This window comes from uncultured Pseudoteredinibacter sp. (assembly GCF_947500695.1).
Lineage (GTDB): Bacteria > Pseudomonadota > Gammaproteobacteria > Pseudomonadales > Cellvibrionaceae > Pseudoteredinibacter.
In genome coordinates this window covers 1-57,671 of sequence record NZ_CANMSS010000005.1, presented here as the reverse complement: position 1 = coordinate 57,671, position 57,671 = coordinate 1, and the positions used below count along the sequence as shown (strand labels likewise).

The 57,671-nt window shown below is 47.1% G+C and carries 57 protein-coding genes (1 of these 57 running past the window's edge); 34 read left to right on the top strand and 23 right to left on the bottom strand.

Annotated elements, in window-relative coordinates; genetic code table 11:
* The 6 genes from Q1A08_RS10870 to Q1A08_RS10845 all read left to right on the top strand — a co-directional run.
* Positions 1–49, top strand: partial view of a sensor histidine kinase gene (locus Q1A08_RS10870; RefSeq protein ID WP_299772722.1) — the 3' portion only. Its footprint begins 3,212 nt before the window's first position; the window shows 49 of its 3,261 coding nt (coding positions 3,213–3,261); its start codon lies beyond the left edge, outside the window; it ends in the stop codon at positions 47–49.
* Between the two features lie 109 nt (positions 50–158).
* Positions 159–1,553 (top strand): AlkA N-terminal domain-containing protein, encoded by a 1,395-nt coding sequence (locus Q1A08_RS10865; protein ID WP_299772720.1) that lies wholly within the window; start codon positions 159–161, stop codon positions 1,551–1,553.
* A 26-nt stretch (positions 1,554–1,579) separates the two neighbouring features.
* Entirely contained in the window at positions 1,580–2,089 is a 510-nt protein-coding gene (locus tag Q1A08_RS10860) for a methylated-DNA--[protein]-cysteine S-methyltransferase (RefSeq protein ID WP_299772718.1), read from the top strand.
* Positions 2,090–2,197: 108 nt separating this feature from the next.
* Positions 2,198–2,659 (top strand): YccF domain-containing protein, encoded by a 462-nt coding sequence (locus tag Q1A08_RS10855; RefSeq protein ID WP_299772716.1) that lies wholly within the window; start codon positions 2,198–2,200, stop codon positions 2,657–2,659.
* A gap of 386 nt (positions 2,660–3,045) precedes the next feature.
* On the top strand, positions 3,046–3,885 hold the full coding sequence (locus Q1A08_RS10850) for a S1-like domain-containing RNA-binding protein (RefSeq protein WP_299772714.1): 840 nt from the start codon (positions 3,046–3,048) through the stop codon (positions 3,883–3,885).
* Between the two features lie 244 nt (positions 3,886–4,129).
* Positions 4,130–4,504: a YkgJ family cysteine cluster protein gene (locus Q1A08_RS10845; protein WP_299772712.1), complete on the top strand. Its 375-nt coding sequence runs from the start codon at positions 4,130–4,132 to the stop codon at positions 4,502–4,504.
* A gap of 25 nt (positions 4,505–4,529) precedes the next feature.
* On the opposite strand, the gene Q1A08_RS10840 is transcribed toward Q1A08_RS10845, so the two are convergent.
* The 5 genes from Q1A08_RS10840 to Q1A08_RS10820 form a co-directional block, all read right to left on the bottom strand.
* Complete coding sequence (locus Q1A08_RS10840; protein WP_299772711.1) at positions 4,530–5,168, bottom strand: exonuclease domain-containing protein; 639 nt, start codon at positions 5,166–5,168, stop codon at positions 4,530–4,532.
* Positions 5,168–7,042 (bottom strand): DUF294 nucleotidyltransferase-like domain-containing protein, encoded by a 1,875-nt coding sequence (locus tag Q1A08_RS10835; protein WP_299772709.1) that lies wholly within the window; start codon positions 7,040–7,042, stop codon positions 5,168–5,170. The genes Q1A08_RS10840 and Q1A08_RS10835 overlap by 1 nt, the downstream gene beginning before the upstream one ends.
* Positions 7,043–7,239: 197 nt before the next feature.
* Complete coding sequence (locus Q1A08_RS10830) at positions 7,240–8,943, bottom strand: sodium:solute symporter family protein (protein WP_299772708.1); 1,704 nt, start codon at positions 8,941–8,943, stop codon at positions 7,240–7,242.
* A 4-nt stretch (positions 8,944–8,947) separates the two neighbouring features.
* Entirely contained in the window at positions 8,948–9,214 is a 267-nt protein-coding gene (locus tag Q1A08_RS10825; protein WP_299772706.1) for a DUF4212 domain-containing protein, read from the bottom strand.
* A 581-nt stretch (positions 9,215–9,795) separates the two neighbouring features.
* Positions 9,796–11,169 (bottom strand): DcaP family trimeric outer membrane transporter, encoded by a 1,374-nt coding sequence (locus Q1A08_RS10820; RefSeq protein WP_299772705.1) that lies wholly within the window; start codon positions 11,167–11,169, stop codon positions 9,796–9,798.
* A 352-nt stretch (positions 11,170–11,521) separates the two neighbouring features.
* Between Q1A08_RS10820 and acs the strand changes: the two genes are divergently transcribed.
* The 3 genes from acs to Q1A08_RS10805 all read left to right on the top strand — a co-directional run bounded on the left by acs (position 11,522) and on the right by Q1A08_RS10805 (position 15,495).
* Positions 11,522–13,471: an acetate--CoA ligase gene (acs, locus tag Q1A08_RS10815; protein WP_299772703.1), complete on the top strand. Its 1,950-nt coding sequence runs from the start codon at positions 11,522–11,524 to the stop codon at positions 13,469–13,471.
* Positions 13,472–13,794: 323 nt separating this feature from the next.
* Positions 13,795–14,448, top strand: coding sequence for a response regulator transcription factor (locus Q1A08_RS10810; RefSeq protein WP_299772701.1), 654 nt, complete (start codon positions 13,795–13,797; stop codon positions 14,446–14,448).
* 252 nt (positions 14,449–14,700) lie between these two features.
* On the top strand, positions 14,701–15,495 hold the full coding sequence (locus Q1A08_RS10805; protein WP_299772699.1) for a response regulator: 795 nt from the start codon (positions 14,701–14,703) through the stop codon (positions 15,493–15,495).
* A gap of 57 nt (positions 15,496–15,552) precedes the next feature.
* Here Q1A08_RS10805 and Q1A08_RS10800 read toward each other — a convergent pair whose 3' ends face one another.
* The 3 genes from Q1A08_RS10800 to Q1A08_RS10790 all read right to left on the bottom strand — a co-directional run bounded on the left by Q1A08_RS10800 (position 15,553) and on the right by Q1A08_RS10790 (position 20,713).
* A complete protein-coding gene (locus tag Q1A08_RS10800; RefSeq protein WP_299772697.1) occupies positions 15,553–19,068 on the bottom strand; it encodes a PAS domain-containing hybrid sensor histidine kinase/response regulator in 3,516 nt (1,171 codons plus the stop codon).
* A 515-nt stretch (positions 19,069–19,583) separates the two neighbouring features.
* The gene (locus Q1A08_RS10795) at positions 19,584–20,378 is read right to left on the bottom strand and encodes an alpha/beta fold hydrolase (protein ID WP_299772695.1); all 795 of its coding nucleotides are present in this window, start codon (positions 20,376–20,378) and stop codon (positions 19,584–19,586) included.
* A 2-nt stretch (positions 20,379–20,380) separates the two neighbouring features.
* Positions 20,381–20,713, bottom strand: coding sequence for a DUF1820 family protein (locus Q1A08_RS10790; RefSeq protein WP_299772693.1), 333 nt, complete (start codon positions 20,711–20,713; stop codon positions 20,381–20,383).
* Positions 20,714–20,913: 200 nt separating this feature from the next.
* Between Q1A08_RS10790 and miaB the strand changes: the two genes are divergently transcribed.
* The 6 genes from miaB to Q1A08_RS10760 all read left to right on the top strand — a co-directional run bounded on the left by miaB (position 20,914) and on the right by Q1A08_RS10760 (position 25,924).
* Entirely contained in the window at positions 20,914–22,314 is a 1,401-nt protein-coding gene (gene miaB, locus Q1A08_RS10785) for a tRNA (N6-isopentenyl adenosine(37)-C2)-methylthiotransferase MiaB (RefSeq protein ID WP_299772691.1), read from the top strand.
* Between the two features lie 311 nt (positions 22,315–22,625).
* Positions 22,626–23,609, top strand: a complete 984-nt coding sequence (locus Q1A08_RS10780) for a PhoH family protein (protein ID WP_299773165.1) — start codon at positions 22,626–22,628, stop codon at positions 23,607–23,609.
* Positions 23,610–23,614: 5 nt separating this feature from the next.
* Positions 23,615–24,067 carry an rRNA maturation RNase YbeY gene (ybeY, locus tag Q1A08_RS10775; RefSeq protein WP_299773163.1) on the top strand — a complete coding sequence of 151 codons (453 nt, stop codon included), beginning with the start codon at positions 23,615–23,617 and terminating at the stop codon, positions 24,065–24,067.
* An 83-nt stretch (positions 24,068–24,150) separates the two neighbouring features.
* Positions 24,151–25,008 (top strand): transporter associated domain-containing protein, encoded by an 858-nt coding sequence (locus tag Q1A08_RS10770; RefSeq protein WP_299772689.1) that lies wholly within the window; start codon positions 24,151–24,153, stop codon positions 25,006–25,008.
* A gap of 45 nt (positions 25,009–25,053) precedes the next feature.
* Positions 25,054–25,275: a DUF3820 family protein gene (locus tag Q1A08_RS10765; RefSeq protein WP_299773161.1), complete on the top strand. Its 222-nt coding sequence runs from the start codon at positions 25,054–25,056 to the stop codon at positions 25,273–25,275.
* Positions 25,276–25,390: 115 nt separating this feature from the next.
* On the top strand, positions 25,391–25,924 hold the full coding sequence (locus Q1A08_RS10760; protein WP_299772687.1) for an energy transducer TonB: 534 nt from the start codon (positions 25,391–25,393) through the stop codon (positions 25,922–25,924).
* A gap of 68 nt (positions 25,925–25,992) precedes the next feature.
* On the opposite strand, the gene Q1A08_RS10755 is transcribed toward Q1A08_RS10760, so the two are convergent.
* Positions 25,993–26,763 carry an enoyl-CoA hydratase gene (locus Q1A08_RS10755; RefSeq protein WP_299772685.1) on the bottom strand — a complete coding sequence of 257 codons (771 nt, stop codon included), beginning with the start codon at positions 26,761–26,763 and terminating at the stop codon, positions 25,993–25,995.
* A gap of 237 nt (positions 26,764–27,000) precedes the next feature.
* Here Q1A08_RS10755 and Q1A08_RS10750 point away from each other — a divergent pair, with 237 nt between their 5' ends.
* Genes Q1A08_RS10750 through Q1A08_RS10740 form a run of 3 tightly spaced genes read left to right on the top strand, consistent with a single transcriptional unit; the run spans position 27,001 to position 30,140 of the window.
* Positions 27,001–27,468 carry a MarR family transcriptional regulator gene (locus Q1A08_RS10750; RefSeq protein WP_299772683.1) on the top strand — a complete coding sequence of 156 codons (468 nt, stop codon included), beginning with the start codon at positions 27,001–27,003 and terminating at the stop codon, positions 27,466–27,468.
* A 22-nt stretch (positions 27,469–27,490) separates the two neighbouring features.
* Positions 27,491–28,594: an HlyD family secretion protein gene (locus Q1A08_RS10745; RefSeq protein WP_299772681.1), complete on the top strand. Its 1,104-nt coding sequence runs from the start codon at positions 27,491–27,493 to the stop codon at positions 28,592–28,594.
* Entirely contained in the window at positions 28,584–30,140 is a 1,557-nt protein-coding gene (locus Q1A08_RS10740) for a DHA2 family efflux MFS transporter permease subunit (protein ID WP_299772679.1), read from the top strand. The genes Q1A08_RS10745 and Q1A08_RS10740 overlap by 11 nt, the downstream gene beginning before the upstream one ends.
* On the opposite strand, the gene Q1A08_RS10735 is transcribed toward Q1A08_RS10740, so the two are convergent.
* Entirely contained in the window at positions 30,137–31,273 is a 1,137-nt protein-coding gene (locus tag Q1A08_RS10735; protein ID WP_299772677.1) for an alpha-hydroxy acid oxidase, read from the bottom strand. The two genes, Q1A08_RS10740 and Q1A08_RS10735, sit on opposite strands and share 4 nt — an antisense overlap.
* 243 nt (positions 31,274–31,516) lie before the next feature.
* Here Q1A08_RS10735 and Q1A08_RS10730 point away from each other — a divergent pair, with 243 nt between their 5' ends.
* On the top strand, positions 31,517–32,749 hold the full coding sequence (locus tag Q1A08_RS10730) for a serine hydrolase (RefSeq protein ID WP_299772675.1): 1,233 nt from the start codon (positions 31,517–31,519) through the stop codon (positions 32,747–32,749).
* Between the two features lie 80 nt (positions 32,750–32,829).
* Here Q1A08_RS10730 and rhlB read toward each other — a convergent pair whose 3' ends face one another.
* The 11 genes from rhlB to Q1A08_RS10675 all read right to left on the bottom strand — a co-directional run bounded on the left by rhlB (position 32,830) and on the right by Q1A08_RS10675 (position 42,809).
* Positions 32,830–34,332 carry an ATP-dependent RNA helicase RhlB gene (rhlB, locus tag Q1A08_RS10725; RefSeq protein ID WP_299772674.1) on the bottom strand — a complete coding sequence of 501 codons (1,503 nt, stop codon included), beginning with the start codon at positions 34,330–34,332 and terminating at the stop codon, positions 32,830–32,832.
* Positions 34,333–34,456: 124 nt separating this feature from the next.
* On the bottom strand, positions 34,457–35,116 hold the full coding sequence (locus Q1A08_RS10720; RefSeq protein WP_299772672.1) for a DoxX family protein: 660 nt from the start codon (positions 35,114–35,116) through the stop codon (positions 34,457–34,459).
* 95 nt (positions 35,117–35,211) lie between these two features.
* Complete coding sequence (locus Q1A08_RS10715; RefSeq protein WP_299772670.1) at positions 35,212–35,976, bottom strand: DNA-binding domain-containing protein; 765 nt, start codon at positions 35,974–35,976, stop codon at positions 35,212–35,214.
* The gene (locus Q1A08_RS10710; protein WP_299772669.1) at positions 35,969–36,841 is read right to left on the bottom strand and encodes a DUF692 domain-containing protein; all 873 of its coding nucleotides are present in this window, start codon (positions 36,839–36,841) and stop codon (positions 35,969–35,971) included. Before Q1A08_RS10710 ends, Q1A08_RS10715 begins: the two co-directional genes overlap by 8 nt.
* A 70-nt stretch (positions 36,842–36,911) precedes the next feature.
* The gene (locus Q1A08_RS10705) at positions 36,912–37,370 is read right to left on the bottom strand and encodes a hypothetical protein (RefSeq protein ID WP_299772667.1); all 459 of its coding nucleotides are present in this window, start codon (positions 37,368–37,370) and stop codon (positions 36,912–36,914) included.
* Between the two features lie 317 nt (positions 37,371–37,687).
* On the bottom strand, positions 37,688–38,071 hold the full coding sequence (locus Q1A08_RS10700; protein WP_299772665.1) for a hypothetical protein: 384 nt from the start codon (positions 38,069–38,071) through the stop codon (positions 37,688–37,690).
* 165 nt (positions 38,072–38,236) lie between these two features.
* On the bottom strand, positions 38,237–39,547 hold the full coding sequence (gene hisD, locus Q1A08_RS10695) for a histidinol dehydrogenase (RefSeq protein WP_299772663.1): 1,311 nt from the start codon (positions 39,545–39,547) through the stop codon (positions 38,237–38,239).
* Positions 39,548–39,688: 141 nt separating this feature from the next.
* Positions 39,689–40,306, bottom strand: a complete 618-nt coding sequence (gene hisG / locus Q1A08_RS10690; RefSeq protein ID WP_299772661.1) for an ATP phosphoribosyltransferase — start codon at positions 40,304–40,306, stop codon at positions 39,689–39,691.
* Positions 40,307–40,356: 50 nt separating this feature from the next.
* Positions 40,357–41,619 (bottom strand): UDP-N-acetylglucosamine 1-carboxyvinyltransferase, encoded by a 1,263-nt coding sequence (gene murA / locus Q1A08_RS10685; RefSeq protein WP_299772659.1) that lies wholly within the window; start codon positions 41,617–41,619, stop codon positions 40,357–40,359.
* Positions 41,620–41,693: 74 nt separating this feature from the next.
* Positions 41,694–41,924, bottom strand: coding sequence for a BolA/IbaG family iron-sulfur metabolism protein (locus Q1A08_RS10680; protein WP_299772657.1), 231 nt, complete (start codon positions 41,922–41,924; stop codon positions 41,694–41,696).
* 261 nt (positions 41,925–42,185) lie between these two features.
* On the bottom strand, positions 42,186–42,809 hold the full coding sequence (locus Q1A08_RS10675; protein ID WP_299772655.1) for an ABC transporter substrate-binding protein: 624 nt from the start codon (positions 42,807–42,809) through the stop codon (positions 42,186–42,188).
* Between the two features lie 298 nt (positions 42,810–43,107).
* Here Q1A08_RS10675 and Q1A08_RS10670 point away from each other — a divergent pair, with 298 nt between their 5' ends.
* From Q1A08_RS10670 to Q1A08_RS10600, 15 genes are all read left to right on the top strand, one after another.
* Entirely contained in the window at positions 43,108–44,091 is a 984-nt protein-coding gene (locus tag Q1A08_RS10670) for a calcium/sodium antiporter (protein WP_299772653.1), read from the top strand.
* Between the two features lie 85 nt (positions 44,092–44,176).
* Positions 44,177–45,166: a KpsF/GutQ family sugar-phosphate isomerase gene (locus tag Q1A08_RS10665; protein ID WP_299772651.1), complete on the top strand. Its 990-nt coding sequence runs from the start codon at positions 44,177–44,179 to the stop codon at positions 45,164–45,166.
* Positions 45,167–45,211: 45 nt separating this feature from the next.
* The gene (locus Q1A08_RS10660; protein ID WP_299772649.1) at positions 45,212–45,748 is read left to right on the top strand and encodes an HAD family hydrolase; all 537 of its coding nucleotides are present in this window, start codon (positions 45,212–45,214) and stop codon (positions 45,746–45,748) included.
* Positions 45,749–45,765: 17 nt separating this feature from the next.
* A complete protein-coding gene (gene lptC, locus Q1A08_RS10655) occupies positions 45,766–46,350 on the top strand; it encodes an LPS export ABC transporter periplasmic protein LptC (protein WP_299772647.1) in 585 nt (194 codons plus the stop codon).
* Positions 46,334–46,876 (top strand): lipopolysaccharide transport periplasmic protein LptA, encoded by a 543-nt coding sequence (gene lptA, locus Q1A08_RS10650; protein WP_299772645.1) that lies wholly within the window; start codon positions 46,334–46,336, stop codon positions 46,874–46,876. Before lptC ends, lptA begins: the two co-directional genes overlap by 17 nt.
* Before the next feature lie 8 nt (positions 46,877–46,884).
* Positions 46,885–47,610, top strand: a complete 726-nt coding sequence (lptB, locus tag Q1A08_RS10645; protein WP_299772643.1) for an LPS export ABC transporter ATP-binding protein — start codon at positions 46,885–46,887, stop codon at positions 47,608–47,610.
* A gap of 381 nt (positions 47,611–47,991) precedes the next feature.
* Positions 47,992–49,560, top strand: coding sequence for an RNA polymerase factor sigma-54 (locus Q1A08_RS10640; RefSeq protein WP_299772641.1), 1,569 nt, complete (start codon positions 47,992–47,994; stop codon positions 49,558–49,560).
* 170 nt (positions 49,561–49,730) lie between these two features.
* Positions 49,731–50,021, top strand: coding sequence for a ribosome-associated translation inhibitor RaiA (gene raiA, locus Q1A08_RS10635; RefSeq protein ID WP_299772639.1), 291 nt, complete (start codon positions 49,731–49,733; stop codon positions 50,019–50,021).
* Between the two features lie 140 nt (positions 50,022–50,161).
* Entirely contained in the window at positions 50,162–51,022 is an 861-nt protein-coding gene (gene rapZ / locus Q1A08_RS10630) for an RNase adapter RapZ (RefSeq protein ID WP_299772637.1), read from the top strand.
* 174 nt (positions 51,023–51,196) lie between these two features.
* Positions 51,197–52,561, top strand: coding sequence for a magnesium transporter (gene mgtE, locus Q1A08_RS10625; protein ID WP_299772635.1), 1,365 nt, complete (start codon positions 51,197–51,199; stop codon positions 52,559–52,561).
* A 41-nt stretch (positions 52,562–52,602) separates the two neighbouring features.
* Positions 52,603–53,151 (top strand): ribosome biogenesis factor YjgA, encoded by a 549-nt coding sequence (yjgA, locus tag Q1A08_RS10620; protein WP_299772632.1) that lies wholly within the window; start codon positions 52,603–52,605, stop codon positions 53,149–53,151.
* Positions 53,151–53,732: a DUF4202 domain-containing protein gene (locus Q1A08_RS10615; protein ID WP_299772630.1), complete on the top strand. Its 582-nt coding sequence runs from the start codon at positions 53,151–53,153 to the stop codon at positions 53,730–53,732. Before yjgA ends, Q1A08_RS10615 begins: the two co-directional genes overlap by 1 nt.
* Before the next feature lie 63 nt (positions 53,733–53,795).
* Entirely contained in the window at positions 53,796–54,194 is a 399-nt protein-coding gene (locus tag Q1A08_RS10610) for a SirB2 family protein (protein ID WP_299772628.1), read from the top strand.
* 155 nt (positions 54,195–54,349) lie between these two features.
* Positions 54,350–55,264, top strand: coding sequence for a recombination-associated protein RdgC (gene rdgC / locus Q1A08_RS10605; RefSeq protein ID WP_299772626.1), 915 nt, complete (start codon positions 54,350–54,352; stop codon positions 55,262–55,264).
* Positions 55,265–55,495: 231 nt separating this feature from the next.
* A complete protein-coding gene (locus Q1A08_RS10600) occupies positions 55,496–56,047 on the top strand; it encodes a hypothetical protein (protein ID WP_299772624.1) in 552 nt (183 codons plus the stop codon).
* On the opposite strand, the gene Q1A08_RS10595 is transcribed toward Q1A08_RS10600, so the two are convergent.
* The gene (locus tag Q1A08_RS10595) at positions 56,044–56,352 is read right to left on the bottom strand and encodes a hypothetical protein (RefSeq protein ID WP_299772622.1); all 309 of its coding nucleotides are present in this window, start codon (positions 56,350–56,352) and stop codon (positions 56,044–56,046) included. The two genes, Q1A08_RS10600 and Q1A08_RS10595, sit on opposite strands and share 4 nt — an antisense overlap.
* Before the next feature lie 147 nt (positions 56,353–56,499).
* On the bottom strand, positions 56,500–57,195 hold the full coding sequence (locus tag Q1A08_RS10590; RefSeq protein WP_299772620.1) for a hypothetical protein: 696 nt from the start codon (positions 57,193–57,195) through the stop codon (positions 56,500–56,502).
* Positions 57,196–57,671 lie beyond the last annotated feature (476 nt).

The following is a 57,671-nucleotide window of genomic DNA, read 5'->3' as shown; positions in this document are numbered from 1 at the left end:
TCCCAACAAAGGCACTGCCATAGTACTTATTTTGCCTGTCAATCTTTAAGCCATAAGCTTTCGATTGCAACCAACACTCAAAATGGTTCAGTTCCGAAACCCGCTAGTTAACGGTAGTATTCGCGTTACAATGAGCAAAACCACTAGCGAGAAGCATCATGAGCCAAACGCTCAATATCGAACAACTTCATCAAGCTAGGCTCAGCCGCGATGCCCGCTTTGACGGGTTATTCTTTGTTGCCGTCAAAACGACTGGAATATACTGCCGACCAATCTGCCCAGCACCCGCAGCGAAGGAGAAAAACGTCGATTACTATGAGCATGCCTGGCAAGCTCAAGCAGAAGGCTATCGACCTTGTTACCGCTGTCGACCAGATGCCAGCCCTGGATCGGCCGCATGGCGCGGAACGCACAGCAGCGTGACTCGAGCCATGGGCATGATTGATGACGGTGTTCTGGACGAACAGTCGATGCCTGAGCTCGCTGAACGCTTGGGCATCAGCGATCGATATTTACGCAAGCTATTCCAGGAACATATTGGCCTATCGCCACAACACTATGCCCAACTCAAGCGCTGCGACTTTGCCAAGCAACTTCTACAGAACAGTCAGCTCAGTATTACCGATATCGCTCTCGCCAGCGGATTTGGCAGTGTTCGTCAGTTCAACGATATTTTTAAAAAGTACGCTGGCCAAACACCTTCGGCATTACGTAAAAAAACCCATAAAGCAAATGCCGAAAACCTCATTGAGTTACCACTATATTATCGCCCACCTTATAACTGGAAACAGTTGCACAGCTTCTTGAGTAAACGCTACTTAGCAGGCTTGGAATGGCTTAGTGAGAATAGCTACGGCCGCAGCTTTAGCTGGCGAAGCCAAGAGCATTTAAGCTATGGAAAATTTACCGCGCAACACCTGCCTGACAAAAATGGCTTTTTATTGAAGCTTGAGATTGACCGCCTAGAAGATTTACGCGCTGTCATTGCCAATATAAAAAGGCTTCTGGACTTGGATGCCAATAGTCTACTTATCGAACAGCAGCTACATAAAGCAGCGCCTAAGTTACAGCTCTGCGAAGGCTTGCGCCTACCAGGAACTTGGGACAGCTTTGAGGCCGGTATTCGAGCCATTTTGGGCCAACAAATATCGGTAGCTGCGGCGAAACAACACATGGAGAATCTCATACAACATTATGGAGAATACCGAGATGGGCAGCTGTACTTTCCTCAAGCTAGAGCTTTGGCCCAGCAAGATTTCGAAATTTTTAAAATGCCCGGAGCTCGCAAACAATGTTTACAGAACTTCGCCCGTTATTACCAAGACCAATTACCTTGGCAGCTTAATGCTGAAGAATGGTCCAATATTAAAGGCATTGGTCCATGGACCATCAACTATGCCGCATTAAGGGGAGCTAGCCAGCCTGATATTCTTCTGGATGGAGATCTAGGTGTTAAAAAGGCACTCGATAAATACGGTATCGACATTGATAGCGAGTTGGCCGGGCCTTGGCGTAGCTATTTAACCCTGCAACTCTGGGAACAATTATCTTAAAGAACCACTATACTTAAAGAACCACTATGAATAACAATCTCAAAACCAACAATAAGGGCGCGGACAAGAGTCGGTACCCCTATCGTGAATTTATTGAAACCCCAGTGGGCTGCCTGCAAATTTGCGCTCTGGAAGATGGCCTGTGCGCCATCCTTTATGCCCCAGAAGAAGGCGTTAGCGAGCAGAGCAACGAGTACACCCGATTAGCCAAAAAGCAGCTGCAGGAATACTTCAATGGCAAGCGCAAAGAGTTCCAACTCAGCTTGAGCGTTGAGGGCACCGACTTCCAAAAACAGGTTTGGCAACAACTAAAGGCCATCCCCTTTGGAGAGTGCCGTAGCTATGGTGATATCGCCCAGGCGCTAAACAAACCCAAAGCCATGCGCGCCGTTGGGGCCGCAAATGGACGCAACCCATTACCGATTATTGTGCCCTGCCACCGGGTGATAGGCAGTAATGGCGCTCTAACGGGCTTCGCCGGCGGCTTAGACATGAAGGAATGGCTGCTGCGCCATGAGGGCTATTCGCTGGTTTAATAAGCAGCGGGAATACTATTCGCCATTTTTATCAAGAAACGTTAACCTTCGCCTCTAAGTCTTAGACAATGACGTCTAAAGTAGTAAGACAATAAGCGAGGAGAAGCAATGTTACGTTTAGTGCTCAATATTTTATGGCTATTGCTAGGTGGCGGTATCGTGGCCGGCCTGGTATGGATGTTCATCAGCCTAATATGCTTTATTTCCATCATCGGTATCCCGTGGGGACGTGCATGCTTCAATATTGCTCTATTCAGCTTCTGGCCGTTTGGCAGCGATGCGATCGATAGAGAAGAGCTCAGCGGTAAAGATGACATTGGCACCAGCCCATTTGGCACCATCGGTAATATTATTTGGTTTTTCCTAGCAGGTATCTGGTTAGCCATCGCCCATGTTTGTGTGGCCATCTGCTATGCCGTAACCATTATCGGTATCCCATTCGCCATTCAGCATATTAAATTTGCTGGCATATCACTGGCCCCGATTGGTAAATCCGTCGTGAGCTACGAAATCGCAGCAGCCGCCAAAGCAAAAAATGCAGCTGCCAAAGTTGACGCTATCAGGTCTTAACTTATTCGTATTTTCTCTACAAAGAGCGCCTATATTGGCGCTCTTTTTCGTTCTAGCCAACCACCTCAGATTACTAACTAAGGCAAGATAGTTCATTAGAGAACAGCCTAAGCTGGAATCTAAATCAACGCTTATTGCTCATGTATGGTATGGCGAGGCAACTGTCTTTTATCATCACGAGGATGGTAAATAGTCCCCATAGGACATTCCGACTAAAACTGGTAAAATTCTATCGCCTAGCGTTTATTAGGGGCACCCAATTTATCTACGCCACATTGCCGAAGGCTAAAATGATCTTTGAATTATGTAGTGGTGACCTACAATACCCTGGCTGATGCTGCAATCAGCACTCTATAAGGACGGAAGAACTCTTGAATTACTACACCATGAAGACACCCAAGATGGGGCGTTATGCGCAATTAAACGTCGTTGACTTTCACCCTGCAGGTGCACTGTTAGAGGGAGGCAAACTGGGACGCATATTGTTGCCTAGCCGGCAAGTTCCAAGTGACATTGAAATAAACGACTCCATTCGAGTTTTTATTTATCGAGATTCCGAAGATAGAGTAATAGCAACTACCCAGCGCCCCAAAGTACAACTCAATCAAGTAGCTAATTTGAAGGTTCTCGACGTAAATAGTACTGGTGCTTTCCTAGACTGGGGCTTGAGTAAGGATTTATTTTTGCCATACTCGAATCAAAGTAATAAAGTCGTCGCTGGACAACACATTCTGATCTATGTCTATCTCGACAATGAGGATCGACTTACCGCCACAACCCTTCTCGATCGCCACTTAAAGGATTTTAGTAGTGATTATAAACTTGGTGAAAAAGTTCGTTTAACCATTGCGAATCGTAGTGATCTCGGCCAAAAGGTAATTGTCGACCACCAATATTGGGGGCTAATACACAAAGATAATATGCGTCAGTCGTTAAAAATTGGGCAGCGTATTGATGGGTATATTCGACAACTACGAGACGATAAACGACTGGATATTTCACTCGAGCAACCTGGCTATAAGAAAGTAGGCGGGCTCTCGGATCAAATACTTGAACGATTGCAGAATGCTGGAGGCTACATCGCCCTCGCTGACAAAAGCCCTGCCGAGCTCATAGAAGCAGAGTTTGGTGTTAGTAAACGCGTGTACAAGATGGCCATCGGCAAATTGTATAAAAACCGTATTATCACAATTGAAAGCGACGGCATTCGACTCATTGACAGCTAGCTTTGAGCGAAAGCCTTTGTTGCAAAAAAACCACAGCTGATAGAACAAGCTTTAGCTGGCCCACACAACATAATTGCGCAATACGTACCGCGTTTTACGGGTTTAGTTTTAGATAAGGCAAACGCAGATCTAGTGGATAACACAGCAAAAGACTGGACCGCAGCAATTGTAGGCAATTTATAGGGCTTTTATCTATCAACATTCATTTAGGTATACAAAAATACCAGCCTATGGTTATACCACTGTGAAAGATTGCAATCAGTGTGGTAAATGCTGCCTAAAATATGGTGGCCAAAACTTGGCCACCAGTGATGAAGAGATTGCGCTCTGGGAGATCTTCAACCCTGAAATTTACCGATATGTGAAAAACGGTAAAATATGGCACGACCCAGATACCGGAGCAAAGCTGCATAAGTGCCCATTTTTACGAATGGCGACAAAGCCAAAAACGGGCTCTGGGACACAATACCTATGTGATATATATCTTAACCGCCCAGAAGATTGTCGCTTATATCCAAGCGAAATTGGCGAGATGGTTAGGGATGAGTGCGAGATGATAGAAGCCGTAGATTTACTCAATATCGCCAAAGCACAAGACTTACTAAAAAAACACTCCTAAAGGGTAAATCTTGTTTATTGTGGGCTTATCGGCTCAGGCGAAGTATCTCAGCCAAATTGATCTCGTCTTGCCCGCTCATATAACTCATTTGAGCAAGAAACAACTCTGCCGTCGCCAAGGCATCTGTTAGAGCATTATGAGCCTTGTAAGCGGGTAGATTATAACGATCGCGGCATTGATTTAAGCGCAAGGAATTAGCTACAGGCTGCCCTTGGCGAGTGCGGCGTTGAAATTCGATTTGCATAGTATCCGCCGCCAGCAATTTGCCGTACTCGCTTTGATGTTTCGCGAGAAAAGCTAAATCTAAACCAGCATGATGTAACAACAGTACTTTTCCTTGTCGCGCCTGATCTAACTGCGCCAAAGCGTCTTCCATCGTATGACCGCCATCAGTATCACAATCGCGAATCCCGTGGATAATCGCGCTATCACCTACCCCCGAGTGCTCACTGATTAAACAATGACGTCCTTCACCCGGGCAGATAAAACCCTCGATGATGGGCACATAGCCAATGCTCAGGATATCGCCTTGCTGAGGATCTAAAGAGGTTAGCTCTAGATCTAGCGCAAGAAATTCAAGCTGACGAAAATCTTTATTCAGGGCATCAACAAACCAATCTTCCTGGCCGCGCCCTAAAGATAATTTGTTGAGCCACTGCAACATTACATCATACCTCGAGTAAATTTGAGCTTAAGGCCTGCTTGGCTCCGACTCACTACATCGAAAGCATCTTTAAGCTGATGTCTCGATAAGCTCGATACATCTTCTGGGCTTAAATAATTATCGGGCTTCTCGCCAGCCGCCATTTTACGCCCTTGATGCTCCAAGCGTAAATGTGAAATAAACTCATAGGCATCGCAAAGGTCCCGGGCATCTTTTAGGGCTAACATCTTACCCTGTGAGATTTGCTGTAGGCGCTTTAAGGTATTAACTTCTTTGCAGCCAGTGGCCAGCGCATAAATTCGGGCAATATCCGTTACCGGCATAACGCCACGCAATTTCATATCGAAAGTATTTTTATGCTCACCATCACGAGTAAGTACAAACTTCTTGAAGAAACTTAGCGGAGGGGTAAGCTGCAAGGCATTATGAGTAAGGCTAGCTAGAAATATACTGTTTCCTTGGCAGCGCTTCAGCACGGAATCTTGTAGATTTTCGAATAAAGGCTCATCACCATAAATCATTCGCATATCAAAGAAGATGCTTGAATGCATTAAGGCTTTGGGGGAAGGCTGATCAATCCAACGGAAGAAACACTCCTGCCATTTATTCAGTGGCTGACGCCAACGATCAGTGGTGGCCATAATATCGCCTGGGCAATACACATAACCACACTCGTTTAAGCCATCACAAACGTAACTGGCAAGAGATTTGAAATAGGCATCATGCTCTGGCTTTACTTTGTTGGATAGCAGCAAACCATTGTCCTGATCCGACTTAGCGGATTGCTCTTGCCGCCCTTGAGAGCCAAAAGCCAACCAGGCAAACGGCACCGGCGGCTCACCATACTCTTCGATGGCCTGATGGATTAATTGCCGAGTAATTGCATCGGTTACCGTGGTAACCACTCGCCCAACTTCTTCTGCACGAGCATCACGGGCAATCATATTCCGTAATAACGTGGGAATATCTTTGGCAATTTGCACTAAGCCAGCCCGGTCTTTGACTCGACTGGCTTCACCAATCAAATAAACAGGTTCAGAGCGCTGATGCTTAATCACATCGGTAGCGGTGAGAATACCTTTGATTTGTTCTTTACCCTCAGCACCCTGGTCAACTACTGGCAGGTGATGAATATTATGGGTAGACATGATCATCAATGCTTCGAATAACATGGCATCATGCGCGACGGTAATAGGTTCTGTTGTCATAACCTCAGACACGGCAGCGCTATAGTCTAGGCCGGCGGCCACCACTCTAGAGCGCAAATCCCTATCGGTTAATACACCACTTAAGCCTGTATCGCCAACCACCAATAAGCTTGATACCCTATCTTCTGTCATTTTCTGAGCAGCTTCTCTTACCGTTGCATCAATGGCAATGGTAATGGGCGATCGGCTAATGACATCGGCTACCGTTTCGGTGAGCTGGGAATTTCGTTCCTTGAAGCGTACTGCTTGTCTTAATCGTTTGGCATGAGCCTGATTAAAAAAACGGTCAAAAATTCGATTATCTCGCCGCAAACTTTGAAAGGTTGCTTCATCGATTTGATACAGCAAACCATCTTCCAACACTACGCAATGGTTGGTGACCTTATGCCCAGTTAATAAAGATGGAAAACCAAAATAACCGCCAACGTCTACTTGGTCGACCAGCTCATTATTCTGATCTCGAATTTCGAAGGCACCGCTGCGAACAATAAAAAGCTTGGGGTTTTCTTCTTGAAAAAGATCTGGCGTTGTACCCTGACGGTGGTAGGCAATTTTAACGGAATTAGCCGCTCGCAGTAATAGCGGCTCTTCTAAATGATCAAAGGGCACACATTCCAGTAAGAATTGTTCAATCTCTTGAACTTCAATCGAACTCTCTTCGCTCATATCCACTCCTTGCCCATAAACAAAAAAAGCAACTTACTCTAGTCGGTTTGGGGGAAGAGTAAGCTGCCAAAGTGCGGTTGGGAACCGTACATTCGCTAAACAGATTGTGACTGATGAAGAATTTTCTGTCTTGCGATACCTCAAAAGAGATTAAATAAGTGCCCGGCCATGTAGCCGGGCTTGGTATTTAGTCGTACTTAGTGGTCTTGAGCGGCGCCCGAACCTTTCGGGAAGCGAATACTCTCAACCAAATCCTGTACTTCTACTGGGGTAGATGGGGTCATGCGGCTAACCACGATGGATACCACAAAGTTCAACATCATACCTAGCGTACCAATACCCTCTGGGGACACACCAAACCACCAGTGCTCGGCATTGTTGGCAGAAGGATCGATAAACTTGAAGTAAACAATATAAGCGGTAGTAAACAATACACCTGTAACCATACCGGCAATCGCACCCTCTTTGTTCATCGACTTGGTGAAGATACCCAAGATGATGGCAGGGAAGAAGGAAGCGGCGGCCAGGCCGAAGGCGAAGGCTACTACCTGGGCCACAAATCCAGGCGGATAGATCCCCAGTAATCCTGAGAAGACAATCGCTGTGGCGGCGGCTATTCGAGCAAACATAAGCTCTTTCTTATCACTGATATCTGGCGCCAAATCCCGTTTGAGCAAATCATGGGATATCGACGTCGAGATTACCAAGAGCAAGCCCGCTGAAGTCGATAGTGCCGCAGCAATGCCACCGGCAGCTACCAGTGCAATTACCCATGCTGGTAGGTCAGCAATCTCTGGGTTAGCCAATACGATGATGTCACGGTCAACTTTCATTTCGTTGCGCTCATCACCTGAGTAGAACATTTTGCCGTCGCCGTTCTTATCTTCCCAGCTGATCAAACCGGTTTTTTCCCAGTTTTTAATCCAGCTTGGCGCTTTAGCGTACTCGGTGCCATGTGCTTCTGGACCGTTAATGGTATTCACCATATTTACGCGAGCAAACGTCGCTACAGCTGGAGCCGTGGTGTACAAGAATGCGATAAACAGTAGCGCCCAACCGGCAGACTTACGCGCATCACGTACTTTAGGCACGGTGAAGAAGCGTACGATCACGTGGGGAAGACCTGCAGTACCTACCATCAGTGCCGCTGTAATAAAGAATACATCGATGGTCGATTTATTCCCGCTGGTGTATTCCGTAAAGCCGAGTTCTCGCGAGAGCCCATCTAGCTTGTCCAGAATGAACACATCAGTGCCGGCTTCTTTATCACCAAAACCTAGCTGAGGAATGGGGTTACCGGTCATCAACATGGAGATGAAAATTGCCGGTACGGTGTAGGCAAAAATCAATACGCAGTACTGAGCTACCTGGGTATAAGTAATACCCTTCATGCCACCTAGTACGGCATAGAAGAATACTACGATACCACCCAAAATTACGCCGGTGGCAACTTCCACTTCTAAGAAGCGAGAAAATACCACGCCAACACCACGCATTTGGCCTGCGATGTAGGTAAAGGATACGAAGATCGCACACAATACCGCTACGCGACGAGCCACCTGGGAGTAGTAGCGATCACCAATAAAGTCAGGCACGGTAAACTTACCGAACTTACGCAGGTAAGGTGCTAAACATAAAGCAAGCAGTACATAACCACCGGTCCACCCCATTAGGTAAACCGAGCCGTCATAACCGATAAAGGAAATGATACCGGCCATAGAGATAAAGGAGGCTGCACTCATCCAGTCGGCTGCGGTCGCCATACCGTTGGCAACGGGGTGAACACCACCACCAGCAACGTAGAATTCTTTTGTTGAACCTGCACGAGCCCAGATTGCGATGGCGATATACAGTGCAAAGCTCGCACCTACCATGATTATCGTTAAAGTTTGGACATCCATGAGCTTACTCCTCTCTCACGCCGTATTTAGCATCGAGCTTGTTCATCAACCAAACGTAGATGAAAATCAAGCACACGAATACGTAGATTGAGCCTTGCTGGGCAAACCAGAAGCCAAGTTTAAAACCACCCATGCGGATAGAGTTAAGTTCATCTACAAATAAAATTCCGCAGCCAAAAGAGACTACGAACCATACCGATAGTAAAATCAGCATGAGTCGGACATTCTCCGACCAGTAGGCTTTCGCCTTATCACCACTTTCAAAAGCCATTACGCTTCCCCCTTTTTGCCCTCTGGGCATTTATTGTTTACCGTTTTGGTTTCGGACATTGGCAATGTAACAAAGCCAGAGTCAAATCGAATTTAGACATTGGTCTATTGATCTACTAAGGTATAAATCTGCTATCCATTGCGCACTTGAGACTTTATTAGTACGCAACTCCTGGCCGCTCTAAAAGGGTGTGTGAGCTTGCCTGGAACACGCTTAAACCATCCAGGGCGCTCGACTTCGCGCCGTCCATGGCGCTCTACGGTTCCTGACAAGCTCACACACCCTTTCAGAGCTACATTAAGTAAATATTATTCAAGCTTTTGGGCTGCACTCTCTAGGTAAAAGGTGGGGTTTGTCTTGCTGAACAATTAGAGCGAGCGCCGAACGAGCAAAAAAGACTCGCGTCTTTTTTGCGAGGCTTTTTTGTGACTGAGGGAAGCCTGGAAGGCCGCCGATCGTGAAGCAAGGCAAGCCCCACCTTTTACCGACAGAACTCCACCAAACATTTATAAAGCCCATAAAAAACTGGGCGATTCCCTCTCGGAAATCGCCCAGCAAACAAAGACTGTGATCAACTCAGCTTAGAAAGCGTATTTCACAGACAACAACAAGCGTTTAAGGGAACCTTTATCATCATCAAGAACGTTACCAGTGTTCTCAAGCTCTTTAGTCGCGTAAATGTATTCACCACCGAGCGTTAAGCGTTTGATCGGCGAGTACAATAGATTCGCGTGAATACTGGTGTAATCAGCAGCGGTAGTCGCTGCCAGGTAATCTGGATTATCTGCGCTGGTGGCAGATAAAGTTAAGTTTGAACGCCACTTATTATTCCAGTGATGCTTCCAGTTAATGAAGCCACCCCAAGCATCAATCAGCTCAATTTCACCATCATCACGAATAGCACCAGCACGGAAACCGTTCAGGCCCATATAACGACCTAGAGCATCACCGTAGTTAAACATCACACGGATTTCATCACTGGTCATGGTGTATTTACCAGCAACGCTTAGAGCATAGCCTTGATCATCTGCGCTCGCCGCGCCGGTATCGTATTTCAGCTCGCGAGTCATAGCTGCCAGAGAGTAACTAAAGCTGCCAGATTTACCGTTATATCGGGCGATTAGATCAGGGATACTGTTATCGTCATACGGGTTTTCGCTGGCACCGTATAAAGTGGTAGCAGGGTTCTCGGCCGCTAGCATAAAGCTGCCGCCATCAAGCTTGCGGGTGTAACGTAACTGCGGCTGGCGCTCAAAGATTGTGCCAACTGGGCCAACGAAGTCTAGAGACTCTGGCAGCGTGCCAACATTAAAGAAGGTAGACCAAGTTTGACCGGCCAACACCGAGTTTTTACCGTCGATATTCCAATCGATAAACGCGTGGCGTAAGCGCTCAGCAGATGAGTTAGAGATACGCTCATCACCTTGACCACTGGCAATGGCATCGAATTCCATAAAGGTACGGACATGACCGGTATCGGTTTTCGTCTTGGTAGAGATATTAAAGCGAGAAGTCTTGGCATGCGCGTGGAATTTAACATCACCGCCTTCACCACCGACAGGAATCACCGAAGGCACCAAGAAGTCTTCACCGATACCAGCGTTTGCCGCTGCGCCATCTGAATAATCCGAGAAGTTCATATCGAACTTTACAAAACCACCGATATTCACATCCGTGTTTCCAATACGGAAGTTACTTGGATCACCACCAAAGGTTTTACCCTTAGAGGGCTTAGCTGCTGGAGCATTAGCAACCTTTGAACCTAGATCCTGTACGGCCACCTTATTTTTGTTCATTTGTTGCATGAGCATTTTTACTTGTGCTTGCAACTCGGCTACTTGCTGTTCCAGCTCTGCATTGCTTGCCGCGTGAGCGGCCTGGGTGCTTAAGCTAATTGCTGCGACGCCGGCCAACATAAGTGACCAGGATTTTCTTTCATTATTTTTCTTAAACATCGAATAGTTCTCCTCAGAATGACTTCTGGCTATTGAAGCTGGGGGCATTGTCAAAGGCTATGAGCTATTCGAATATTGGCCATTAGTCTAAAGCTTGCGCTAACTCGACTAATGTCTAAGAAAAATATTCGCAGACACTCGACTAAAGTCGAATAAGAAAATGTACAAATCTCAAATCATCAACTTCTCGACCTATGTCTAATGGCTTAAACACTAGTAGTTGCAGCAAAATCGAGCTACTCAAATAAAAGCTATAAACACACTTTGCACTCTGTCTGCGCAATAGCCTTTCTGAACGGTAGAAAGAAAGGGTAGAGAGAAAAGATAGAGAAAATAATAGAGAGAAACGATCATGAGCAATGAACGGATACCCGTCGGCGCCTCTTACCGCGAGCAAGCCCTGATTAATAACGAGCGTTATCTGGACATGTATCAACGCTCAATCGACTCACCCGATGAATTTTGGTCTGAGCAGGCCGCACGTCTTAGCTGGCGCAAACCCTTTACTAAGGTTAAAGATGTTTCCTTTGCCAAGGATGACTTGCACATACGCTGGTTCGAAGATGGCCAGTTAAATGCCAGTGAAAACTGCCTAGACCGCCACCTATTAGAACGCGGAGATCAAATCGCACTGATTTGGGAGCCAGACGAAGAAGGCGCCGAAGCGGTTAAATACAGCTATCGCGAACTACATGCCGAAGTTTGTAAACTAGCCAACGGCTTAAAGGCCATGGGAGTAAAGAAAGGCGATGTGGTAACCATCTACCTACCAATGATTCCCCTGATTACCATCTCAATGCTGGCCTGTGCCCGCATCGGCGCTATTCATTCCGTGGTATTTGGCGGCTTCTCACCGGAGGCCATTGCCGGGCGAATCGACGATGGTCATTCCCGCATCGTAATTACTGCTGACGAAGGCTTACGCGGCGGCAAACATGTTCCATTAAAACAAAATGTTGATAATGCTCTTGAACACTGCCAGCACAGCGAAGTCGAAAAAATTTTAGTACTACGCCACACCCAAGGCGATATTGACTGGCATGCCGATCGCGATGTGGATCTCGCCGAGCTTGTCAATCAACAAAGCAGCGACTGCCCCGCCGAAACCATGGGCGCTGAAGACCCGCTATTTATTTTGTACACCTCGGGCTCGACAGGTAAACCCAAAGGCGTATTGCACACCACCGGCGGCTATCTAACTTATGTTTCCTTAAGCCATGAAACTGTATTCGACTATAAAGCTGGAGAAACCTATTGGTGTATGGCCGATATTGGCTGGATTACCGGACACAGCTATGCGGTATACGGCCCATTGAGTAATGCCGCGACCGTAGTCATGTACGAAGGTGTACCCAACTATCCAGATTGTGGCCGAATGGCTCGCCTGATTGAAAAGCATCAAATCAACATTGTTTACACGGCGCCTACAGCGATTCGCGCCTTAATGGCCGATGGTGATCTAGCCGTAGAAGGTACCGATTTAAGCTGCATTCGAATTCTAGCAACCGCAGGTGAACCAATTAACCCTGAAGCTTGGCGCTGGTTCCATGAAAAATTTGGCGATAATAACGCCCCAATTCTGGACACTTGGTGGCAAACCGAAACTGGCGGCATGATGATTACTCCAATGCCAGGCGCAACCGATTTAAAACCTGGCTCCGCTACCCGCCCTTTCTTCGGTGTGCAGCCTGCTTTAATGGACACTGATGGCAATGAAATCCACGGTGCCGGTGAAGGTAGCTTGGTCATCAAAGATAGCTGGCCATCACAAATGCGTACCATCTATGGCGACCATCAACGCTTTATCGATACCTATTTCAGCACCTTTGATAGCTGCTACTTTACCAGCGATGGCGCCAAACGTGATGAAGATGGCTACTACTGGATTACTGGCCGCATGGATGATGTACTGAATGTAGCCGGCCACCGTATGGGAACCGCTGAAATCGAAAGTGCCCTAGTGGCCCATGCCACCGTAGCCGAAGCCGCCGTGGTTGGTATCCCACACGACATCAAGGGCCAGGGGATTTATGTCTATGTCACCTTAGCGGCTGGTGTTGACGCTACCGAAGAGCTTCGCAAAGAGTTACGTAGCTGGGTTCGAGAAGAAATTGGCCCTATTGCCACACCCGAAGCTATTCAGTGGGCACCAGGATTACCCAAAACCCGCTCAGGCAAAATTATGCGTCGTGTTTTACGCAAAATTGCATGTAGTGAATACGATCAACTGGGTGATACCTCAACCCTGGCCGATCCCCATGTGGTAGACGATCTTATCGCCGAACACAAAGCCATCAGCTAATGGCTTAACGGAGCAGTACTTTTATTAACCTAGGCGCAAACGAACTTACTGGAACAGTCGCTAAGGGTAGTAAAAGTACTGACAATAAGTATTTCTACGACAATAAGAAAACAATAATAAAGTTCGGACAGCTGCCAAGCTGTCTATCTAAAGGCAGACGAATATCTTTACTTAAGGTATGCTAAATCAAAAGGGGCAGTAAACAGCCCCAAATAAATAAGTAGAACAATAAGCGGCTCACAGCAGTAAGCCAAAGCAATATTACATTAAGTACTACACAGTCGGTCTATCGCAATCATGTGATAAGAGTGAGGGGAATAAACATGCCAAAATTCATAGTGGCAGATGATCACCCATTGTTTCGCGGTGCGCTGGTGCAGGCCCTTAGGCAGCACTTTGCCGATGCAGAAGTGATCCAAGCTGAAGATGTCGATTCATTGCAAAAGCAAGTACAAACCCACAGCGATGCAGATCTACTTTTATTAGATCTGCATATGCCGGGTGCAAACGGTTTCAGCGGTCTAATTTTTATTAATGGCCAATATCCTCAAATTCCTGTCATGGTGGTCTCTGCCAATGAACAGGGCAGCATTATTCATCAAGCTATTGAATATGGCGCCGCTGGCTTTTTGCCCAAATCATCACCACCTGAAATGATCGGCTCAGCAATCGAAAAAGTTCTCAAGGGCGAAATATGGCTTCCTGCGGACCTACCTCCAGCCGATGCCCTCGATAACGACGATAAGGCCGCTATCGCCGAAGTGGTTGCCAGCTTTACTCCTCAGCAGTTTCGCGTAGCCAATATGCTCGCCGATGGTTTGTTGAACAAGCAAATTGCTTACGAAATGGACGTTACCGAGGCAACAGTTAAAGCCCATTTAACGGCCATATTTAGAAAACTAGGTGTTCATTCACGCACCCAGGCCGTACTAGCCATGAACCAGCTTGATATTAGTCCTCCGCAAATAAACAACTAATGCTACATCGGGCTGAGCAAATCAGCCCCTGACTTTGGCCAACCCAGCTTTTGTTGAAATACTCACTAAAAAGATCTATAGGACGTCAAAATTCCCCGCGCTAACTGCAGTTGGCCCATATCGAGCTATATTAAATAGAGATATGCATTAGGTTTTGTCGCCTTAAGCTTTTCAGTTTTTTGCCGATAAAAGGCTATTCAATACACCAAAACTGCCCTTTGATAGTAAGTTTTAATCAATAAGGTTTATTTTATGGATTTTGCACCCTCCGATCTCTCGCTTTTGCTGGTTGAGCCATCAAGCACCCAGCAAAAAATCATTCGCGCCCAGCTTGAGACCGAAGACGTTACCAATGTCAGCATCGCCTCTTCTGTCAACGAGGCTAGAGAGCTATTGCAAAGCCAACACCCCGACTTGATCGCCAGCGCCATGTATTTCAATGATGGAACAGGCCTGGATTTGCTTAAATCTATTCGTGCCGACGATGCGCTTGGCGAAACACCCTTTATGCTGGTTTCCAGCGAGTGGCGTAAAGAACAATTGGAAGAATTTAAGCAATCTGGCGTAGTTGCTATTTTGCCAAAGCCTTTTAGCCGCGAGCATTTAGGTAAAGCGCTCAATGCTACGGTAGATCTGCTTAACTGCGAAGAGCTCGAGCTGGAGCTGTTTGATGTGACTGAGCTGCGTGTGCTGGTTGTAGATGACAGTGCCCTAGCGAGAAAATACATTGCCAAAGTGCTTGGCACATTAGGCATGCAACGTATTAGCTATGCCACTGATGGTAGAGAAGCTATCGATTTAATTTATGAACAAATGTTTGACTTGGTGGTGACGGATTACAACATGCCCAATGTCAATGGGCGCGAACTGACAGAGTACATTCGCACCCAAAGCGATCAGTCACACATACCGGTCTTAATGGTGTCTTCAGAAGCCAATGAAACTCACTTGCAACAGATCGAAGATGCCGGTGTTAACGCACTTTGTGACAAACCTTTCGAGCCTGAAACAGTTCGCCACCTACTGTACCAACTGCTAGAAAATTAACCTTGAGTCTATTCTATTTTTGCGATTAGACCGCCACGGCTTTGATGCTCAGGCGGTTTAATGACCATGGGATTTTTTGCGACACAGACGGCGAATCAAACTTCTCAACGCTGCAGGTTTAACCGGTTTTGGCAAATAATAGAAGCCTCGACTTGTAGCGGCACCTTTTAGCGTTTCAGAGTTATCCGCACTGATAACAATCCCCGCCAACTCTTGCTGCTTAGCCTTATCCAGATCTGACAGTTGATCAATAAGTTGAATCCCCGTTTCTTCATTATCCAAATGATAATCCGCAATGATAAAATCGGGCTGCTCATTCAAATAGATATCTTGCGCCGTTTTGATATCTGGCGCCCCCCAAACGGTACAACCCCAAGTTTCCAACAACCCGCGCATCCCTTGCAAAATTGACTCTTCGTTATCGACACAAAGAATACGCGCCTGACTTAAATCAGCCCCTGCCTGATTGCTAATACTCACAGCAGCCTTGCGCGCAACTGGCTGGGTTTTCGGAACGAGAATTGAAAACATAGTTCCACGCCCCGTTGCAGATAGCAGTTTGATAGGGTGATCAAGTATATCCGCACTTCGTTTAGAAATTGCCAAACCCAAGCCAAGACCTTTATCAGCTTTTTTACGACTGCCCCCTAACCGTACAAATTCTTCAAAAATTCGACTTTGCTCATGCGGTTCAATCCCCGGACCGCTATCCCAAACCTGAATTTCAATTCCGTTCGGGCGACGCCTGCAACCTAGCATAACTGTGCCCTTTTGGGTGTAGCGTAGGGCGTTACTTAAAAAATTCTGTAAAATTCTACGCAGCAGGTGAGCGTCGCTTTCGACCCAGGACGAGCAGCTCTGATAATGAAAGCGTAATCCCACTCTCGCAGCTTCAGCGGCAAACTCCGCTGCCAACGTTTGCAGTAAGTCATCAAGTGCAAAAGCGTCTTTTTTGGCCGTCAACTCACCAGCATCCAGTTTGGATATTTCTCGCAGAGCACCAATCAAATCCTCAGCAGAGGCCAGCGCTGAATCAATATTCGCGATATCCTCCGCCACTTCATGCCAGCGCCGAAGAGAGAGTTTTTCCTGCACGCTAGCTGCAAATAAACGCGCGGCATTAATTGGCTGTAACAAATCGTGACTGGTATGGGCAAGAAAACGTGTTTTGTCGTTATGCTGTTCCCACAAACGCTGTTCCGCATCGGCTCGGCGCCTATTCTCTGCGGCCAATTCTTCGTTGCTGATCGACAACTCTTGGGTACGCTGAACTACTCGTTGTTCCAAACTCGCGGTCGTTTCCTCCAGCGCATTCACCACCGCCTTGAAATCACTAATGTCGGTATAAGTAGTTACGAATCCGCCATTCGGCATTGGCGTACCACGCACATCAACAACAATACCATTGGGCAATTCACGTTCAAAACGATGGGCGCTACCATGTCGCAACAAATCTAATCGTCTTGCCACGTCTTGTTCGATATTATCTGGGTTATCGCCGTACATGCCGCGCTCGGCATTTATGCGGTATAGATTTTCAACCGGGCAACCGATATACAAAATACGCTCAGGGTAATCAAATAATTTAGCGTAGTGCTCATTCCATGCCACCAAACGTAATTCAGCATCCACAACGCTAATGCCCTGGCTGACGGTTTCTACCGTGGTTTGAAGTAGGTCTTGGTTAAAGCGCAGTTGCTGTGAGGCATTGTCTACCAGTTCGGCAAAATCTTGCAGCTTTAAAGGCCGATCACGGCTTAACAGTTTCATCGAGCGCTGTGCGGTGGCGGCGCCCAAAATACTAGCCATTACACCTTCAACTTCTTGCAGAACAAACTGCGGGGCATAATCATCAATCATCAAACGCTGTCCACTGCGATGCTCGAATAAGCGCCAATATTCCTGCATCCGCTCGCGGCCAACCAAGGGCTCCAATAAGCTTTGTACTTGCCCCATATGCACCTCTGTAAGCGCCAAGGGCTCGCTGTTTTCTTCTTCACTGAGGTGATCGATAAACAAGCGCGCTTGCTGGGTATCTTTGTAACTTAAGGTGCTGAATTTCGACACCAATAACAGCGCCAGAATATTACAGAGCAGGCTCCAAAAAACGCCGTGAGCAAGTGGATCCCAATCTTCCACGCCAAATAGATGCTGAGGTCGCAACCAGTCGATCGCCCACGGTCCCAGCTGGACAATATTGTGCTCAGGTATCAAAGCAGGCATTACTAGGCAATACAACCAGATTCCATATCCCGCAATCAACCCAATTAATACACCTAAACGATGCGCATTGCGCCAGTACAAGCCCGCTATGATGGCGGGAGCAAACTGTGCAGCCGCCGCAAAGGAAAGCAAACCTATCGGTGCAAGGCCTTCCATAGAGGTGATAGCTTTGTGAACCAACCAACTTAGAATCAACAACGCGAAAATACTAAGTCGGCGAATTAAACGCAGATGATTGCTAAGTGAAGCAACAGAAAGAGAGCGGTCGCGATTTATTCGCAACCAAAGCGGTGCTACCAGTTCATTGGAAATCATCACAGCCAAGGTAACCGCTGCAACAATAACCATACCGGTGGCGGCCGAAAAGCCACCAATAAAAGCTAGTACAGAGACCGCGGTATACCCCTGACCACTAGGCAAGCTTAATACCAGCGTGTCGCCGGCAGCCTCCGCACCAAGCAAATGGCCAGCCAGCACGATAGGAATCACCAATAAGGCAAACAGGCCAACATAGATAGGAGCTATAAAGCGGGCTTTACGTAAATCACGTGGCTCTTGGTATTCCACTACTGCCATATGGAACTGTCTAGGTAGGCAAATAATAGCGATCGCTGCCAATAAGGTCTGTGTGAAAAAACTGGCCATCCCCGGATTACTGTCAAAGCCCGAAACTTCCAGCAACTGTGGCCAACTGGATTTCTCTATATTGCTAAACAGAAGCCCAATAGCCGCCATGGCCACTACCACAAAGGCAATCAGCTTAATAATCGATTCAAGGGCTACCGCCGCCATCACCCCGCGATTGCGCTCGCGGCCCTCTAGATGGCGAGTGCCAAAGAGCACCGCGAACACCCCCATTAACAGGGCGGTAATTAGAGCGGTATCAATATTAAGTTGTGCGGTTGGGCCGTGACTGCCGAGCACCTCCCAAGCCATTGAGACAGCCCGTAACTGCAAGGCGATATAAGGCAGCGAGCCGACAATGGCCAATATCGCTACCAGGGCCGACAACCATTGAGATTTTCCGTAACGAGAACCAATAAAGTCAGCAATCGAAGTAACCTTATGATACTCCCCAACTCTCAACAGCTTTCTTAAAAAGCGATAGCCCAGCGAAAATACCAAGATTGGCCCTAAATAAATCGGCAGATGGCTCCACATATTGTCCATGGATTGCCCGACCGCGCCATAAAAGGTCCAAGAGCTGCAGTAGACGCCTAGCGCAAGTGCAAACAGCAAAGGTCTATGACGGTTGTACCAATGCTGAGATTGATCGGCCCACCAGGCCACCAAAAACAACAAGCCCACATAGAGAAGAGCTATCAACAAGAGAAAGGGCTGATCAATCATTAACAATCCACAGTACTTTGGGTAAAAAACGTTTTAGCATGGTCTGACAACCATCATAGAGCCATTAGACATTAGTCGCAGCTGCCAAATTGAAAAGTTGCTGATGATTTCCCCTGCAAATTGATTGTCTATACAACAATAAAGCCAAATTTTATCCACATCCTGAGTTACCCACATCTTCTGTGGATAAGTGTGTTAAAAGTTAGGTGAAAACCAACGCAATACACGGCAGCTCGGCCCCAGCAGCATTTTGTATATTTTTTATACAGCCATTTATACTGATTAAAAAACAACAAGTTACGCTATTTTTGAAGCATAAAACTGGTTGACAGCCTATTTATCGTGCCTGCTTCACAGTTTTTTTGACACTTGTGAATAAAAAACGAGTAAAACCAGTAGGCAGTTACTTACTAGGAAGCCTAAGAGGCAGGCAATGCTGTCACTTGGTACTTTTTAACGAAAAGGAAATAGGTGCCAAAGGGCCGGTTTACACAGCCCACAGGATTTTACGCTGTTCAACCGGCGAGAAATTTAAGGCACAGGCGAGCAAAGGTTTCTGGCTTTTGGGCATGCAGCCAATGAGTGCAGCCCTGCATAACTTTAAGTTGCACATTGGGGAAGCGCGAGGTTACTGCCTCACGGTGCTCTTCCAAAACATAGTCGGAAAGCTCACCCTTGATGAACAAGCTGGGCCCTTGGTAGCGCTTATGGCTAGGAGCGGCTACAAATTCATTGTAAGCCTGATACAAGCCTTCCAAATTCATTCGCCACTGATACCGACCATGTTCGTTTTTGTACAGACTCTTGAGTAAAAACTGCCTAACCCCGGCTTCCTCAATTTTATCTTGTAGAAATTGATCGGCCTCTCGGCGCCCACTCAAATTATCTAATGGCAAGGCCCGCAGGGCCGCGAAGATGCCATCATGACGGCGCTGGTATTGGACTGGAGCTATATCTGCAGCAATCAAGCGCGTTATACGCTCGGGCGCTGCCATCGCCAACTCCATCGCAACCTTACCACCTAAGGAATGCCCCAATAAGGCACAGCGCTTTACAGCTAGCTGATCTAATAGCGCTAATAGCTGTGCAGCCATGGCAGGCAAACTCATTTCGCTCTCTGGCACCCAGGGCGATCGACCATGGTTAGGCAAATCAACGGATATTACGCGATAGTCTTCTTGCAAAGCCCGAGCGATAGCACCTAAGTTTTCCAGAGAACCGAATAAACCGTGGATCAATACCACGGTCTCTTTACTCTTACCCTCATTTCCATCATCACCATCAATGCGATAATTCAGCAGCCCGGCCATATTTACTCCGCAGGGCTCGGCTTGCTGGGCATTCCAGGGAACTGAGCAATCTTATCGCTTGGGCTAATATCACTGACCTTACCCGTGCCCTGCTGCTCAACCTCGTCGATACGAATAATGGCCTGCATTGGAATAAAGGAACGCTTGACAGCGGCAAACTCGTTTTTGAGCTTTTCTTCGCCTGGATCAACCAAAAGCTGGCTGCGCTCACCAAAAACGAACTCTTCAACTTCGATAAAGCCATACATTTCGCTTTGGTAAATCGCCTTGGCATACACTTCGTACACTTGGCTCTGGTTGTAAAAAATCACTTTATAAAAAGACTGCTCAGCCATAACGTTCTCAAATAACGGCCTCGGTAATATAGAGGCATAAAAAATAGGGGATTTGCCCTTGGGCTATGGCCTCTTAAATGGGGGCGAAAGCTCAGAATACAAGCGCCTTTGAGGCAAATTAGGTACTGGGCATTCACCCTCTCTGCCGCTATAATGCTCCGCCCGCGAATTAGCGCGTTTTTTAAGCAATTGAGAGTAATATGTCAGCCAGCGAGTCAAACCCAGTCAGCCCAACAGAATCGGCCGAAAGCAGCGTGAAAAAACTGTTTATTCAGACCCATGGCTGCCAAATGAATGAATATGACTCAGCTCGTATGCGTGACCTATTAGGTGATAGCCACCAGATGGAGACCACCGAGGATCCAGCTGAAGCCGATGTGTTACTGGTAAACACTTGCTCTATTCGTGAGAAGGCCCAAGACAAGCTTTACCATCAGCTAGGGCGCTGGAAAAAGTACAAAGATAAAAACCCAGATCTGATCATTGGTGTTGGCGGCTGTGTGGCCAGCCAAGAAGGTGATGCAATTGCTAAACGCGCCCCCCATGTTGACCTGATTTTTGGTCCGCAGACTTTGCACCGTCTGCCAGAAATGATGGAAACCCACAAAACCGATAACGGCGCGGTGGTGGTTGATATCAGTTTCCCTGAAATTGAAAAGTTCGATAACTTACCAACCCCAGAAGCCGACGGGGTTAGCGCCTTTGTATCGATTATGGAAGGTTGCTCTAAATACTGTACCTTCTGCGTTGTGCCTTACACTCGTGGCGAGGAAGTTAGCCGCCCCGTGCAGGACGTGATGGCGGAAGTCGCCGCATTGGCGGCCCAAGGCGTACGTGAAATTAATCTGCTAGGCCAAAACGTTAACGCTTACCGCGGTGACAACAGCGCTGGCGACATTGTCGATTTAGCGGAATTAATCACCTATGTCGCCGCGGTCGATGGCATTGATCGTATCCGCTTTACCACTTCTCACCCGGTTGAGTTCTCAGACAGTTTAATTGATGTATATGGCGAAGTACCGGAACTGGTTAGTCATATACACCTACCTGTGCAAAGCGGCTCAGATCGTATTTTAATGGCCATGAAGCGTGGCCACACTTGTATCGAGTACAAATCTAAATTGCGTCGCCTAAAAGCCATTCGCCCCGACATTTGCTTCTCTTCTGATTTTATTATTGGATTCCCAGGTGAAACCGAGCAAGATTTTGAAGCTACCATGAAGTTAATTGGCGATATGAATTTCGATATGTCATTTTCCTTTATTTATAGCGCGCGCCCGGGAACACCCGCGGCAGACTTAGCGGACGACACCGATGAGTCTGTTAAAAAGCAGCGTTTGAGAATCCTGCAGGATCGCATCAACCAGCAAGCTATGGATATCAGCCGCAAAATGGTGGGCAATGTAGAGCGCGTGTTGGTTAGTGGTTACTCAAAGAAAGACCCAGGTCAATTGGCCGGCCGTACCGAGAACAACCGCGTGGTGAACTTCCGCTGCGAACAAGCCGAGCTGATCGGTAAGTTTGCCGATATTCTTATTGAAGAAGCTTTGCCAAACTCTTTGCGCGGCACTTTAATCAGCAGCGAGTTAGACGAAGCTTAGAGATTCGCCTTATTGTCACATTTAGACCATAAGTATCGTCTATATTATAAGGCCGTTAACTCATTGAACGGTATTAGCTCTGCTTTCACGCTGGGCTAATAAACAAGCGCAATAACAGCGTACTTTTTAGGACATAAGCGATATTTCGCCTATTAGGCTTTTGCAGTAAGCTGGAGCCATCAACAGACACCGCGAGAATAGAAACACTTTTGGACAGTACCACCAGCAAACAAACCGAGACAAAGACTGCTAAACACAATAAGCAGAAAGACACTCGGAACAAGAACTCTAAAGCCGATGCCAGCCATCGTATTGCTTTAGAGCCTGCCGACAGCCGCCGCTTGGCTAACCTTAACGGCCAATTCGACCGACACCTGCGTCAAATAGAAGAGCGCTTAGGGATCGAAATTAGAAACCGCGGCAATCAATTCAGTTTTATCGGTCAACAGGGTAAAGCCCATGCCGCCGCAAAAATTTTGCAGCAGCTTTACCGTATTACCGAAAAAGAAGAATTAACCCCAGATGAAATTCACCTCGCCTTACAAGACAACAGCGTAGAAGAACATATGTCAGAAGCTCCCGTTGCCGAACAGAACAGCAGCAAAGTTGAAATGCCACTTACCTTAATCCGCACTAAAAAATGTACGGTTAAACCCAGAGGTAAAAATCAACAAAAATACGTTCGCGCTGTACAGACCAATGATATTAATTTTGGTATTGGCCCAGCGGGTACAGGTAAAACCTATTTGGCGGTTGCTTGCGCTGTGGAAGCTCTTCTTAAAGATGAGATTGAACGTATTTTATTGGTACGACCTGCCGTAGAGGCCGGTGAAAAACTCGGTTTCTTGCCAGGTGATCTATCACAAAAAGTGGATCCATACTTGCGCCCACTATATGACGCGCTTTATGAGATGTTGGGTTTTGAAACCGTCGACAAACTCATCGAGCGCAACGTAATTGAAGTCGCCCCGCTAGCTTATATGCGCGGCCGAACCTTGAACAATGCCTTTGTTATTCTGGATGAAAGCCAAAATACCACACGCGAACAAATGAAGATGTTCCTAACTCGAATTGGCTTTGGTTCTACTGCGGTTATTAATGGCGACCCAAGCCAGATCGATTTACCTCGCGGTATTGCTTCAGGCTTGCGTCATGCTATTGAAGTGTTAGAAGGTGTTGACGGTATCAGCTTTACCTTTTTCAATTCCAAAGATGTGGTACGTCATCCCCTAGTGCAACGCATCGTCGAAGCCTACGATGACTTCGATGTGCAGCAAGAGAATAGCGACAAGTGACAGCGCTGCATGTCGACCTTGAGGATGTATCGAACGGAGACAACCCAGGGGAAGCCGACTTTACTCGATGGATAAGTGCTGCCCTAATCGGCTTGCGTGATGAGGCCGAACTCAGCATTCGCATTGTCGATAGGGACGAAAGCCAAGCTTTAAACAAGCAGTACCGAGATAAAGATAAGCCCACTAATGTTCTATCTTTTCCAGCCGATCTTCCTCCTGAAGTGGACATTCCACTTTTGGGTGATTTGGTCATTTGTGCCAGCGTCGTAGAGCAGGAAGCTCAGGAGCAGAACAAGTCACTGGAGGCCCACTGGGCCCATATGGCCATCCATGGATGCTTGCATTTGCTGGGTTTCGACCATATAGAAGATGCTGAGGCCGAAGAGATGGAAGCCTTGGAAAGCCGTTTAATTACTGGGCTTGGCTACGCCGAGCCCTACCCAGACGAAAGCAACTAGTGCAGCCCAAGTAAAATCATGGTTTTTCTATGAAATGCAGTGCTAGAATAGTCGCCCCCAAAAATAGAGGAGCCTAATTCGCCATGAGCGAAGACCCGTCGAGTAGCCAGTCTAATGGCCAAGAGAGATCTTGGTTAGATCGCTTTTTTAGTAATTTTTCCAGTGAGCCAAACTCCCGTGAGGAGCTGCTGGCCATCATCAAGGAAGCCGCCGAGCGCGAGCTCTTGGATGAAGAAGCCCTGAGCATTATTGAGGGGGCTCTGGATGTAGCTGACCAGCAGGTTCGCGAAGTATTGATTCCCCGTCCACAGATGGTGGTACTCAATATTGAAGACAGCCCAGCTGAGCTACTCCCGAAAGTGATTGAATCTGGTCATTCCCGCTTCCCTGTGATTGGGGAATCCATTGACGATATCAAAGGCATCCTACTAGCCAAAGACCTGCTACCTCTTATACTCGGTGGCACCGAAGACTTCGATCTCAGTAAAATCATCCGCCCTGCGGTCGTTATCCCGGAGAGCAAGCGTTTAAACGTGTTACTGCGCGAGTTTCGTGAAAATCGCTACCATATGGCCATGGTTATCGACGAGTATGGTGGTATCGCCGGCCTAGTTACGATTGAAGACCTACTCGAAGAAATTGTGGGCGAAATCGAAGATGAGACCGATGAAGAGGAAGAAGAAGCCTCAATTCGTCAGGTCTCTGACAGCGATTACATTGTCAAAGCCTTGACGCCTATTGAAGAATTCAATGAGCAGTTTGAATCTGGCTTCAGTGAAGATGAGTTCGATACCATTGGCGGCATCGTAATGCAGGCCTTTGGTCACCTACCCAGCCGTAATGAGCAGGTCGAGATTCAGGGCTATGTTTTCAAGGTTCTCTACTCTGATAGCCGCAAGATACATCTACTGCGCCTAACGATACCCAGTAAAGACAACTAGTCCAAGCAAGGAAAACTGGCGACAGTGGAAGATCTAGACCCTCGCATGCTGCTGGAGTTGGTCCAGCAGCAAATGCCTTATGGCAAATACCAAGGCCGTCTACTGGCCGACCTACCAGAGCCCTATTTAGTTTGGATGCACTCCAAAGGTGGCTTTCCTGACAATAAGCTCGGTCGGCAGTTGGCCTTGCTGTACCAAATCAAGCTCAATGGTTTGGAATACCTGCTAGACCCTCTGCGCAAAGGGCAAATTCCGAAATTCCATTAATTCTTGCGCACGCCTAAGGGCTTAGCGCCACGAAAGCTCACAGTTGGCACAAAGAGTGCTTAGTACTTGCTAAGTATTCTTTTTCCGTCAACCGATCGACACCGAGCTACGCACCATGGAAAGCTTAAACTACTGGCCAATGCTGGAATCTTCTATCAATATCGCCCTAGGCGCCATTATTGCTGGCGTGAGTACCTGGGTGGTCATGCGTCAAAAAGATGTATATCAAGATAAACTCGAGAACGGTGACCGCCGGGTAGACATATTGGAAGCCATCTCCACCGATGTCGGCCAGGTGAATCATATCTTTGCTAAGTATTCAGCATTGGTCATAGAGTCATACCGTTTTGGCGATCAATGGCCACAGGGGCGACGCGAAGAGCTATCTCAAGTTAATGCTGATTTGATCAAAGAGTTTAAAAAGCTCGCCGATGCTGAAACTAGGCTTTTGATGCTAGGCGAGAAGTTGATGGAGCGAAGCTTACGTCTCTATGGCGCCAAGATTGCGCACTTTCGCAAAGAAGTCTTCGTGGGGCGTCAGGATATTAAGGAACCCGATATTGTCAGCATGAAGCAAGATGTCGCGACCCAGCGCGAAAAGTTTTATGACTTACTGAGCAAGCGTTACGACCGCTTAATAGCCGCCTAATCGCTTTAAAAAGCGTCTAAAAGAAGATATTTAGGGGCCGGATAGATTCCAGCCCCCTATTTTCCAAATTAATTGAAGCTGGAAAAATCTGGCGCCCTCTTTTCGAAGAACGCGGTTACAGCTTCCATAAACTCCTTGCCCTCTAAGCCCTTACTAAACAGCACCATCTCTTCATCCATTACATCGGCACCTTCTTGGCGGCGAGGAGCTCGCAATAACTGCTTGGTCGCTCGAATTGCGGCCGGTGGTTGTTTAGCAAGCTTATTGGCCTTCTCTGTGACCAATGCGAGCAGCTCCGATGAGCCAACAACTTCATTGACAATACCGCACTCCTTAGCGGTTTGGGCATCAAAAGGTTCCCCAAACAAAAGCAGCTCTGAGGCTTTTACATGTCCACAAATACGCGGCAAGACATAACTTGAAGCATACTCAGGGCACAAACCTAGGCTCACAAAAGGCATCTGCAAACGAGCAGTGTTCGCGGCATAAACCAAATCGCAGTGCAACAACATCGTGGTGCCGATACCAACCGCATCGCCATCAACCGCTGCCAAAACCGGCTTCGGGCAGTTATAAAGATTGCGCATAAAGGTCGCCACTGGGCTATCGTCACCCTGGGGTGGGTTCTTCATAAAATCTTCAAGGTCATTTCCACTGGTAAAGCAGTCGGCTTCACCACGAAGCACGATATTACGAACCTCGTCGTTTTCTACAGCGTTATTGATAGCATCTGCCATAGCGGTATACATCGCCATAGTCAGCGCATTTTTACGCTTGGGGCGGTCCATTACGATGTGCAGGCTGCGCCCTTCCAATTTGATCTGAATATCGTCCGTCATCACCGGCTCCATTGTTTTATTTATGTGTATCTACTTTTCTGAATCAAATTATAAGTCTATGTTTAAGCGGTTCAATTGACGAAAAAGCGCAAAGCCGTCGACCTTAGCCCTTATTTAGGCAATTTATACCAGTGTAAAAGCCGAACAAATTAGTAACATATGTTACCAAGGTGACATCGGTATTAATTTGGCAGAAGGCTATTCAGATTTCTAGCCTTACAGGGAGAGCGGCAATACATGCAACATCACCAAATGGGCATCAGTATTGAAGAGGAAGGTGAACAGGAACTTTGTTGGTTGATTAACGATTTAACCCGCATTATGACTAATGAGTTTAATCGTCGCCTACGCCTGCAAGGCTTTGAGTTAAGCCGCTCTCAATCACGCATTCTCATCCGCTTATCACGCCAAGACGGCCAAAGCCAAACCGAGCTTGCCGAAAACCTAGGCATGGAAAAAGCCCCCCTTGGCACCATTATCGATAAGATGGAAAGTGCTGATCTCATCGAGCGCCGCCCAGACCCAAGCGATGGCCGACGACGCCTTGTCTATGCTACCGAGAAAGCCATCGCCCTGTTACCGGATATCGACAAGTTAACAGAAGAGTTAGCCCAACAAGCACTGGAAGGCTTAAGTAAAGTCAGGCGCATGCAGCTTTCACAAAACCTAAATCATATGAAACTCAATATGCAAAGGGGTCGTTGAGAGTACTATGAGCGAGTCCACCATGAGCGAATCAAAGCAGAAGTTATCCGCCAATAAAAAACGCCCTTTAATTATTGCTAGCAGCCTAATCGCTTTAATCTTAATAGGCCAATGGCTGTATAAGCGCAGCTACACGGTATATCTTGATGATGCCCATATCGCCAGTAATATTGTTTCGCTATCGAGTCGAGTTCCTGGCTGGATCGTGGAAATGCCGGTGAACAGCGGTCAAACCGTCGACAGAGATACACTGCTGATTCAGATGGATTCAAGACAAACAGAGCTGTCTTTAAAAACCATCGAATTAAAAATTGCCAATCAACAGCTCAGCATCGAACGTGCTCGTGCTCAGTTACAACTAGTGGGCAGTAACGTCGATAATCAATATGCCGCCAGCGTCGCTGCCGTAGAGCGCAATCAAGCCAGCTTAAAGAAAGCAGCATCGGTCGTATCAGCAGCGCAATCGAACTTTGAGCGTTCAAAAAGCATGTGGCAAAAAAAGTTAATTAGCGCCCAAGTCTGGGAAGATGCTCAGCTAGAACATTCAAAATCCCGCCATGCTTACGATGAAGCCGAGGCACAATTACATCAGTTGGAATCCGCCATGTCGCAGGCCAAAGCAGCTTTGCAGGAGCGCGAAATTCAAACCAAAACACTGGCTATTTTAGAGCGTGAACTGGAACTGCTGCAGGTTGAGAAACACAATACCGAGATTGCCTTAAACGATCGTAAAATTTATAGCCCTTTAACAACTGCCGTAGTGGATAAAACCTTTGTTCACGCAGGCGAGTTTATGCCAGCGGGCCGACGCTTACTGATGCTGCATGACCCTAACGATATTTGGATCAAGGCTAATATTAAAGAAACCCAGGTACGTCATATCAGTGTTGGCGACAAGGCCTCGGTATCGGTAGATGCTTATCCAGACAAAAACTTTACGGCCATCGTCGAGCGTATTGATCATGCCACCAGCAGCCAATTCGCCCTATTGCCCAACCCCAACCCGAGTGGCAATTTCACCAAAGTTACTCAGCGATTAAGCTTGCGCCTAGCGATAGAGCAAGAAGAAGGCCTGCTAAAACCAGGAATGATGGTAGAAGTAGAAATCGATACTCGTGACCTCTAATCACAGCAAGGACTTTGAATCGTTATTTGCGCATTATGGCGAGAACTATCGCTGGCTTGCCGTAATAACTATCGGCATTGGTGCTATCACCACGGCCATGAGTAGTACCAGTGTAAACGTCGCTATTCCTCCCATCATGGGCGCATTTGGTATCACCCAAAGTACCGCGCAATGGATTTCCTCTGGCTATTTGGCGGCATCAACCATCACCATGTTGATTACGGCCTGGCTAATCGAATCCCTAGGTATTCGCCGAACCGTCATTGCAGCGCTCGCGTTATTTTCGGCCAGCTCGATTCTGGGTGCTGTTAGCAGCAATATTGAGTTATTGATTACATCAAGAATTATCCAAGGTGCCGCCAGCGGCATATTTATGCCACTGGCGACTTATGTGATGAGCAGGGTTTTCCCCCCTGAAAAGCAAGGCACGGCAATGGGTCTTTTTGGCATTATTGTGGTGATGGCGCCAGCACTAGGCCCCTACCTTGGCGGCCTGTTAGTAGATGCTTTTAATTGGCGCATGGCATTTTTCTTACCACTGCCACTGGCTATTGCAGGCGCACTACTGACCTTACAATTTATGCCGGAGCGAGAAGCGAGCGGACCGATTGCCAAGCTGGACTTAATCGCTTTAAGCGCACTAAGTGCCGGCATTTTTGTTCTCTTACTGGCTTTAAGTAAAGGCCAAAGTAAAGGCTGGAGCTCAGACTTCTCGCTGATTTGCTATGCACTGTTTTTTATTTTTAGTTACTTATTTATCTATCGCCAAAAACATGCCAGCAAGCCTTTATTAGATCTCAGCCTATTCAGTTATCAGGGTTTTATACCCGCGGCTATTGTCGCTGCCGTATTTGGTGCAGGCCTTTATAGTAGCTTTTATCTTGCGCCCTTATTTTTACAAAATATCCAAGGCCTAAGTGCAACTGAGGCCGGCTTAGTGCTACTACCTGGCGGCATTATGCTGGGCATCTCGCTACCAATTGCAGGGCGTTTGGCAGACAAAATCTCACCGCGCTTTTTGATTGCTTTCGGCATCTTCTTATTTGCCTACTCCTGCTGGCTTACCGCCGCCGCGGATTTTCGAACGCCTTTTATTATCTTTACTTGGTGGGTCATTATTGGCCGTATTGGTATGGGCTTTATCATGCCGCCACTGACAGTAGCATCGTTTAAGCACTTACCCATGGATAAGCTCAGCCAAGGGTCTGGTGCGAGTAATTTTATTCGTCAGTTTGGTGGGGCTTTAGGGGTCAATCTCTGCGCGATTTATCTCGAGCGGCGCAGCAGTTTTCATATGGGGCATATCTTAGCGGAGCAAAACGAAGGCAATCAGCAATCGGTTTTCGCAGTGCAGCAAATCATGCCCTATCTTCAACAACAAGGCATTGATTATCTACAGCAAATAGAATTGGCCAGCGCTATTATGGGTCAGGAATTTTATCGACAAGCAGCCACCTTAGCCTTCCAAGATACCTTTGCCTTAAGTGCACTGCTGTTTACTTTATTGATTGTACCGGTGTATTTTCTGGCTCGTGCGCCGCGTTAAAACTCGACACCATCAAGATTATGCGGCCCCATATTAGTAAGCTGGCGTTCGCCACATAGGGCCATAGTGGTGTCCATTTCGGCACGCATTATATCTAAGGTCTTTGTGACCCCAGCTTTGCCCATCGCCCCTAATCCGTACAAGAAAGGGCGACCAATATAAGTACCTTTTGCCCCTAAACACATAGCTTTCAAGGCATCTTGGCCACTGCGAATACCACCATCAAATTGCACTTCGATATCATCGCCAACTGCATCAACAATTTCTGGTAAAACACGAATCGAAGAGCGAGCCCCATCAAGTTGACGGCCACCATGATTCGAGACCACCAAGGCGTCGCCACCTACGTCTACACAGCGTTTCGCATCGTCTTTATCTAGCACCCCCTTTAGAATCAAAGGCCCGCCCCAGCGCTCTTTTATCCAAGCAATGTCATCCCAAGAAAGATCCGGGTCAAACTGGCCGGCAACCCACTCAGAGAGTGATGCATTGTCAGCGATTTCCTTCACATGACCCATAATATTGCCAAAGCCCTTATGTTGGCTTTTAGCCATCCCCGTACACCAACGAGGCTTAGAGATTAGCTGCAGTATTTGTTTTGGCCCAAAAGTACCCAAGCCATTGCGAATATCATTGTGGCGCTGCCCTAGTATTTGTAGGTCTAGAGTGAGCATCAAGGCTGAACACCCTACTGCTTTTGCCCGGTCAATGAGATCCCCCACAAAGCCACGATCACGCATGACATAAAGCTGAAACCAAAATGGCTTTTTGGTAGCCGCCGCAACGGCCTCCAAAGAACAGATGCTCATGGTAGACAGAGTAAAAGGCACTCCAGCTTCCTCAGCGGCCTGGGCCGCCAGAATCTCACCATCAGCATACTGCATGCCACATAGACCGGTTGGTGCTAAAGCAATTGGCATGCTGACATCTTGGCCCAACATCTTAGTGGCTAAACTGCGATCACTCATATTCACAGCAACACGCTGACGTAGATAGACTTTGTTGAAATCTGCTTCATTGGCTCGATAAGTCGACTCAGTCCAAGAGCCAGAGTCAGCGTACTCAAAGAACATTTTAGGTACGCGTCGGCGAGCCATTTCTTTAAGATCGTTAATTTCAACAACAGTGGTCATATTTGGCCTCAGTAATGTTTATTTCAGCGGATCACAGATTACTCTAGTGTGGCTACAATGACTGTCATATAGCTGACAAGCCCAGAGCTATTTATAGTAGGTGATTCATTAGCAACAACCTAGATAGCCATTAGTGTTAACAGGCCCTAGTAGATTGTGATACGAGCGCTATTGGGCCCTATTGTCATAGCGTTACAATAGAGCAACATAGCAATAAAGATCTAAGCACAAGGAACCTAACAAATGCCCTTATCGCAAAAAGGCTTTAGCAGCAGCAAACTGCTACTGGGCCTGCTCGCCATTTTGATTTTAAGTGTCATCTTCTTTAGAGTTGAAATTCAACGGGTCTACCATGGACTGACCTTATTCGACAAAGCCAATATTGTCGAAAACATGCGCAACTCTGATCAGCATTATGCTTCCAGCAATGTTAAAGCTGCTAAGCAGACATGGCAGCTCCACAAAGGCGAGCCATTAAGCTTGCCTGAATCCTTTAATTACTATGACCAAGCACTAAACACAGCTGACTATATAGACTATACCCACACTGGTAGCCTATTGGTGATGCAGCATGGTGGCGTTCGCTACGAAAATTACTTTCGTGGTGAAACCGAAAACGATCGCCATATTTCTTTTTCTGTCGCTAAGTCTTTTATTTCAGCCCTATTCGGAATTGCTGTTTCTGAAGGCAAGATAGACATCTATAAAAACGCTGACGATTATCTCCCTATCCTTAAAGGTAGCGGATACGAAGGTGTGCGAATTAAAGATATCTTGCAAATGTCTTCAGGGGTCGCCTTCAATGAAGATTACGCCGACTTAAACTCAGACATTAATCGCTTTGGTCGTATTTTGGCGCTAGGGGGAAGTTTCGATGAATTTGCTGCCAGCTTAGAAAACGAAGTTAAACCTGGCACTCGCCGACTTTACGTCAGCATCGACACCCAAGTTCTGGGGATGATCTTAAGGGAAGCAACTGGCCGTAGCATCAGCGACTATATGCAAGAAAAGTTGTGGCAGCCGATGGGCGCCGAAAACGATGCTTACTGGGTTACCGATAGCCATAATATGGAAATGGCTCTTGGCGGTTTGAATGCTGTTCTAAGAGATTACGCACGCTTTGGCCAGCTGGCCATGCAGAACGGACAACACAATGGTAAGCAAATTATTCCCGCTCAATGGATGAAAGAATCGTTGACTATGGATGCCGATCACCTAAAGCCTAAAAAAGATGAGCGTAGCCTGGATAACTGGGGTTATGGCTATCAATGGTGGCTGCCACCAGAAACGGATAAGCATCCAAGTGTTTTTATGGCTGTCGGTATTTACGATCAATATATCTATATCGATAGAGAGCGAGAATTGGTCATTGTTAAACTTTCAGGAAACCCGCACTACACTGAAGATAACTACGACTCTCTGCCAAAAACCCTAGCCCTGTTTAGAGCAATTGCCGAGCACAGTGATAAAGATTGATTCGATACCTTATTAAATAAAAAACCAGCTAAATAGCTGGTTTTTTATGGCTCGAGTGAGCGATTGCTGATGAGAGTCAGCTAGTTTCGGCGATTTCCGCCCCCGGATCTTCCGCCTCCAGACCTTCCACCACCAGAACGGCCACGGCCTTGGGATTGATTAGGCTGGCGCTTTCGAGCAGGTAGCGGAGGATGCTCCAACAATAGATTTTCTGGGGGTACTTCACACTTTAACTTGTCGCCCAAAAGAGTCTCGATTGGCTCCAAACGTAAAGCATCATCTTCACAGGCCAAGCTGATCGACGTACCTGAGCGCCCCGCACGACCTGTACGGCCAATACGGTGCACATAATCCTCGGGTTCTTCCGGCAAGGTGTAGTTCACCACATGACTAATGCCGTCAATATGAATACCACGACCAGCAACATCGGTTGCAACCAAAACATTTAACTGGCCAGTTTTAAACCCTTCTAAGGTCTTCACTCGCTTATTCTGGGGTACATCTCCCGATAAGATACCAACCTTGAAGCCATGAGCTTCTAACTTCTCGTGCAAACGTCTACATTGATCGCGACGATTAGCAAATACAATCAAACTTTCGACATCATCTTGCTTCAATACGTTATACAGCAAGGTGTACTTTTCTTCTGTCGCCAGCATAAAGACTTTCTGAGTGACAGTGTCGGTAGCAACCGACTCAGGTTCAATCTCGATCATTACAGGATCGATCGTCCATTGCTCAGCCAAATTCAACACGTCTTGGGTAAAGGTTGCTGAAAACAACAAGGTTTGGCGATGAGTTTTCTTAGGTGTTTGACGAATAATACGACGCACCTGCGGGATAAAACCCATGTCCAACATGCGATCAGCTTCATCAATTACCATAATTTCAAGTTGATCTAAATGCACATCTCGATTGCCGCAAAAATCTAGCAAGCGCCCGGGAGTCGCGACAAGAATATCCACATAAGAATCTTCCAGTTTACGCTGTTGTTTGCCGTAATCCATTCCGCCAACCAAGGTGTGAACCTGTAAGTCAGTATGTTTTACCAACTCCTTGGCATCATCTGCAATTTGAATAACCAACTCACGCGTGGGTGCGATAACCAACGCTCGAGCTTCCCCAGCAAAGCGCTCACCTTCTAAAGGATTACGAAGCACGTCATCAATAATAGTCAGTAAGAATGCCGCTGTTTTACCGGTACCGGTTTGAGCTTTACCAACCACATCGTGGCCATCTAGGCTGTGAGGCAAGGACTGAGCTTGAATAGGCGAGCAATACTCAAAGCCAAGATCAGCAATACCATGGATCAAATCGTTATGCAGGTTTAAGTCATGAAAGCGGGTTTTGCCATCGACAGGCTCAACCTGGAATTGACTGATATCCCAAGGAGCGGCTGGCTTTTTAGCTTTGGGCTTGCGGCGGCGATTGCGTGGCTTTTTAGGATCAGCTTTTTTGTCAGCAGAGTTTTGCCCAGTTGGCGCATTAGCCTTATTGGGTTTAGAGGTCTTTTCCTGCTGAGAAGACTTGGTTTTTTCTGCCTCAGGGGCAGCGGATTTTCGCTTAAACAACCTGCCGATCAAAATACAGCCCTATTGTGGATAAAATAATCGGCGGAGTATAACACGACTGTCGTTGAATTGTTCCCTAAAGAATGTAGGTTTAAAGAGGGTCAATTGACCCTCTTTATCACCAATTAGCTGGACTCTAGCTCTGAGGTTTAGGGAAAACCTTTGCTAGATAGTGATCGGCACTGACATAACGACCACCGCCAGTGAAGAATAAACTCAACAGCATGATGAAATAAGTCGCGGCAAACTCGATACCGTTGTTCAATACTACAAAGCTACCCTTGCCACTTAACCAGCTATAATTGCCGTTTTCTTCAAGGATTTCCTTTGCTCGACCTAAACGAGTAGCCACTTCTAAGCTGTTTTCTAAACTCTCTTTGGCACCCGGAAAACCTATCATTTCAAGCACATAGGCAATACTGGTCTCTTGTCCACTAGATGCAATAGCAAACCAGCCATTATCCCAGTGTGCCGTCAGTGCGGCGACTAACATCGTCACCATCAAAGGAATCGCCACTAGACGTGTTGCTAAGCCCAATAACAACGCAAAACCACCAAGGAACTCAGTATAAGCCGCCAAGTAAGCCATTAACTCTGGTGCTGGTAAACCCAAGCCCCAATCTGGGTTGCCAAACCAGGAAATAATATCCTCAATATGATTAATCTTATGCAGACCAGCCGTAATAAAAATTGGCGCCAAATACACTCGCAATAATAAGGCCGGCAGGCCATCAATATGCGCAAAGGCATCCACGGTGCGGTAGTAGAGCGCACTGACATTTGCAACTAGAGACATAACTCAATCCTCAATATTTGGGCGGAAGCTCACATTGAGACTTGCACCGCCGAGATTTTATTAACGTTATAACGCTGGACTTATCCTTTCGATTCCTAAACTAAGCACAGCATGCCGTTACTGATGTAACTTTGCAGCCGACTGTGTAAGAAGCTAGGAATTTCCTCTTCGGATAAATAATTCAGTAATTGCTCACAAGCATGGCTCAAGTTGTCACCATTAGCCAGTGATTGCAGCAACGCAATTTCCACTCCCATTAGGGACGTAAACTGGGTTAACCGCTCGGCGTTTCGCCAAATAGCCCAGCGGCTGCGCTGCTCTAGGGGAGCCGGTGGTGCTTGTTCTTGTTTTAGCTCCTGCCAAATAGGAACCACATTGTATTGGCAGTCAAATATCTGCAATGATGGATGCCAACTAAAACGACATATAGGCCAATCTTCAGGCGCTAACTTTTGTAAAAAATCATTGGCCAAAGGCTCTGCATCGGCAGCATCAAAACTAAACAGCAAACGTCTTTCAAACAGGGCCAGTTCTGCCAATTGCGGATATTGAGCATAATGCTCTACTAAAAACTCCGGCAGCGTTTCAGCAAAATGCCGTAGTGATTTATTGTGAGACGGGCAAGATTCAACAAACTTATTACACAGCTCATCAAAAGCTTCATCTCCCATATAACTCGCTAAAATATCGTGATCAACGGCCAAGGTTTCTTTCAAACGTAAACGATAACCGTTACTGTAAATTGCCAAGCGTTGATTGCCATCAACTAACTCAGTGCTACTAATATGCTCAACAATTCGATCATCACCTGCCAATAAAAAGGCCATCATCTGAGCTTGCCGCTCTTGCAAATTAGCCATCTGCAAGACTCCCGATAGCAAGTCCAGCTAGAGTCTCAGCGCTAATTTGGCGAGCCTGATTTAATTCTTCAATAAGTTCGGACAAAGCCGGAATGTCATCATCACGTTCAATCATTGTACTTACTGGCCCAAAGCGTTCAATCGCTTTGGCGTACAACTGCCAAACTGAATCGACTACCGGATGATCATGGGTATCGATAATATAATCACCGTAATCGCTATGCCCTGCTAGGTGCATTTGGCGAACACGCTGCGGATTAATAGCCGCCAAATATTGCTCTGCATCAAAGTGATGATTACGAGCGCTGACGTAAATATTATTAATATCCAGCAGCATCAAACAGTCCGCTTCCTCAACCACGGCCGAATAAAACTCCCACTCTGTCATTGCCGATTCGCGATAGCTAATGTAGCTAGAAACATTTTCAATTAACATTTGACGCCCTAAAAAATCTTGCGCCTGTTTAATATTTCCAACGATATGTTTCAACGCTTCTTCGGTATAGGGCATCGGCAACAAATCATGGCTGTTTACACCACCGAGCTGCGACCAACACAGATGGTCCGATATCCAAGCAGGTTGAACTTCATCAACTAAGGACTTCAAACGCTTTAAATAATCCATATCCAAAGGATCAGTCGACCCCAAGGACATAGACACGCCATGCATCACAATAGGATAGCGCTCGCGTACCTGTTGCAAGTAATAACGCGGCTTGCCACCGGCTACCATGAAATTCTCAGAAATCACTTCAAACCAATCGACTTTAGGATTTGTCTGCAAAACCTCTTCAAAATGATCTGTTCGCAGGCCTAATCCAAAGCCAAGATAATCGTCGTTTACCGCTTTTATTTGCCCTTCCATTTCAGCTTCCCCAAGCCGTCAATCAATAAACTCAAAACCAAGCCCCGCCAATAGGCGAGGCTCGCAGCACTTACTTACCGACAGTACCGCCAACATCCTTACAAGATTTGGCTGGCGCTTCGATGAAGCCAGTGCCTTTACAAGTCGCATGGCCCGCACAAGCATTTTCTTTGGTTTTGCAATCGTTGTGGCCCTTACAGATATTCACACCGTAGCAGTGAATTAAATCAGCACGAGCGATTTCACCAACCCACTCACGACTTACTTTGCCGCCAGCGTCTTTACAAGATTTGGTCGGCATTGCAACAAAACCTTCAGCCTTACAAGAACCGTGACCAGCACAAGCATTACTAGCAGTTTTACAGTCATTATGGCCCTTACATACATTGATACCATAACAGTGGATAAGATCGGTTTTTTCAGCAGCTACAGCTGGCTGAGCAGTAGTTTGGGCAGAACCACAGGCGGCAAGTCCAGCGGCGGCTACAGCTAGACCGGCACCGCATAATAGGCGTTGATGTTGACTCATGAGCTTTCTCTCTACTTTTGTCTATTAACATTGTGATAAAGATTCGCCATCACAGCCAAAGGGCTTTTATGATGAAGACAAGTGTAGTGTAGGGAGCAAAACTAACGTAATTATCACAGAGGGATAATCATATAATGGCAAACATATATTGATTTAAGAGTTACTTTTACTAATAGATTAATAAATTTAAGGTATACACCCAATCTAAGACCAGTTGCTCAAACTCAGTCTATTAAAGCAAGAAACAATCTGAAAGAGTGTCGCTCGCAACGCAGCCGCCGCGAGCAAGTTGTACGGAAAGCTAAACATCAAGGCCGCTAATCAAAAACATAGGGACAAGCAGCGTATTCATTCATGGACTCTCCCCAGCGCCAAACATCATTCGCCCGGCGCCAACGGCCATGAAAAAATTCCATCAAACAAGGACCTTGCTTCAGCTCAACCATAAAGGTATCACCTTCTTTAACCTTGTCATAATCAGGGTACTCACTTGAACGCTCCCATGTTATACCGCCTTTGGAAGTAAGGTAGCGCTGCCAGAAAAGCTCAACGTTTTCCTCGCCATCCCAGCTCAGCCTTTCAACTTCGGAAGCCTGTGCGTAAGCCGTAGAACTAAGCGTAATAGTAGAGAGAAAAATAGAAGAAAAAATACCGGCAAGTGCGAAAGAGGAGATCAGAATACTTTGAATATTAAATTTCATTAGGACGGGCCTCGAGTAAGATTATCCAGACCCTTCAACTATAGTCGAAATTTCGTCGAAAATTATCGCCAATTTCTAATAGAAAGCTGACATTCTATATTCTGCTCGTAAATCACTGAGAAACGACTCATCGTCAAGTCCAACAAGTCGCTTTCAATAGAGTCGTTAATCTTCTGGCAGGATTCGATACTCAGCTGATCTAGCGTGAGCTTCTAGTGATTCACCGCGCGCTAAAGGCGAAGCAATCTTACCAAGGTCTGAAGCACCTTGGGCAGAACACATAATTAAAGAGCTACGTTTTTGAAAATCGTAAACACCTAAAGGCGATGAGAAACGTGCTGTACCCGAGGTTGGTAAAACGTGATTTGGCCCAGCACAATAATCACCAAGGGCCTCAGCTGTATAACGTCCCATAAAGATAGCGCCAGCGTGGCGAATTTCAGGCAATAAAAGCTCAGGATCTTCAACAGATAATTCTAAATGCTCCGGCGCAATGCGATTAATTAGATCTAAAGCTTGCTGGCGATCAGCTACTTTAATTAAAGCACCGCGCCCTTCGAGTGATGCTCGAGCGATAGCTTCACGCTCAAGGTCCGGCAATAATCGATCAATGCTAGCTTGTACTTTAGCAATAAACTCTTCGCTTTCGGAAATCAGAATAGCCTGAGCCTGCTCATCGTGTTCAGCCTGGGAAAACAAATCCATAGCAATCCAATCAGGATCTGTTGCGCCATCACAATAAACCAAAATCTCGGAAGGCCCAGCAATCATGTCGATCGCTACTTGGCCGAATACGGCTCGCTTTGCGGTCGCAACAAAAATGTTGCCAGGGCCAGTAATCTTATCAACTTTCGCTAAACTTTCAGTTCCATAGGCTAAAGCAGCAACTGCTTGAGCACCACCCATGCAAATCACCTCATCGACACCCGCAATAGCGGCTGCAGCCAAAACCATATCATTGGCTTCGCCACCCGGCGTTGGAGTCACCATAATCAGCTCGGGCACACCGGCAACTTTAGCTGGGATAGCATTCATCAAAACCGAAGAAGGGTAACTGGCTTTGCCGCCAGGGACATAAAGACCGACGCGATCTAAGGGGGTAATTTGCTGCCCCAGTAATGTGCCATCCGCTTCACGATACTGCCAAGAATCCTGGCGCTGATGCAGATGGTAAGCTCGAATTCGCTCAGCTGCTTGCTCTAAAGCTTCGCGCTGCACTGGATCAATTGTCTCAAGGGCCTGTTGCAGGCGCTGCTTTGGTACTCGCAATTCATCAAAATGACTCAGCAACATACCGTCAAACTTTTCCGTAAAGTGAAGCACCGCTTTATCGCCATCAGCCTTCACTGCGGAGATAATTTCGTCAACGGTTTGATTCACCTTGGGGTCAGAAACCGAATCCCAAGCCAACAAAGTATTTAATGCACTTTCGAAATCAGCGCTATTCGCGTCTAGTTTTGCAATGGCACAGCTCATGATAAATTCGTCTTTTTTGCAGGCAGCCCCAAGCAACTTGGAGCAATAGAAACATTCCCGTCCAGCTGAACTATCAAATAATACTAAAAATACGACCTGATAAAGCCGGGCTTCAAGATTTAAAAACGACTTTCGCTTCGTTTATAAAACTTCAGAGATAGCATCCAAAATCGCTTCGATCTTTTGATGCTTCATTTTCATTGAGGCTTTATTCACAATGATCCGAGAACTGATATCGGCAATATGATCGCGAGCTTCTAAGCCGTTAGCTACTAGAGTATTACCAGTATCAACGATATCGACAATTTCATCGGCCAGATCCATCAATGGTGCCAGCTCCATGCCGCCATAGAGTTTGATGATATCTACTTGGCGGCCTTGCTCAGCGTAATAGCGCTTTGCCACATTGACATATTTGCTAGCAACTTTGATACGCCCTTGCTTAGGGGGTACACCTTTGATGCCTGCTGTCATTAGTCGACAGCGCGCGATACCTAAATCGAGAGGTTCGTAGAGGTTGTCACTGCCAGATTCCATCAAGGTATCTTTCCCAGCGACGCCAAGATCGGCGGAGCCAAATTGCACATAAGTGGGCACATCGACACCACGCAGCACCAATAGGCGAACATCTTCTTGGTTGGTCGCAAATTGCAGTTTACGGCTGCTCGCAATATCTTCCGCTGGTTCAATACCAGCACTTGCCAGCAGCGGCAGAGTTTCTTTTAAAATACGACCTTTGGTCAGGGCTATGGTTAACATAATTTTTATCTTGCTTGCTATGGTTGCCCTGGCCGGCTATCCGGCCAAGATCAGTCAGGTACTCGCCTGATATTGGCGCCCAACTGTTGCAGTTTTTCCTCAATACATTCGTAACCACGATCGATATGATAAATTCGATCGATCAGAGTCTCCCCTGTGGCAACTAGACCCGCAATCACCAAACTGGCGGATGCTCGTAGATCAGTAGCCATAACTGGCGCACCTTTTAAGCGTTCCACACCGGTCACGATAGCTGTATTACCTTCTAGCTTGATATCCGCGCCCATGCGATTCAATTCATGAACTTGAATTAAGCGGTTTTCAAAAATGGTTTCAACAACGGTACCTGTACCCTCGGCTACCGCATTCATTGCAGTGAACTGAGCTTGCATATCGGTAGGGAATGCAGGGTAAGGCGCCGTTCGAAGGTTGACCGCTTTCGGGCGATTACCCTTCATGTCTATACTGATCCAATCATCGCCGGTGCTTAAGTGAGCACCAGCTTCTTCGAGCTTCAACAGTACCGACTCAAGAATGTCTGCGCGGGTATCACGTAGCTTTACACGACCACGGCTAGCTGCAGCCGCAACCAGGAATGTACCGGTTTCGATGCGGTCAGGCATTACATGGAAGGTGCAACCATTCAGGCGCTCTTTACCGTGAATAACCAATGTGTCACTGCCAACACCTTCAATATCGGCACCCATGGCAATTAGGCAGTTAGCCAAATCGACAACTTCAGGCTCACGCGCGGCGTTTTCCAAGACAGTTTTACCGTCAGCCAACACAGCCGCCATCAAAAGGTTTTCGGTACCGCCTACGGTCACAGTATCCATAAAAATATGGGCACCTTTTAATCGGCCATTACTGCGAGCGCGAATATAGCCATCACTGACTTCAATCTCTGCGCCCATGGCTTCTAAGCCGCGCAAATGAATATCGACGGGGCGGCTACCAATAGCACAACCACCAGGGAATGACACATTGGCCACCCCATGGCGCGCTAAAATTGGACCCAACACCAAGATCGAGGCGCGCATGGTTTTTACCAGGTCATAAGGCGCGGTGTAGTCTGTAATGGAATTTGGATCTACTTCGACACACATCTTCTCATCGATGGTTACCCCCACCCCCATGCAGCGCAATAAAGCCAGCATGGTGGTAATGTCATTCAGATGAGGCAGATTACAAATATGCATCGGCCCATCAGCTAGCAAAGTAGCAGCTAGAATCGGCAAGCCAGCGTTTTTGGCGCCGCTGATGCGAATATCACCATCTAGCGGTTCACTGTGTTTTACGATTAATTTATCCATAGTGCGTCCAAACTCTCAGGTACAGGCTTGTGTACCTGCAAAACTTCTTAGGTCTAGCCAATTTAGGACTAGGCTTAAATTTCTGATGGGGAGCGGGCATCAATGCGATCAATCGCATGAATGGCACCACTGGTAATGGCATCAAATAAGATGGCGTTGACCTTTTGCTGACGCTTTACCTTAGTTAGCCCCTCAAAGTCTGGACTAACGATAGCCAGAGCGATATGACTACCCTGCACTTCCACGGCAGCTTGGCACTCAGATAGTTGAGATTCGATCAGCGCTTTGATTTCTTCGGCTTGCATAGCGGGCCCCTGTAAAAACCCGCTAGTTTAATGAATGCAGGGCTATATTTCACCTGTTTTTAGGCATTGACAGGTAGGACACCTCTGAATAATGCAGCTTAGCTCAGGCTTCACGTCGATGTCGTAATCGAGGCACCTCTTTGAAGGCAGGCTGATTGCCTGACAAAAAGGAGCAAGGAAGAGTACGGGATTGACATGAAGCCCCGAAGGGCTGGCCCTGAAGCTCTATGCTATGGGGGCAGCCTCAACATTAAACCAAGTCTATGAATTTTCTACTTCAGCGCCCCAAGTAGCGATAACAGCATCTAAATCTTGACTATGACGCTGCATGGCATCATCGAACTGACCGGCAAAGGTTTTACCCATATTTACACCGTCTAATACTACATTGATCAGCTTCCATTGCTTGGTTTTGCGGGACTGAGCCATGGTATAAGCGATACGGGTTGTGCCCTTAGCTGTAATCGCATCTTGCAAAACGGACACTCGACGCTTGCCGGTAACATCTTCTTCAGGATCAATAACGGTGATAGTGAACTCACCCAGACCGACCATGCCTTTAGCATAGGTGCGAATCAACTCAGTTTTAAATTTTTCTAAGAAAGCGGCTTTTTGTTCTTTAGAGGCGGTTTTACGGTGGCTACCCATAACACCAGCAGCAATACGCTTAAAGCTAACCACAGGGTCTAATATTTTTGCCACTCCATTATTAAGCCCCTCTTCACCCTCAAGTTTACCGGCGCGATAATCAGCCAGTAAGGTCTCTACCTGTTGACTCACGCCACGCACCAAGTCATGAGCAGGGCTATCAGCTGCCTGAACAGAAATACTAGAGCAGATTGCTAATAAGCCAATCCAAACCACTTGAAGTGCACGTTTCATCATATTAAGCCTTTACTGTTACTGGGGTTTACCCAAAAATCACCAATGTTTGCCATCACCCAAAGGATTAAGAGCAGCAGCCATTATAACCATAATAGCGCCTGCATTATGACTATTCCCTAAACCCTAGGTTCCCTCTTATAACAAGCAGCGTCTAAAGTTGAAGTAAAAGTGAGCGAAATAACAGTCTATAAGCGCAATTATTTGTTAACCAGCAGTTTGCGACTTGAAGAGGCTACAGCAGAACTATACCATCCGCCCAGATTGACTTATGTCTAGCCGATAAAGGAAAAAGACCCGAATGCCTGATTTATTACTTGCTTGGATTGCCGTAATCGGCGGCCTTACTGTTTTGGTATGGAGTGCCGATCGATTTGTTGCTGGCAGTGCGGCTGCAGCCAGTAATCTTGGGATATCCAAGCTGATCATCGGCCTGACTATCGTCTCCTTTGGCACCTCTGCACCTGAAATATTGGTGGCGATCAATGCCGCTCTAAATGGCATAGGTGATATGGCGATAGGTAATGCCGTAGGCTCCAACTTAGCCAATATTGGTCTAGTACTTGGTATTACCGCTTTAGTGGCCCCACTGCCTACCCAGCGCCATCTAATTACCAATGAAATGGTGTTTTTGCTCGCGGTTACAGCCTTTGCTGGCTTTGTGGTTTGGGATCTCCATATTGCCACCTGGGAAGCAAGCGTGATGCTACTCTCGATTATTCCCATCATCTTTATCATGTCTAAGCGCCAGCAAAGCGATATGAGTGCCGCCGAGAAAGCCGAAGAGGAAGAGGAAATTCCCGACCTGAGCAACAAAGCCGCCGCACTGTGGTTTGCTGTCGGCCTAACTCTGTTGATAGCCAGCTCCAAAACCCTGGTTTGGGGCGCTGAGCAGATCGCCCTAGATTTTGGTGTTAGCCCTTTGGTTATCGGCTTAACCTTACTGGCGGTAGGCACTAGCTTGCCGGAGTTAGCCGCCTCAATTATGAGTGCTCTAAAAGGCCACCACGATATCGCAATCGGCAACATCATCGGCTCAAACCTTTTCAATATCTTAGCGGTGATGTCTACTCCTGCCTTGATCTCCAATATCGAAATCAGCCCAGCCCTTCTTAGTCGTGATTATGTATCCATGGCCTTGATTACTGTATTACTGGCGGCAGCAATTGCCTGGAGCCAACGCAGCTCGAATAATAAAAAGCGCATTGGTCGCAGTTTAGGTGCAGTTTTCTTGGCTTTATACGGCGCCTATTACTACTGGCTTTTTGCAGCTGGAGCACTTTAAGGGGACCCTCCCCGGAACTGAAAAAACCCAATAGACTCAAAGAGCTGCCTAGCCGGCGGCTTTTGTCGCTATAATGGCTTTTTGTATGAGCAATATCTTAGGTATAGGAATGACTGACACTTTAATCAACGCTGGCAAACGCACCATCGATCTTGAAGCACAAGCCGTGCAAGCCTTAAGTGAGCGTATTGATGATCAGTTTGCCAAAGCTTGTGAGATGATTCTAAATTGCCAGCACCGGGTTATTGTTACTGGAATGGGGAAATCAGGTCACATCGGTGGGAAAATAGCCGCCACCCTCGCCAGTACCGGCACCCCAGCATTCTTTGTACACCCTGGCGAAGCTAGCCATGGCGACCTAGGTATGATCACCAAGAATGATGTGGTCATCGCTATTTCAAACTCTGGCTCATCTGCTGAAGTGATCACTTTATTGCCTCTATTAAAACGCATGGGTAACCTGCTGATCAGCATGACTGGCCAAAAGCAATCGCCATTAGCGAAAGCAGCTCATGCTCATCTAGACATCAGTATTGAGCAAGAAGCCTGCCCTTTGAACCTAGCGCCTACCTGCAGCACCACGGCCACTTTAGCCATGGGTGATGCTTTGGCAGTAGCCTTGCTGGAAGCACGCGGATTTACCGCCAATGATTTTGCCTTTTCCCATCCAGGCGGGGCTTTAGGCCGCAAACTTTTACTTAAAGCCGAAGACCTAATGCATAGCGGTAAAGAACTGCCAAAGGTCGACAAAGATGCCCTAATCAGCACAGCGCTGATGGAAATGACCGCCAAAGGCTTTGGTATGACCACCGTGATGGACGGTCAAGAATTACTAGGCGTCTTCACCGATGGTGATTTACGCCGCAGCCTCGATCAAGGTATAGATTTCAATACCGCCACTATGCTCGACGTTATGACGGCCAAGCCATTAACCATCAATCAAAATCGCTTAGCCGCCGAGGCACTAGGCCTGATGGATGAAAAGAAGATTACCGCCTTAGTCGTTGAAGATGAGAAGCAGCAGCCTGTCGGCTTATTGCATATGCACGACCTTTTAAAGGCTGGCTTGGTCTAAACCCTCGAAGCCAAAGTTAAAATATTTACGCTAAGGATAACAAGCATGTCCCAAAATCTACCGGCTAACGATGCCGCCAAAACCATCAAATTGCTAATGCTGGATGTTGATGGTGTATTAAGCGACGGTCGCCTGTATTTTGGCAATGATGGCAGCGAGTTTAAATCCTTTAGCACCCTAGACGGCCAAGGCATCAAAATGCTGCAAGCATCCGGTGTAAAAGTAGGAATTATTACGGGACGCAGCAGCCAACTTGTTCAAAACCGAGCCAACAACCTTGGCATCAAGATTCTCAAGCAAGGCCGTGAAGATAAACTGGTCGCCCTCAATGAGCTTCTCAGTGAACACAAGTTAGATCTCGATTTTTCCGAGATTGCCTATATGGGTGATGATTACCCAGATCTACCTCTGATCCGTCGTGTTGGGCTCGGCATGGCACCTGCCAATGCTCACCCTGTAGTAGCAGAACACGCTATCTGGCAAAGTGAGCGCCGCGGCGGTGAAGGTGCAGTTCGAGAAGCATGTGATTTTATTATGAAGTGCCAAGGTAGTTTTGACGCCGCCTTAGCCCCCTACCTTTAAAAAGCGGTCGCTCAAACATGCCTAAGCATTGGATATCGCTGCTATTATTGATCGCCTTGACGGTGTTATTCCTGGTTTTCTGGGAGTCACCCCCCGCCCTGCTAACTGGCGAGAAAGCAAAACCTAAGGCCGAATTCCCTGCGGCCTATATGATCGACAGTCATAGCCAGTACTTTGATAAAGATGGCCGCTTAAACTATGAGGTAAAAGCCGCCAAGGTAGTTCACTATCAAGCCATTCCAGGACGCCAACAAGAAAGTGATCACGCCGATATCAGTGAGCCTGACATCACCCTTTATACGGCTAATGGCAAACCTTGGCATATCAGTGCCGCATCGGGGCGTGCCAATGCTGATGGCAGCAAGATTCACCTTAAATCGGATGTGCATGCGTGGCAGGCGGTTTCGCCAGGTGAGCGAAATGAACTAAACACCGATGAGCTCGTCATACATACAAAGCGCAATTACGTGGAAACGGACAAAGCTGTTATCATCAGCAGCAGCGGCCACAACATCAAAGCCATCGGCCTAGAAGCCGATCTCAATAAAGAATCATTACGCCTTAAACAGCGCGTAAGAGGTGTACATGAATTTAAACAGTAAGCTCAGCAAAATACTGCTAGCTGCCTCCCTGGGCATGGGCTTTGCCTTTGGCGCCATGGCCCTTCCAGAAGACGCCCGCCAACCTATCTACGTGGACGCAGACAAGGCTGAGATAGATAAGAGCACTGGCGTTACGATTTACAAAGGAAATGTGATTATCAACCAGGGCAGCATGAAAATTCTTGCCGACCAGGTGACCATCTTTAATCAGGAAAAGAAAGTCAGTCGTATTGTCGCCAAAGGCAACAAAGGCCAAGCCCAGTATCAGCAAAAACCCAATTCCGAGAAGGACTTGGTTATCGCCAAAGCGGATACCATCGAATACCTCGTTGGCAAAGAGACTTTGCACCTACTGGATAATGCCTACTTGCTGCAAGATGGCGCCACCGTAAAAGGCCACAGAATCGACTACGATGTACGCGCTTCAATGGCCACGGCTACCGGTCAGGGCGACAAAGGTGAAAAAGCCAATAGCCGAATTCAAGTGGTCATTCCTGCCAAACAACTTAATCGCGAAGATAAATAAGTTAAACCATGCCTGTATTATCTGCGGCCAACCTGGCCAAGAGTTATAAAGGGCGCGCGGTCGTGCGCGATGTATCCTTAAGCGTTGAAAGCGGCCAGATTGTCGGCCTGCTTGGACCTAACGGCGCCGGTAAAACCACCTGCTTTTACATGATTGCCGGCTTGGTAAACGCCGATAAAGGCAAGGTCAGCATCGATCAACGCGACCTAACCATGCTGCCTATTGATAAGCGCGCCAAAGCGGGCATTGGCTACTTACCTCAAGAAGCTTCTGTTTTTCGCAAGCTAACAGTCACAGAGAATATCTGGGCTATCCTTGAAACGCGCAAAGACTTAAACCGCGAGCAGCAGTTAGAAAAGCTTGAAGGCTTGCTGCAAGAATTCAATATCACCCACATTCACGACAGCCTTGGTATGGCACTGTCTGGGGGCGAAAGGCGCCGTGTTGAGATTGCTCGCGCCCTGGCCACGGAACCAGATTTTATTTTGCTCGATGAGCCTTTTGCAGGCGTCGATCCTATTTCGGTCAGCGATATCAAAAGCATTATCAGCCATCTTAAAAACCGTGGCATCGGCGTTCTAATCACGGACCACAACGTTCGCGAAACCCTGGATATCTGTGAAACCGCTTACATTGTAAACCAAGGTAGTATTATCGCCTCAGGTAGCCCCAGCGAAGTTCTCGATAATGCCAAGGTGCGTAAAGTGTACCTGGGCGAGCAGTTCACACTCTAACTTATGACGCCAGCCCAACAATGGGCGACTTGAATTAGACCAAAGAAAGCCTTGAAATCTTGGCGCCATTAACTAAACTCTAATGTAGACAGATCGTTTGGTGCCAGTGTTTTAAAAACAAGCGCTTTAAAAGCAACTGCTTGTAAAGCCACCCGACCTTCAGTCAATCATCACAGCTCCTTGAGCCACTTCAAACTTGAGTTATCAAGTCTCCTTATTAAGCCCGATTGTTTTATAATCAAAAACGACTAAAACGGCATATATTTTGCTTGTAAAAATATTCAAGGTTCGATAGCCTGAGTGTATTCGCCTTACCGGCCAACTGCCGAAAGCTCGGCGCCGGCCATATTGCTCTTTGAGCTAAGGACTCTAGAAGTTTCGATGAAGCAGTCGCTACAACTTAAGCTCGGCCAGCAGCTCACCATGACTCCGCAGCTGCAACAAGCCATTCGCTTGTTACAGCTTTCTACGCTCGACCTACAGCAAGAGATCCAGGAAGCCTTGGAGTCTAACCCTATGCTTGAGGTTAACGAAGGTGAAGCTGATAGCGGCAACCAAGAGCAAAGCGACAGTGAAAACCCAAATGAAACAAGCAATCAAAATAACGAGAGCGTTCAAAACGAAGGCTTAAGCCAAGGCCCAGAAGACCTCGCCGTTAATAGCAATACCGAAGCCGCCACCTCTGAAGCCGATGCAGACGGCGAGTGGAGCGAATCCATCCCGCAAGATCTTCCCGTCGACACCGACTGGGACGCGGTGTATCAAAGCAGTTCTCCAGCAAGTAGCGCCCCCGCCCCTGACGATGACAGCGATTTTGAATCTCGCCGCAGCGTTGGGGAAAGCCTGCAGGACCATCTGCTTTGGCAGCTAAACCTAACCCCAATGGAAGATCGCGATCGCGTTATCGCCATGGCAATTATTGATGCCGTGCAACCGAATGGCTTACTGGACAGCAGCGCCGAAGAGATCTTCCAAGGCCTCGGCGATCAACTCAACGAGCCCGCAACCGGTTTGGAGAACGAGCTGGAGATCGATGAGGTTATGGCAGTGTTGCACCGCGTCCAGCAATTTGATCCGCCAGGTGTTGCTGGCGAAAACCTTGCCGACTGCTTACTCATTCAACTGCGCCAGCTTCCCGCCGACCTACCTCATTTAGCTGCCGCGAAAACAGTTGTCGGTGAACACATTGCCCTTTTAGGCAATCGCGATTACAAAACCATCATGAAGAAGGCTAAGCTAAAAGAAGCTGAGCTAAAAAGTGTTATCGAAATTATTCAATCGCTAAACCCAAGTCCAGGTGACAGCATCAGCGAAAGCACGGCGGAATATGTGGTACCCGATGTTTTTGTGAGCAAAAACGAAGGTCGCTGGATGGTTCAACTCAATCCAGAGATCGCACCAAAAATTCGAATTAATAATGACTACGCCTCATTAATTAAGCGTGCTGACAGTAGCAGCGAAAACACTTTTTTACGCGACAACCTACAAGAAGCTCGTTGGTTTTTGAAAAGTTTACAAAGTCGCAACGAAACTTTGCTGAAAGTTGCCAGCTGCATTGTCGAGAAACAACAAGGCTTTCTTGATTATGGACCGGAGGCAATGAAGCCGATGATCCTGCACGATATTGCTGACGAAGTCGATATGCACGAGTCAACGATTTCTCGGGTAACCACACAAAAGTTTATGCATACCCCGCAGGGTATTTTTGAGTTAAAGTATTTTTTCTCTAGCCATGTCGCAACAAGTTCTGGCGGCGAATGTTCATCCACTGCTATTAGAGCCATCATTAAAAAACTAGTGGCAGCGGAAAACCCTAAAAAGCCATTAAGTGATAATAAAATTACTCAATTACTTGAAGAGCAAGGAATTAAAGTCGCACGTAGAACTATTGCAAAATATCGTGAATCTTTAAACATCCCACCCTCAAACGAACGTAAACGTTTGGTTTAAAAAATTTGGGATTTTTTACTGATTCGCATCAAGTTTAGGGATAATCTGCAAGACCTTTGTTGTCTAACTTGCTAGACTGAATTAAAAGTTTTTGCGACCTTACTTGAAAAGTGAGTTTGTTTTAAACGTCGGAATAACCGACATCCACGCAACGACACGAGGATCTGCCTATGCAAATCACTATCAGCGGCCACCATGTAGATGTAACTGAGGCCATGCATGATTATGTCAATAACAAGCTGGAGAAACTAAGCAGGCACCACGACCGAATAACCAGCACCAACGTCATCCTCTCTGTCGACAAATTGACTCAAAAAGCTGAAGCCACAATTCATGTGAGCGGAAAAGACCTATTTGCCGATGCCTCCCACGAAGATATGTATACCGCGATTGACCAACTTTCAGACAAACTTGATCGCCAATTGATCAAGCATAAAGAAAAGATTCGCGCGCACCGCTAATTTAAAGCCTAGACACTCCTCGTGACTGAGGAGTGTCTAAAAAATCTTAAAAACTTCATACAGCAGACACTCAATTCAGCTATAGTTGCTATAAAGATACTGCCTTAAGCAGTCCTCAACTATTAGCAATAGAGAATTGTATGCGCCTGCTCATCATTAGTGGTCGTTCTGGCTCAGGTAAAAGTACCGCCCTCAATGTCCTCGAAGACATAGGCTTTACTTGTATTGATAATTTACCTGCCAGCCTATTACCCACCTTAATTCGCCAAGTTCGCAGTCATGGAGAGAAAGACGAAAACTCTTATGCTGTTAGTATTGACGCTCGTAATGATCAAGATGATCTGCAGGAATTTCCCGACTTCGTAGTCGCACTGCGCCAGCAGGGTTTGGATTGCGAGCTACTCTATTTTGATGCCGATGAGGGCACGCTGCTAAAGCGCTTTAGCGAAACCCGTCGCAAACACCCTTTAACTGACGACCAAACTGATCTACGTGCGGCTATCGATCAAGAGAGCGAGCTTCTCGCTCCTATTGCGTCAATAGCGGACCTAACCATCGATTCAAGCCACCTATCACTGCATCAACTTAGGGATCTAGTGAAGAAGCGGGTTGCTGGTCGAGAGTCACCCGGCATGGCGGTTCTACTGCAATCTTTTGGTTTCAAACATGGCCCAGCCAATGACTGCGATTTGGTATTTGATGTTCGCTGCCTGCCCAACCCCCACTGGAATCAAAGCCTGCGTGCACTAACAGGACAAGATGAAGCCGTTGCTGAATTTTTATCCGGCCATGAAGATGTGCGCGATATGCTGGACGATATAGAAAGCTACCTACAGCGCTGGTTACCAAAATTTGCCGATGATAATCGCAGCTATATGACCATCGGCATTGGCTGCACCGGTGGCCAGCACCGCTCGGTCTTCATCGCTGAGCAGCTTCATCAGCGCATAGAGGCTACGTTTAACAATGTGCAACTGCGTCATCGTGAGCTACGCAAATAACAATGAATCAAATGGCTAAGCCTAGCGGGTAGCTTAGCCATTTAGGATAGTCATTTAGAAAGCCATGCTAAGTGCTTGATGCTCAATCGGTTTTTCTGCGTTAAAATAGTTTGAATTCTCACAGGCAGATAACTGCCCCGGCCACTCTTGGCCCAAGTGACGGCGGAGAACGAAATGCAGGCAAATTCAGACGAACTCCATATCCAAACCCAGACCCAGCTAGGTGAGCTCTTCGAGGCTTTGGATAGCGGTACCTTCAAACAGGTTAAGCGCATGCTTAATGGTTTGTCGCCTGTAGAAATCGCCCACTTATTAGAATCATCCCCACCTGCTTCCCGGCGTGCTCTTTGGCGTTTAGTCGATAAAGAAAAAGAAGGTGATATCTTACAAGAGCTACCTGACGATATTCAGGCACAGTTCCTGCGCCGCATGGACGCCCAAGAGGTCGCCCATATCACCGAAGGCATGGATACTGATGACATTGCGGATATATTGCAGCAACTGCCGGATCGGGTGATCAAAGAAGTCCTAAAGGCCATGGGCGAACAGGATCGCCAGCGTGTTGAAACCGTCCTCAGCTATGATGAGGACACCGCTGGCGGCATGATGGACACCGATACCATCACAGTACGCCCGCGCTTTACTCTAGATGTGGTTTTACGTTATCTGCGCCGCCATGAAGAGCTACCTGCCTCCACTGACAGCTTGATTGTAGTAAATCGCAAGGACGAGTTCCTTGGCTTGTTGCCACTCTCGAAGCTTCTCACCACTGACCCAAGCATTACCGTTCGAGAAGTAATGAGCACCGATGTTGAAGCCATTGATGCCAATCTCTCAGATACCGAAGTTGCCAATCTATTTGAACGTAACGACTGGGTTTCAGCGCCTGTTATCGACGAAGACGGCAAGGTCGCCGGTCGTATCACCATTGATGATGTGGTTGATGTGATTCGTGAAGACGCTGACCACTCTTTAATGAGCATGGCCGGCCTGGACGAGGAAGAGGATACCTTCGCGCCAGTAATGCGCACTACCCCAAGACGCGCTATATGGCTCGGCGTTAACCTACTTACCGCCATTACTGCCTCTGCAGTTATCAGTATCTTCCAAGATACCATTGATAAAGTCGTCGCACTGGCCGTACTTATGCCCATTGTCGCCAGCATGGGGGGCGTCGCCGGCAGCCAGACCCTAACCGTTGTAATTCGCGGTATGGCGCTTAGCCAAGTCGGCCGACACAATCTTGGCTATCTATTATCGAAAGAAGCTACTGTAGGCCTTATTAACGGCTTCCTCTGGGCTTTGGTCATGGGCGGTATTGCGGCCTACTGGTTCCAAGATATCAATCTTGCCATCATCATTGCGGCCGCCATGGTGATAAATCTACTCACGGCCGCTACCATGGGCGCCCTATTACCCGTATTATTGCGGGCTATGAAGATTGACCCAGCCTTAGCGGGCAGCGTAGCCCTAACCACAGTTACCGATGTGGTTGGCTTTTTTGCCTTCCTAGGCTTGGCCACCTATTTTTATGCTTAAGAGCTTTCAGCCTTAAAGCAGCAGATCACAGAAGCTAGAACATGAGTAAAGAAGATTTCGACAGCTACTCGGACGAAGAAGAAGTCGAGTTTATCAGTCGCAGCCAAATTAAGCGCGAAACCCAAGAGTTCCAAGAGATGGGTGAGCAGCTGGTGGAAATGAGTAAAAATCAGCTTGCCAATATCCCCCTGAATCAAGAGCTAAGCGAAGCCATCGTACTGGCCCGTCGCTTAAAGAGCCGAGAAGCAAAGCGCAGACAGATCCAGTTTATTGGCAAGTTACTGCGTAATACGGATATGGAGCCCATCCACCAGGCCATCGAAAAGATTCGCACTCAAGGGCAACGCCATCAACTTTATCGTCAGCAGTCCATCGACTGGGCCGAACGCATCTGCCAAGAAGGCCCGGGTATTGTCGAAGAGTTCCTTGCTGAGTTTTACCATGGCGATCGCCAACAACTTAGACAGCTGCAACGCGCCGCCACAAAAGAAGCGGCCGCCAATGCCAAACTAGAAGACGACAAAAAAACAGCCAAAGCGCAGTTTGCCAAACTGCAACAATGCTTACTTGAAGCGATGGAGCTACAGTAATGTCTCTAGCTGCCTGTCTTGCTCGCATTGATGAGGTAAACAGCCAAGACCCAAAGCAAGAGCGCGATAAAAACGGCAACAGCCTGCCCTCCTGCCTGCTTTATGGTCAACGAATGAGCACCGCCTTAGCAATGTTTAAGCCCGATGCCTCAGAGGTTTTACAAATTGCCGTTCGGGCACAACACATTCAACGCTGGCATATTGCTCGCAGCGAATACCCAATGGATAGACCGGGCTACTTACGTTGGCGCCAAGAGCTCGCTAAGCATCACGCCGAATTGTGCGGAGAAATCATGGCAAGCTGTGGCTACGGTGAACAGGATATCGAGCAAGCCAAGGTCATATTGCGCAAACAGCAGCTGAAGAAAAACCCAGACAGCCAATGCTTGGAAGATGTAGCCTGCCTTGTCTTCCTCGAGTACTACTTTGCTGATTTTGCCAAATCCCACAGCGAAGAGAAGATCATCAGTATTGTGCAAAAAACTTGGCGAAAAATGTCTGAACCTGGTCAAGCCGCCGCACTGCAGTTGCCACTTGCCGAACAAGAGCTATTCATTGTCCAGAAAGCTCTAGCGTCCTAAGCCAAATACGATACACTGCACTTAAGAGTTGATAACAATACCTAAAAACAAAAAGGACAAACTGTGAGCAGCCTTTACCCGATGTTGAAACATCTACACATGACTTTAGCCTTAATCAGTATCTTGGGCTTTATGTTACGCGCTTTCTGGTCGCTACAAGGGTCAGATATGCTACAAAAGCGCTGGGTCAAGATTAGCCCACACATTGTTGATACCTTTTTGCTTTTAAGCGCTATCGGCTTAACCATTGTGCTGCAGCTTTCACCTCATAGTCAGCCATGGCTGTTAAGTAAAGTGTTTATGCTGTTTCTCTATATCGGCTTCGGCGTTGTTGCTTTAAAAGCTCATTTTCCTTTCGCACTGAGAGCCTTTGCAGCGGTTTGTGCCGTGCTTATGTTTGGGCTGATTGCCAGCACAGCATTTAGCAAATTATCTCCCTTGCAAGCTATGGGTCTTTTTTAAATGGCTAAATATTTTAGCAACATAGCTCAATAAGCACCCCCAGATATAGGCCAGCTAGGCACCACCACGCAGCTGGTTTATGGTTTGCTTTTCCGCCATAATGACGCGCTTTTTTGCCTCGCGTGAGAGGCGGCCCCTCTAGTTTGGAAATTCTTATGTGGTTTAAAAACTGTCTATTTTATCGCCTCAGTGACGATCTGCACTGGGATGAAGACAATCTAGCTGAACAGCTTGAGAAGCTGAAGTTTAGCCCTTGTGGAAAACGAGAGCCCAGTAAATATGGCTGGGTATCACCTCTTGGTCAAGATCATGAGCAGCTACAACATTGGGGGAACGGCTGCTTTATGATATGCGCTCGCAAAGAAGAAAAGATTCTTCCAGCTGCGGTAATCAAGGACAAACTACAAGAAAAAGTACAACTGATTGAAGCGCGTGAAGATCGTAAGGTTTATCGCAAGGAACAGCAAACTCTTAAAGACGATATTGTTCACGACTGCTTGCCGCAAGCCTTTACCAAATCACAGCGTACATTCGCTTACATTGATACCCGTAATAATTGGCTCTACGTCGACGCCAGTAGCCACAGCAAAGCTGAAGCTCTTATTAACTTGCTGCGAGAAACCGTCGGCAGCTTGCCGCTAATGCTACCCCAGGTACAAGAATCCCCTGCCGTTGTCATGAGCCAGTGGTTACGCGCTGAAGACGTGCCTGAAGATATCGTCTTAGGTAATGAATGCGAACTTCGAGAATTCGGTGAAGAAGGCAGCATTATCCGCTGCAAGAATCAAGATCTACTCAGTGAAGAGATAAGCCAGCACCTGGATGCCGGCAAGCAGGTCGTGAAACTATCATTAAACTGGCAAGACTGCATTCAGCTGGTACTGGGTGATGATTTAAGCCTAAAACGCTTAAAGTTCTCAGACAAGCTTATCACTGAGGGTGAAGAGGCCGGTGACGCCGATCCAATAGCTCGCTTCGACGCTGATTTTTCTTTGCTGAGCGCTGAGCTCGCTCGCTTGACCCCAAGCTTACTCGATTGGTTTGGCGGTCGCCGTGCAGATCCAATTTAAGGGTAAAATCGCAATTGATGAGTGGCGAAAAAGCCAAAATGTGATCAATATCACTTTTTTTCGCCATAATCATTCTGCCGTCGCCCCAACCCTTGACGGGCACCTTAAAAGTCTTTACAAACCAATATCTACGGAAAGTCCTACGGGGAATAATCTTCATTAACCCTGGGTATGGTGTTGTTATAAGCCTACCGACGATAATTAAAAGAAAATAATAAAAAGGCCAACACAATGTTGAAGGCTAACAGTTTGCGCATCACATGCGCACTGATGTTTATGCTATTAAATTTAGGCAGCCCCCTAGCCTATGCTTGCGATGAAAGCTGTAAGCGAGCACAGGCCGAAGAACGCTTAAAGATTAAATACCCCTCTTATCTCAACAAACGATATTGTCGAGACGTAAGCGGCCAGTTTTTGACAACTGCAGCAAAGTCATTACAACGCTACCGTGAAAATCAATTATCGGATCTTCATCGCGGTGGTATGTACAACACCAGAAAGTTTCTTGTACAACGCAAAGAGTGGTTAAAAGAGTGCGACGACTATCTTCAGCAAGTTAGCCGATATCGAGTGTTTCGCAACGACAAAACAACCAAAGATATCTTTAGCGCGATAGACAAGGTGAACACTATTTTGGCGGCTTTGGTGAATGGTGCGACTTATGTCAGCGATGAAGGCTATGACTCCCTCACCGCTGTCAGTGAGCGCTTTGACAATTTGCTAAAACTGATGGACAACCACAAAACTCAGATGCAGTTGGCCGGCCAGTTAAACATTGATTAGCTTTTCTTTTTAAGGGACAGCTTTGGTTTACGCTGGCGGTTTGGATCGCTAGCATACTGCTCTGCAGCCTTTTTGGCGGCTACCGCCGCTGAACTGGGCTTTACACCTTGTTTGGCCGCTTTTGCGATGGCATCAAGGCCATGTCGCAATAGTCGCGCCTGCTCTAAAGCATCCAAATCTTTTGGTGCTGAGCTAGGACATACCTCAGATGGATTGGCGGGGTTGCCTTCAATTCGTATACTCCAGCCACAGACATGGCTGGCCGAGCGGCCGTCTTCACTGACGACCCACTGGTCATAATTCATATTGTCACCCTAAAAAATTGCCGCAGGTTTATACCTGTCTTTGCATAGATTCTGCTGCATTGTACCCTTTTTCCAATAGCGGCTCTAGCCAAGCTAAATCCCAAGGGATAAACCCTCACAGAGTGATCCATGATGTTTGAGCTGGTTTTAGGGCAAGAGAGCCTCCAGCTTTGGCAATAAGGCTGCAGAACCTTCTCCAGCTGCCCAATAGATAGGGATTTCTGACAGGGAATAGTGTTTGAATGCCTGCACCGTACCCTGCCCGACAGCAGCCTCGAATGGGCGTTCATAGTTCAGAAGGTAACGGCCAGGTTTCTCTTGTAGAAGCGCCAAAGCTTCCTGGTGACTGTCCGCAAAAAGAATACGTACACGATTTTCGGGAATATTTAAATAGTCCCGTAAATACCCGTAGCTAAAGCCTTTCAAAAGGATAACTTCTTTGCCCCGAAGATCTGATCTCGCACGAATGTTTTTAGCATCGCTAAAATAAGCATGTAACCGTAGATAACTTAAGGGCCGTGAACCGAAGCTAACACTCTTCTTAGGAACCGGAAATGCGCCGATCAAATGCACCAAGCCTAAACTAGCCTCAGCACTCAATGTGGCCAATTCCTCTAGGCTGACTCGCCGAAAATGATGGGGGTGATCTAACTCATTAAGTAAAGCAGAAGTTTTGCGAAGCAGTAAACCATCCGCCTCACCGGAACTATTTAAGTAGGTCAAAGGGGGCATATCAACATAGATCACCTCTAGGCTTTGCTGCTCAGACGCCCAAACCGGCGTAAGCGAAAGCAAACTTAAAAGCACAGTAATATGTAATAACAACCGTCGCAGGCCTGTCATCGCCCTTCTCTATTATCTTTTGGCAGCATCATAGCACAGCTAATCGCCAGGGGAGCCAAACAAGCTAGAAGTGAGAATTAACTCATATTGCAGGGGATGAGCATCAATGCTGCTTTCAAACAAATGCCACAACTGAGACGCGACGACGTTACTCTCTTCTGTGTGAGTCGCAGATAGGCAAGCATTTTCACACAAATGCGCCGGCCTAGCTGCAACGACGTTGTTATCAAAATAGGAATTTTGATAACAACAGTAGGGAAAGAACCAGCACAGGAGTGCTGGTCATAAGTGAGAGCGCCTAAGCGATCTTACTTATGCGAGTCACGTACCCGCCAGCATTTTCACACAAATGCGCCAGCTGGGACGCGACGACGTTGTTATCAAAATAGGAATTTTGAGAACAACAGTAGGGAAAGAACCAGCACAGGAGTGCTGGTCATAAGTGAGAGCGCCTAAGCGATCTTACTTATGCGAGT

Excerpts from the sequence above, each read along its gene's own strand:
- Q1A08_RS10640 (WP_299772641.1), top strand. The coding sequence starts at position 47,992 with ATGAAGCAGTCGCTACAACTTAAGCTCGGCCAGCAGCTCACCATGACT.
- Q1A08_RS10765 (WP_299773161.1), top strand. The coding sequence starts at position 25,054 with ATGCTGCTGGAGTTGGTCCAGCAGCAAATGCCTTATGGCAAATACCAA.
- Q1A08_RS10865 (WP_299772720.1), top strand. The coding sequence starts at position 159 with ATGAGCCAAACGCTCAATATCGAACAACTTCATCAAGCTAGGCTCAGC.
- Q1A08_RS10675 (WP_299772655.1), bottom strand. The coding sequence starts at position 42,809 with ATGATGAAACGTGCACTTCAAGTGGTTTGGATTGGCTTATTAGCAATC.
- acs (WP_299772703.1), top strand. The coding sequence starts at position 11,522 with ATGAGCAATGAACGGATACCCGTCGGCGCCTCTTACCGCGAGCAAGCC.
- rdgC (WP_299772626.1), top strand. The coding sequence starts at position 54,350 with ATGTGGTTTAAAAACTGTCTATTTTATCGCCTCAGTGACGATCTGCAC.
- lptC (WP_299772647.1), top strand. The coding sequence starts at position 45,766 with ATGCCTAAGCATTGGATATCGCTGCTATTATTGATCGCCTTGACGGTG.
- Q1A08_RS10830 (WP_299772708.1), bottom strand. The coding sequence starts at position 8,943 with ATGGATGTCCAAACTTTAACGATAATCATGGTAGGTGCGAGCTTTGCA.
- Q1A08_RS10715 (WP_299772670.1), bottom strand. The coding sequence starts at position 35,976 with ATGGCTAATTTGCAAGAGCGGCAAGCTCAGATGATGGCCTTTTTATTG.
- Q1A08_RS10705 (WP_299772667.1), bottom strand. The coding sequence starts at position 37,370 with ATGAGTCAACATCAACGCCTATTATGCGGTGCCGGTCTAGCTGTAGCC.
- lptB (WP_299772643.1), top strand. The coding sequence starts at position 46,885 with ATGCCTGTATTATCTGCGGCCAACCTGGCCAAGAGTTATAAAGGGCGC.
- Q1A08_RS10810 (WP_299772701.1), top strand. The coding sequence starts at position 13,795 with ATGCCAAAATTCATAGTGGCAGATGATCACCCATTGTTTCGCGGTGCG.
- Q1A08_RS10790 (WP_299772693.1), bottom strand. The coding sequence starts at position 20,713 with ATGGCTGAGCAGTCTTTTTATAAAGTGATTTTTTACAACCAGAGCCAA.
- Q1A08_RS10720 (WP_299772672.1), bottom strand. The coding sequence starts at position 35,116 with ATGTCTCTAGTTGCAAATGTCAGTGCGCTCTACTACCGCACCGTGGAT.
- Q1A08_RS10860 (WP_299772718.1), top strand. The coding sequence starts at position 1,580 with ATGAATAACAATCTCAAAACCAACAATAAGGGCGCGGACAAGAGTCGG.
- rapZ (WP_299772637.1), top strand. The coding sequence starts at position 50,162 with ATGCGCCTGCTCATCATTAGTGGTCGTTCTGGCTCAGGTAAAAGTACC.
- mgtE (WP_299772635.1), top strand. The coding sequence starts at position 51,197 with ATGCAGGCAAATTCAGACGAACTCCATATCCAAACCCAGACCCAGCTA.
- Q1A08_RS10840 (WP_299772711.1), bottom strand. The coding sequence starts at position 5,168 with ATGTTGCAGTGGCTCAACAAATTATCTTTAGGGCGCGGCCAGGAAGAT.
- Q1A08_RS10800 (WP_299772697.1), bottom strand. The coding sequence starts at position 19,068 with ATGATTGATCAGCCCTTTCTCTTGTTGATAGCTCTTCTCTATGTGGGC.
- Q1A08_RS10590 (WP_299772620.1), bottom strand. The coding sequence starts at position 57,195 with ATGACAGGCCTGCGACGGTTGTTATTACATATTACTGTGCTTTTAAGT.
- Q1A08_RS10820 (WP_299772705.1), bottom strand. The coding sequence starts at position 11,169 with ATGTTTAAGAAAAATAATGAAAGAAAATCCTGGTCACTTATGTTGGCC.
- Q1A08_RS10730 (WP_299772675.1), top strand. The coding sequence starts at position 31,517 with ATGCCCTTATCGCAAAAAGGCTTTAGCAGCAGCAAACTGCTACTGGGC.
- hisG (WP_299772661.1), bottom strand. The coding sequence starts at position 40,306 with ATGTTAACCATAGCCCTGACCAAAGGTCGTATTTTAAAAGAAACTCTG.
- Q1A08_RS10835 (WP_299772709.1), bottom strand. The coding sequence starts at position 7,042 with ATGAGCGAAGAGAGTTCGATTGAAGTTCAAGAGATTGAACAATTCTTA.
- hisD (WP_299772663.1), bottom strand. The coding sequence starts at position 39,547 with ATGAGCTGTGCCATTGCAAAACTAGACGCGAATAGCGCTGATTTCGAA.
- Q1A08_RS10700 (WP_299772665.1), bottom strand. The coding sequence starts at position 38,071 with ATGAAATTTAATATTCAAAGTATTCTGATCTCCTCTTTCGCACTTGCC.
- Q1A08_RS10825 (WP_299772706.1), bottom strand. The coding sequence starts at position 9,214 with ATGGCTTTTGAAAGTGGTGATAAGGCGAAAGCCTACTGGTCGGAGAAT.
- Q1A08_RS10805 (WP_299772699.1), top strand. The coding sequence starts at position 14,701 with ATGGATTTTGCACCCTCCGATCTCTCGCTTTTGCTGGTTGAGCCATCA.
- murA (WP_299772659.1), bottom strand. The coding sequence starts at position 41,619 with ATGGATAAATTAATCGTAAAACACAGTGAACCGCTAGATGGTGATATT.
- Q1A08_RS10795 (WP_299772695.1), bottom strand. The coding sequence starts at position 20,378 with ATGGCCGGGCTGCTGAATTATCGCATTGATGGTGATGATGGAAATGAG.
- Q1A08_RS10670 (WP_299772653.1), top strand. The coding sequence starts at position 43,108 with ATGCCTGATTTATTACTTGCTTGGATTGCCGTAATCGGCGGCCTTACT.
- Q1A08_RS10680 (WP_299772657.1), bottom strand. The coding sequence starts at position 41,924 with ATGCAAGCCGAAGAAATCAAAGCGCTGATCGAATCTCAACTATCTGAG.
- Q1A08_RS10735 (WP_299772677.1), bottom strand. The coding sequence starts at position 31,273 with ATGACCACTGTTGTTGAAATTAACGATCTTAAAGAAATGGCTCGCCGA.
- miaB (WP_299772691.1), top strand. The coding sequence starts at position 20,914 with ATGTCAGCCAGCGAGTCAAACCCAGTCAGCCCAACAGAATCGGCCGAA.
- Q1A08_RS10745 (WP_299772681.1), top strand. The coding sequence starts at position 27,491 with ATGAGCGAATCAAAGCAGAAGTTATCCGCCAATAAAAAACGCCCTTTA.
- Q1A08_RS10850 (WP_299772714.1), top strand. The coding sequence starts at position 3,046 with ATGAAGACACCCAAGATGGGGCGTTATGCGCAATTAAACGTCGTTGAC.
- Q1A08_RS10600 (WP_299772624.1), top strand. The coding sequence starts at position 55,496 with ATGTTGAAGGCTAACAGTTTGCGCATCACATGCGCACTGATGTTTATG.
- Q1A08_RS10615 (WP_299772630.1), top strand. The coding sequence starts at position 53,151 with ATGTCTCTAGCTGCCTGTCTTGCTCGCATTGATGAGGTAAACAGCCAA.
- Q1A08_RS10710 (WP_299772669.1), bottom strand. The coding sequence starts at position 36,841 with ATGGAAGGGCAAATAAAAGCGGTAAACGACGATTATCTTGGCTTTGGA.
- Q1A08_RS10760 (WP_299772687.1), top strand. The coding sequence starts at position 25,391 with ATGGAAAGCTTAAACTACTGGCCAATGCTGGAATCTTCTATCAATATC.
- yjgA (WP_299772632.1), top strand. The coding sequence starts at position 52,603 with ATGAGTAAAGAAGATTTCGACAGCTACTCGGACGAAGAAGAAGTCGAG.
- lptA (WP_299772645.1), top strand. The coding sequence starts at position 46,334 with ATGAATTTAAACAGTAAGCTCAGCAAAATACTGCTAGCTGCCTCCCTG.
- raiA (WP_299772639.1), top strand. The coding sequence starts at position 49,731 with ATGCAAATCACTATCAGCGGCCACCATGTAGATGTAACTGAGGCCATG.
- Q1A08_RS10855 (WP_299772716.1), top strand. The coding sequence starts at position 2,198 with ATGTTACGTTTAGTGCTCAATATTTTATGGCTATTGCTAGGTGGCGGT.
- Q1A08_RS10750 (WP_299772683.1), top strand. The coding sequence starts at position 27,001 with ATGCAACATCACCAAATGGGCATCAGTATTGAAGAGGAAGGTGAACAG.
- Q1A08_RS10660 (WP_299772649.1), top strand. The coding sequence starts at position 45,212 with ATGTCCCAAAATCTACCGGCTAACGATGCCGCCAAAACCATCAAATTG.
- Q1A08_RS10665 (WP_299772651.1), top strand. The coding sequence starts at position 44,177 with ATGAGCAATATCTTAGGTATAGGAATGACTGACACTTTAATCAACGCT.
- Q1A08_RS10595 (WP_299772622.1), bottom strand. The coding sequence starts at position 56,352 with ATGAATTATGACCAGTGGGTCGTCAGTGAAGACGGCCGCTCGGCCAGC.
- Q1A08_RS10770 (WP_299772689.1), top strand. The coding sequence starts at position 24,151 with ATGAGCGAAGACCCGTCGAGTAGCCAGTCTAATGGCCAAGAGAGATCT.
- Q1A08_RS10755 (WP_299772685.1), bottom strand. The coding sequence starts at position 26,763 with ATGACGGACGATATTCAGATCAAATTGGAAGGGCGCAGCCTGCACATC.